We start from the raw sequence: 57,671 nt of genomic DNA on the forward strand, positions 1-57,671 counted from the left end.
TGTAGACAGATCAATGTCTCCATCTCCGTCGAGATCTGAAGCAAACACCGAGATTGGACCAAAGACAACATCATATTCCAATTGTGGCTCAAAGGTGCCGTTTCCGTTGTTTCGAAGGATTGACACGCTGCCCGATACATCGTTTGCCGTCGCCAGATCGACATCACCATCGTTGTCAAAATCACCTGCGCAGATAGAGTACGGCTCATCTCCGACCGCATACATCAGATTCGAGGGGAAAGTACCGCTTCCGCTATTTAGCAGCACGGAGATGTTGTCTGAAGAGTTGTTGACAACTGCCAGGTCCCTATCGCCGTCCGAGTCGAGATCGGCTGATGTAATGGAATGCGGTGAGTTGCCGACCTGCATGGAAGAGCCGGTTGTGAACTGCGCGTTGCCGTTATTCGTGAGAGTGATCACGCTATCAGTGAATGATGCCGCATATGCCAAATCGATTGTCCCGTTACCGTCGAAATCTGCAGCGTTAATCGCCAGCGGCAGACCTCCGGCGGTGATGTCAGCTGCGGATGCCAGCGTGCCATCTCCGTTATTCAAGTGGATCGAAACATTGTTGGTTGACGAGTTGGCCGTGACCAAATCGATATCACCATCGCTGTCCAGATCGGCGGCGAAGATCGAAAAAGGAGTGCTGCTGACCATGTAGCTGGAATCGCGAATAAACGTACCGTTACCACCGTCTGCGGCAACCGTAAATGCCCAACTGAACCCACCTGAGAACGGGGCACCGCCCGCAGATTCGATCTCGTCGGTGAGTACAATTTCCACATACTCACCCGGAACGAAAGGAATGTCAGGTTCAAATAGTGCAGTTCTTGAAAGGCTGTTGTAGCTGATTGTTCCAAGTCGCCTACCGGTGCATCGAGCATTCACAACAAATGTGAGCGCGTTGATTGTAGCCCCGTTCAGATCAGCGTCGAAAGTCGCCGTGATGATGATCGAACTGGCAATACCGAGTTCGTTCTGCGCTGGAGCAACTGAGACGATTGCCGGCGACTGTGCAAGAAGCAGCCTTGGGAACATCAGCATACTCAGGAAGACTGCAATGCACACAAACCGGAAATTCCTGTGCATATTCGATCCTCGGATATCGGAAATTAGGTTCGACCGGATCGGGCTATCGAGTGTCAGTCATAGGCCTTCTCAGTCGACAGTCGTTAGTAACTGTGGTCAATCTAAGTGATTCAGTCTGTTTGTCAATGTGATAAAAGTGCAGTGATGTCAATATGTCGACGAGTCTGCGCCCTTGAGTTCATTCACATTTACCGGAGCCCACAGCGCCCTTATCAGAATCTGTTTCTTCCGACATGCCGTTTGCAGGCGTCCATTCACCGTAATATTCCACTACGATCTTGCATCTGCCCTGGGATGTCCACTCTTCGTTGGCATTGTATCCCCATCCCAGGAACTCGGAGCCGCCACCGCCGATAGTCGTGATGAGGTATCTGTTGTTGAGAAATCCGAAGGCATTTGCGCGACTGGAGGGTAATGCAGAATCGCCTCCCGATGGATCGACAGGCAGCCAGCCGTAATTCGGTAAATATATCTCTACCCATCGATGGAATACATTGTCGTATGATGCATCGTCACCACGTACTACAATTGAGCCGACATATCGAGCGGGAAGCCCGGCGGCCCTGCACATGGCTATATAGACAAAACTGTACTCGGAGCAGGATCCGTTACCACGATCCAGAACGGTCGGTGCGATATTCCACCCGCCTGCAAGTTCGTATTCCATGTGCTCAATGACATAATTGAATATCTTTCTACCCATCCAGTACGGGTTTGTTTCATCTCCGACCGCGGCTCTCACTGCACTCTGAATAATCTCGCTCTCCATAGAGAACTTGGCATCATCGACCAGATAAGTGCTCCTGATCTCTTCAGGGATATCATCAAGCAGGCCAACTTTGTTCGGGAAGACGAAGTATCTGTTCTGATACAGTCTGGCTGAGGCGTGCATGCTGACAGTATTGAATAGCATCGGGCCAATATTCTCTACATGATAGTGGGCGACCTTCTGGTTCCACTGGTCTGCGATGATCTCTGTCGGCTCCGGTGAAAAAGTCACTTCACCGATCAATTCCTGATTGTTCAGATCGTGTGGTATCGCAAGGTAAACATCGAGCGTCTTGACCGTATCGGGACCGTAGTTTCTGACCTGATGGATGAATTCCACCCGGAGAGTCTTCTCTTCGAGACGCGCGAAAGGTGTGCCGTCACTAATTACAAGCTTGCTGATCAGGTCTGTTTGATAGTCCGCATTCCAGAGGTGCTTCCCGTCCCAGGCAAGTCCCCATGGATGAGGCCCGTGTGATTTGAAGCAGAGAATCACATCCCCATTGTCAGGGGCGACCATATAGATCATATCTGCCATTCTGTCCGCCACCCAAAGGTATTCGCCATCGTAGGCCAGTCCGGTTGGTGCTCCCGATGGTGCCGGTATGGTGACGATAGTAGTGCCATCCTCGCTGCTGATCTGATGGAGGTCGTTGGCGCCATCGTCCCCGATCCAGAGATATTTGCCATCCCATGCAAGCCCGGAGGGATTGGTGACCGGGCAGTCGATCGTTTTTTCGACAATTCGGGTGGCAGGATTGATGGCATAAATCAGTTGTTCCTCGGCATCGACACACCACAACCGCCCGCCATCCCATGTCAGGCCACGTGGCACATAAGCTGGAGACGGAATCGAATCAATCACCGCGCCGGTTTTGGGATCGATTTTATAGATCATGTCCGTCATTCTGTCGACATTCCAAAGACTGCTCCCATCAAATGTCAATCCCTGCGGGCAGTTGTATGGCGCAGAGAATGTCTGCAATGTGTCGCCCGGAGTGGCAAATGCCATCTGGGATAACAACAATACGAGCAATGAAGTCAGCCCGATAAGTGTGCATCTGGACATGCTAATCCTCCTGTGGAAGTATACAGTTATTGCTCTCTGGTCTGGAGCTGATTCTGCTATTGTGTCTCTTCACGATTCACGATCCGAATGGCGGAATGCACTCGTGTAATTTACCGCAACATAGCAGAATGTCCGGATGGGGTCAAGAAGAAGTGGCACAGCTTCAGGGATGCGCTGGTTCACCCAACTTCTCTGAAACCTTCTGCATGAAGTGCTCGTACCTCGGATCCGCCGGCTCACCCTCGATTTGCATCAGACAGTCTCGTGCCTTCTGATACTCTCGTATGTTGTAGTATACCGCTGCGAGATTGATCAGAGTCTCTTCGAAGTTCGGGATTATCTCCATTGCTTTATTATAGTACTCTATTGCCGAATCATGATCCCCCAAAGTCTCATAACAGGCTGCAAGATTGTTCAGCACGTGTACATGATATGGATGCTGCCGATACGCTTTCTGAAAATCCTTCCGCGCGGCTTCGATGTTGTTCAGGTTGAAGTTCGCTACGCCACGATGCCAGGCAAGCGGTGTCGAAGTGGCATCGAAAACCGAAAATGCTAACTCTGCTTTGTCGATCTCCACGACAACCCTCTTCCAATCGCTCACAGATTTGGCTTCCATTGCATTCCTTGTGTGCATCTCGGAATTGTATCTGGAAGCGCCTACAACAATGCATAGAGCCAGACAGATCATGGCTGTCATGAGTACTGCAGCAATATTGGTTTTCGAAAATGCCCGCATTGGCGGACGCAGTCTGTGATAGACAGATGTAGATACTGCAATCATCAGCGCAAGCAACACAGTGTGTGCAATGCGCTCTTTGGGAAAGCTGAAACACGATATGACGAGAAATCCAACGAGGCCGAAAATCGTCAGAAGGCACAATTGCACATCATCTCGTGATGTGGCTGCTCTAAGGCTTCTCAGACAATAGGAGAAGGCGATCAGAAAAATCGAAATGTAGAACAGCAGTCCGAGGGGGCCGGTCTCAGCCAACACCCAGAGAAAGTCATTGTGCGGGCGTTGAAAAAACACCTGCCCTGTGCTGGACGGGAGGCCGTCGGTGCCATATTTGGCTATTTCGATCTTCCAGTCGCCCACGCCGGTTCCAAGTATGGGATTATCAGCAAACATGCTTAAAGACTTCTCCCACAAAGCAATTCTCTGCCTGAGCGAGGCGTCACTGAGATTGATGGGCAACGGGGAATCGCCCTCAATGCGCTCAGACTGATGAAGCCCGATCGTCGCGAACGATGCGACGACTGCAATAAGCACTGCAACTGTAAACGCAGTGAGACTGTGACGCCGGCGAAATGCGCAAATTGCTCGCCGTTTGTCCGACGTTTTCAGAACCAGTGCGGGGATCATCGTCATTAGCGTCGCGACTGCAAGCGCAAGCCAGACCGTTCGTGTCTGACTGATTACGAGGACGTACAAACACAATGTGACAGTCGCAATCGAGCCTGCCCTCCAGTATCGGTCAGACTTCAGCCAATTGTAGATGACAAACGGAAGCGACAGGAAGAGAAAAGAGGCGAGCAGATTCTTATTTGCCATCGTGCCATACGGAATCACATTGCCCGGTATCCACCTGAATCCGATACCCAAATATTGAAGGATAGCAATTAGAGAGAGACCTGCGGCGACAATCGTAATCGTCCCCGCGAGCTTACTGAGGTAGGCTTTGGATGCTGCCAGCAACTTCGTCATGATCAGCACCAGCACTATGAACAGTGTGAACTTGAGAATGTCGAACATGCTATCTGCAGCGTTCCGGGCCTGCATTAGGGATATTGCGCTGATGAACAGGTATCCAATCAATATAGGGAAGATAGCTCTGCGAAGAAACGACAGCTCACTTCCCGTCGATTGCCTCAGCGCTGACATCAGCATGGAGGCGACTATTGCAAAGAGTAGGATCGATAATAACAGGAATCTCGGAGTGAGAACCGGATCGAGCGTATATCCGATATAGAGAAACGGTACGATAAGCACCGCGCACTGAATCAGTATCTCCGGCAGACGATTCAATCTGACTCCGTAGTTTTCACGGCGACACGTGTCAGAGTCGGTCATAGTTGCGCGATGTCGCTACACATGTTTCTGTCGCCGCCCGAAATGCACGCCCACGCCAGCATAGTGCACACTATGGACAAATCAAGCAAAAAGAGAATTAATAATGTCGGAAGACTGCGATTGCATTCGACCTACGGACAAGCGGCGCATGGTTCGGCCCCGCCTGTGAAGATGTAGCCGACCAGATATACGACATCATCGATGTCTGTCTCTCCGCTGCAATCAACATCGCTCGATTCGATTGGGTCCGGGGCTGGTCCACCCGTGAATATGTATGCAACGGTAAAGACGACATCATCAATGTCGATCCCTCTACTGCCGTCTGCATTGCCGCAATCAGAGCTTGCTTCACTGACAGTGATCATGACTGCAACCGTGTCATACTTGGGAGGGCTATCTGAATCACGGAGTTGAACCTGGATGTAGGACTGCCCTGCCCACGACGGCGTGCCGCTAATAGTACCGATCTCGCCACCGCTAAATGCGCAACCGTATGGAGGCTGGCCGGAGAGTTTTGTCCAGTAGTATGGCTCGACGCCACCACATGCCCAGAAATGATAGTAGTACGGTACGCTGAGATAACCAGTCGGAAGTTCATAGCTTTGAATATGCATCTCCCCGTCGCATGCGTCTCCCACGCCATCGCCATTTTCATCGTACTGATACGGATTCTGAACTTCAAAGCAGTTGTCACAGGCATCTCCGACGTTGTCGCCGTCAAAGTCCTCCTGCGAAATGTTCACGACAAGCGGGCAGTTGTCAGATACATTCGGAATCTGATCATCGTCGGCATCGGGATCGCACGGATCACCCATGCCATCTTCATCGACGTCGGATTGGTTCGAATTCGCTGTCAATTGGCAGTTGTCGCATGCATCACCGACGCCATCATTGTCTGTATCGATCTGGTCAGGGTTGTATACCACGGGACAGTTATCCTCTGAGTTCGAAAGACCGTCTGCATCGGGATCAGGCTCCGGCATGATATTCTTGATAAGCGCTTCGATCATGTAGTTGCAGCCTTCCCAGTTGCAATGCAGATTGTCGAGCGCGTACCAGGCCGTGTGGCTGTCCGCCCAGCCATAGTTGAAATGATACGACTTGGCATCACCGACGACTCTCCAACCGTCACAGACGATCGCGTGCCTGCTGATAGTGTAGTACATCGGGCGACCTTCATTAATTTCCTGTTGAATTAAAGAAAACCATCCATCAGCCGTGTGGTTTGATCTGTACTTACTTGTGATCGATGCGTCATAACGAAAATGTGTCGGCATGGTCTCTTCGACATACCATGAGTATGTTCCGGAGGCACATTTGCCGTACATCATCTCAAACGATATCCCCGCCTCTAAGTTGAGTTCTGCCAGAGCACCCTTCTGTGCCTGAGTGCAGCCGGAATAGCATGCGTCCGGCATGTTGTCCCAATCGTAAATATCGGAGTAGTTTGCTGTAAGAGTCTGTCCCGGAGTGTTTCCGCCACATGAGTTATCGCCCTGCCAGTAGTAGTTCGAGCTGCCATTGCCTGCCGACGGCCAATTCCAGTACTTCATTATCTGCGCGACAGCGGTCGCGACACATCCGACGATGCACGTGCCTCCGTCCCCCATGGGGCAGTCCTGATTATACGGAGAGCCCTGATGCCAGCCGGTGGTTAGAAGCGGTCCGAACTCATCGAGTGGCGAATCGAAGTCTTTGCCGAGACTCAACATGAATTGATCGTTCGGCACTGAGTATTTCGACCATTCCGATTGATTGACCTCACCGAACAACTGGATATCGTTCTCCGACTGCTTTTCGTCAAGACTGCCATATGTTTCCCGGAAGATTCTGAAACGATCGGCGAGTACTTCGCGAATCAGCGCGGCGAAACCGTCTTCATCACTGGGCCTATAGATCGATTCCTCGGAATATGCCTTCACCGGAGGAAGCTCTTTAAGTGTCGGGACGATGATGTACCCGGCAGGCGAGATTGAGTAGACTCTTGCGAGGAGAGTCCCATCAACCACAATCTCCTCACTGACTTTGATTTCGGGCGAGAGCGATCCTGACCAACCACCATTGGAATATGTGATCTTCGACAACCAGTTCTGACAAACCAGACCCATCTCGGCCTCGGAGGCGAGCTCAGCGGTGGCTGTCTGGAATGGCAATGCCCAGATCAGAAGACTCACTAAAATTGTAATATATAGCGTTGGGATTTCTGAATTTATGCCCGTTCTGATGTCTAACATGGAAGATCCTCCGATAATTATTCTCGGTGCCGACGGCAAATACATTTACCCTATTGTGATAATGTAGGGCAAAAGACCGATTTGTCAACAGTTATACGTCAAAGTCCATATACGTCAAAGTCCTATCTTTAGAGTGCTTTATGTCGACCTGAACATAATAACCCAAGTCCACTATCGCCAACAGTTTGTATACGCGGCAAAGATGTGGCAGAATGATCCTAAATCAGAGCGATTTAATTGTCGGATACTCCGCTTCCATGGCCGTGATGCTTGATCTTCTCAGCATAGGTCATGTGTTTGCGGGAATAGTACTCGTCCGAGATCCTGCGAGTAATACCCGAGAGAGCGATGATTGCTATGAGATTCGGTATGGTCATCAACCCGAGAGCTATTTCTCCGAAATGCCAGACAGTTTCGAGTTGCAGGATGGCTCCCAGGAAAAGAACGATGCAATACACGAATCGATACGGCATGACCCATGAATTGCCGAAAAGGTACTGGACCGACCTGTCTCCATAGTACGACCAGCTGATCATCGTCGAAAGAGCGAACAAGAACACTGACCCCGTAACAATATACCCGCCATAACCTTTCAGGAATGTCAATCCATGTTCGAATGCATAAGCCGTCATCGGGGAACTATTGAGCAATTCGCCGTTGACCATAGCCGTGTGGGCATCAGTCACAACGATGGCAAGTCCGGTGATCGAGCAGACAATGATGGTGTCGATATAGGGACCCATCATAGCGACAGTCCCCTCACGCACCGGTTCGGTTGTCTTGGCTGCAGCATGCGCGATCGGTGCAGACCCCTGCCCCGCTTCATTGGAGAATAGCCCGCGCTTGATCCCTTGAACCATTGTCATGATGAAAGCAGAACCAGCAAAACCGCCAGCGGTACCGGAGAATGTAAACGCGCCCTGGAATATTGATGCGAACGCCCCCGGGATCTTGTCGGCATTCAGGATTAGAATCAGGATTCCCCCAATCAAGTATACTACTGTCATGAACGGCGTCAGCTTGCTGGCAACCTGACCGATTCTCTTGATGCCACCGATTATGACCAAACCCACGATTACAGCAAGAGAAACCCCGGTCACCCAGCTCGGTATAGCGAAATCGGAATTCAACTGGTCAGCGACCGTGAATGCCTGGATCGAGTTTCCTGTGCAGAACGAACAGATGGCAGCGGCAGCTGCGAAGACGATCGCCAGCCATTTCCAGCCAAGTCCCTGCTCGATATAGTACATGGGACCACCCGACGCAGAACCGTCGGGATTGATCATCCTATATTTCATCGACAGCGTACATTCAGCATACTTGAGAGATGTCCCGAAGATAGCGGTAACCCACATCCAGAATAACGCCCCCGGACCGCCATAGTGAATAGCCAACGCGACACCAGCGATATTGCCGATTCCGATCGTGGCCGAGAGAGCGGCGGAAAGAGCCTGAAAGTGCGAAATGTCACCGGCATCCTTGGGGTCATCGTACTTGCCTCTGGTAATATTAATGGCGTGCCCGATCCTCTTCAGTTGAGGCCAGCCGAGTTTGAATGTGATGAATATGCCCGTTCCGACCAGGAGTAAAACCATACCGGGGAATGACTCGGGGGTCTCCCAGACAAACTTGTTTACTGCATCAATAACGCTCGTGATGAATCCCATGTTACCTCCCGGCGTGAACTTGATGGGCGCAGTCCATTACTTCGCTGGCGCGACGGAATTGATGTTCAATGCTCACAATTTTCGATAAATGTACATCCTGAGTCAGCATTGGCAAGAAAAAACTCCCAGGCAACCCCAAAGACGCTGACCCAGTCTGAAGGGCTTGTTGAAAAAGTCAATGTAGCGCTAAACTCCGTCATCGCAAGGAACGGAGCGACGTGGCGATCTCCGACCCTGCGCTGTCAGGAATCCCTTCCTGACAGCTTGATAATACGGGCAGGAAAGGATTCCTGCCCGCGCGGAAGTTCGTTGTGAGAAGCCGAGACGGCCAGGGTTCGCTCGCAGTGATATTATGAGAGCGCGCCTCCGGGGTATAAGCTATCTTAGTTTATGCCTTGGAAAAACAGCTAACGAAGGAGGCGCACAGGATGAATATATCATTTGACGGTCACAAAGGCTACACTCTTTGTTCGATGACGATTGACGGACTTTATCAACAGGCCCTGAAGAATGGAGTGCCTTCGGCTGTTACTGGAATTTATGTTGAAACTGATGTCGGAATCCAGTTCAAATGAACAAGCAGATAACCGATGTGTTATAAGAAGGCGACAAGAGTATGAGCGTCAATCGACTCGATCTGCAACTACGTGAAATAGTGATCCTCGAATGTCACATATGATAGGAGGCGGCGATGATTGAAAGAACAGAGAAACTGATGGCTGATTTCAAGAAACTCGGACTAGTGAACACCGGGGATATTCGCTGGAATCTTAATACACCATCGCTCTACGAACAGGCTATCCGCAGGCGTGAGGGAATTCTCGCCCATCTCGGTCCGCTTGTGGTGAGAACTGGACACCACACAGCCCGAGCGGCGCAGGACAAGTACATTGTGGATGAACCGTCATCGACAAAAAACATCTGGTGGGGAAAAGTCAACAAGCCCATCAGCGAAGAGAGGTTCAGTAGCATACATGACAGAGTGAGAGCATATCTGCAGGGCCGGGAATTGTATGTTGAAGATGTGTATGTCGGTGCCGATCCGGCTTACAGGCGGTCAATTCGAGTAATCACCGAAAATGCCTGGCATTGCCTTTTTGCACGCAACATGTTCATCAGAATTCCCGACAAATCGGAGCGGCTCGCCTTCGATCCTGAGTTCACCGTCCTGCACGTTCCGCATTTCCATGCTCTCCCAGAGATGGACGGTACTAGAAGTGAGACATTCATCATTGTACACTTCGGGAAAAAACTTGTGATAATCGGAGGAACCAGCTATGCGGGGGAAATCAAGAAATCAGCATTTACTATAATGAATTACCTTCTCCCGCAGGAGAATGTGCTCTCGATGCACTGCTCGGCAAACATCGGCAAAAATGATGATGTCGCGCTCTTTTTCGGACTGTCCGGCACCGGCAAGACAACACTCTCCGCTGACCCGGAACGGCGACTGATTGGAGACGATGAGCATGGATGGAGTGAGCAGGGAGTATTCAACTTTGAAGGCGGGTGTTACGCAAAAGTCATCAAGCTCTCGAACGAGGCGGAGCCGGAAATCTACGAGACCACCAGGAAGTTCGGGACGATTCTTGAGAATGTAGCTATCGATCCCGACACCAGGATGATCGACCTTGACGACGGTACCCTGACGGAAAATACCAGAGCTGCATATCCGATAACTCACATTGAATCGGCGGTCAGAGATGGTCTGGGTGGAATTCCGAAAAATGTCATCATGCTAACCTACGATGCGTTCGGAGTCGTCCCTCCAATTTCAAAGTTGACTCCTCAGCAGGCAATGTACCATTTCATATCCGGATATACAGCCAAGGTAGGCGGAACCGAAAAGGGCCTCGGCAAGGAGCCGCAAGCGGTCTTTTCGGCTTGTTTCGGCGCACCATTCATGGCGCTGCATCCGACTGCATACGCAGAACTGCTTCAGAAAAGAATCAAAAACCACGGAGTGAACTGCTGGTTGATCAACACCGGGCTGATCGGCGGTCAGTTCGGAATCGGCCGGAGGATCAAGATTGCTCATACTCGAGCGATAGTGAAAGCGGCATTGACAGGCGCGTTGAACAGTGTTTCATTCACGACAGAACCGGTATTCAACCTTGCGATTCCGACTGAATGTCCAGGCGTTCCGTCGGATATCCTGAATCCGCGCAATACGTGGTCGAATCAGGAAGAATATGACAAGGTTGCTCAGAAACTCGCGGAGAACTTCCGTAAGAACTTCGTAGAGTACAAAGACGCAGTCTCCGCGGAAGTCGTGGAATCCGGTCCCGGGAGGATGAAAGTCTCGATCTAGCTCACTCAGATTCACTGTTTGAATAACGGACAGACGCAAACCAGGGATAGGTCAGGAAGGTACATGTCAGTAGATAGGATCGGTATCATCACAAGTGGAGGCGATGCGCCGGGCATGAATGCCTGCATACGCGCAGTCGTGCGCACTGCACTCAAGAAGGGGATGGAAGTCTACGGATATAGGCGAGGCTATCAGGGACTCATCGCCGATGATTTCATTCCGCTGAGAAGATTCGCAGTGTCGAACATTATTCAGACCGGGGGCAGTATTCTCATTTCATCGAGAAGTGAAGAGTTCATGACACCTGAGGGCAGGAAGAAAGCCTGCGACAACCTCAACAAACGCGGCGTCAAAGGACTGATTGTCATCGGGGGCAATGGAAGTCTCACCGGTGCCCACCTGCTGAACCAGGAGAGCGATATCAAGGTCATCGGTATTCCGGGAACCATCGATAGAGACATCTATGGAACTGAGCAGACAATCGGCTTCGACACAGCGGTCAACACCGCGCTCGATGCTATCGACAGGATTCGTGACACTGCATCGGCAATGGAGAGGGTTTTCCTGATTGAGGTCATGGGCCGGCACTGCGGCGATATTGCACTTCTGTCCGGTGTGGCAGGAGGCGCCGATGCCGTGCTGGTGCCGGAAATCAAGACGGATATCGATCAATTGATACAGGATATCAAGTCGGGCCTTGAGGTTGGAAAGAAGACGAATCTGCTGGTCGTGGCCGAGGGAGACGATTCCGGAGGAGCGCTTGAGCTATCCCGGATACTTCAGGAAAAAGGCGGTATCAAATCATGGGTATCTATCCTGGGGCACATTCAGCGTGGCGGCAGACCTACAGCAAGAGACAGGTATTTCGCTACATTGTTCGGGATAGCGGCCACCGACGCACTCGCGGACGGCATCTCAGGAGTCATGATCGGCTATGATGGACGGCAGGTCAAACATGTTCCGCTGAAGGAGACTTATTCGAACAAGAAAGTATACAATGAGGAAACCAGAAGATTGCTGCAAGCTGTGGTATAGAAATCGGACTAGTCCGGGGACCGGGAAGAACGGATTCTCCAGTACGAAACAAAGCAGCTTGGGAAATGGCAGCTTACGGCCGATAGCAGATAAGATGACCATTACACGCGGGTAAGAATATGAGTGACAGTTTCATCAGAGCAATAAAGACATTCCAGGTACATCCGACGCTTCCCGATACGTTGCAGGATCTAAAGAAAATCGCTTTCAACGTCTGGTGGAGTTGGAATCATGACGCAATAGGCCTTTTTCGTCGTCTCGACCGAAACCTGTGGGAGAGCACAGGCCACAATCCTGTGTTGTTGCTGGGATCAATAGAGCAAGCCAAGCTCCAACAGGCGGCGGCCGACGAGGGTTTCATAGCGCACCTCGAACGAGTCTCTCAGGATCTGGATAAATATGTTTCAGGTGCGGGATGGTTCGGCAAGACACAGTTCATGAGCGATCAGCCGGTCATTGCGTACTTCTCGGCAGAATTCGGGTTGACAGAATGCCTTCAGAGCTATTCGGGCGGACTCGGCATACTTGCAGGCGATCACATCAAATCTGCCAGCGACCTCGGAGTCCCTCTGGTCGGTGTCGGGCTGCTATATCAACAGGGGTACTTCCAACAATATCTGAATAACGACGGATGGCAACAGGAATTCTATCCCGAAAACGACTTTTACAACCTGCCTTTGACGCGCATTGACGATGATAAGGGCAAGCCTGTAACCTTATCGATCGCGTTTCCCGGCCGCAACGTTCTTGCGTATATCTGGAGAGTCCAGGTTGGCAGGATTAGCGTCTATCTTCTGGACACCGACGTGCCACAGAATTCGCCTGAAGACCGCGCGATTGCAAGCCAGTTGTACGGAGGCGATGTTGAAACGCGGATCAAGCAGGAAATCGTGCTGGGAATCGGCGGCATGTTGGCTCTGGATGCGCTCGGGATCAATCCAACAGTCTGCCATATGAACGAAGGTCATTCCGCATTCCTGGCGCTTGAGAGAATGCGCCGCTGGATTCAGGTGGACAATATCTCCACCTTTGAAGCCATCATGCTATCGAGACAGAGCACCGTGTTCACTTCGCACACTCCCGTTCCGGCAGGTATCGACGAATTCCCGGAACTGTTGATGCAGCGTTATTTCAAACAGTACTATCCACAGTTGAAGATGTCCTGGCCCGAATTTCTCGCACTCGGACAGTCAGCGGATTCAGGCACCACTCCTCAGCCTTTTAACATGGCCTATCTTGCGCTGAGACTTTCATCGTATATCAACGGTGTCTCAAAGCTTCACGGTGAAGTAACGAGGAAGATGTGGCAGAAATTCTGGCAGAAGGTCCCCATGGACGAGATACCGATTGGGCACGTTACCAACGGCATCCATACTAATTCGTGGATTTCCGCGGAAATCTCCGTGCTCTTTGACAGATATTTGGGACCGTCATGGAATATTGGCACCGCCGATCACAGTGTCTGGGCCAGAATCTCTGAGATCCCTGACGAGGAGCTCTGGCGAGTACACGAGAGAAGGCGTGAGAGACTGGTCGCATTCACCCGGAGAAGACTGCGCGAGCAGGTGAAACGTCGTGGAGGACTCAGTTGGGAGATGAAGGCTGCTCAGGAAGCGCTCAATTCGGAGACCTTGACTATAGGATTTGCAAGACGATTTGCGACATACAAGAGAGGCACTCTGCTTTTCAAGGATCTCGACCGGCTCATCAAGATATTGACCGACTCGGATCGCCCCGTTCAGCTCATCTTCGCAGGCAAGGCTCACCCACGTGACAACGACGGTAAAGACCTCATCAAAGAAATTATACACATGGCAAGACGGGAAGAGCTGCGGCACCGGATTGTGTTCCTTGAGAACTACGATATCGCCCTGGCGCGCTATCTTGTTCAGGGTACCGATATCTGGCTCAACACGCCACGCCGTCCGATGGAGGCATCAGGGACATCCGGAATGAAAGTCGTCTTTAATGGCGGCATCAATCTGAGCATACCGGATGGATGGTGGGCAGAAGCATACACTCCCGATGTCGGATGGGCGATAGGACGCGGCGAAGAGTATGCGGACCTCAGGTATCAGGACTGGGTTGAAGCGAACGCGCTGTACGATGTGCTCGAAAAGGAAGTCGTCCCACTGTATTATGATCGGGGACCCGACAGTCTGCCGCGCGGATGGATTGCCAAGATGAAGGAATCGATGCGCCAACTCTGCCCCGTTTACAATACGGGCAGGATGGTGCAGAATTATGCCGAATCGTTCTATCTGCCGGCCTACCGCCAGTCCAATATCCTGAATAAGGACGATCGAAAAGAGCTCAAAGCGCTCTCCTTATGGCGATCGAATCTGAAAGAGAAATGGAAAGACGTAAAGATCCTTGAAGTAAACCCCAAAATTCCGGACAAGACTGAAGTTGGATCAGAATTGGAAGTGGAGGTTGGAGTGCATCTCGGCGATCTGCTGCCATCTGACGTTCTGGTCGAAATGTATTTTGGGCGTGCCGGCTATGGTGAAGCAATGAGTGACGCTGAGGCAATACAACTCGACTTCACCGGAGATGAGCGCGAAGGGATTTATGTATTCCGAGGCAAAGTGCGCTTTGCCAAATCGGGCAAACACGGTTTTTCTGTTCGGATAATCCCTTTCCACAGAAGCCTTGTCAATCGTTTTGAGCTCGGCATTGTCTCCTGGGCTGACAACCCGGTATAGAGCTGTTCTGTCACATTTCTCAGCCCGTGACTTTGCTTTCGCGGGCCGTTCCGTTTGATTGCTGACGCATTAATGCTTTCGGTTCCTCCTCGATCACCTTATATTCTTCAAATTGATTAACGTAACCACACTCCAGCGTCGGGAGATTTCGCGATGAAAACACTCGGTATGTCGACCAGGCTAACCCTGCTACTTCTCACCTCTCTGATCTACCTTTCCTGTGGCGGGGAGTCAAATCCAAAGGATCGTGCAGTCGCTGAAGCGAAATATCCACCCACGCAGATGAAGGACGCTGTCGATACACTTCACGGCACCGTCATTACAGATCCCTACCGCTGGCTGGAAGATGGAGAATCAGAACAAGTCATCAAGTGGACGATAGCGCAAAACAACTACACGCGTGATGTTCTGAATGCAATCCCGATCAGAGATCAACTCCAATTCGAGCTGAAAGAGGCAATGATGATCGGCGATGTGTCCGCGCCCCGCATATATGGCAGCAGATACTTCTATACCAAGCGCAGCGAGACACAGGATCAGGCGGTACTATACATGAAGATCGGGAAGAACGGCGACCCTGTCGCGCTCATCGATCCGAATGCCATGAGTGCGCACGCGATTGTGTCTCTCGACTGGTTTTTCCCATCGCACGATGGCAAGTTGGTTGCCTATGGGCTCTCCTCCGGCGGTGACGAGCAAAGCACGCTTGCAGTTCTCAACACTGATGACCTCAAGCATACATCCGACACAATACCGCGAACATCGGCCGCAAGTCTTGCCTGGTTGCCCGACAACTCTGGGTTCTACTATACTCGCTATCCGACGAAGGGTGAAGTCCCCGAGGGCGAGGAAGTATACCACCGCCACGTGTTCCTCCACATGCTCGGAGAGGATCCCGCAGACGACAATAAGATATTCGGCGATGGGTTCGATATGCAGGATTGGACTGATGTACTGCTTTCCGAGTCTGGTCGTTACCTGATCGTGTATGTTTTCAAGGGCTGGAGCAAATCGGAATTATATCTAAGAGACCTCAGCACTGATCGTGGCTTCGTTCCGCTGGCGAAAGGCGTGGAAGCTCACTTCAGGCCTTCGTTTCTCGGCGATGATCTGTATGTTCGAACGAATCTCAACGCCTCCAATTTCCGCGTGTTGAAAGCGGACTTCGGCGGTGACGATGTGACGAGTTGGAAGGAAATCGTGCCGGAGCAGGAGAATTCGATGCTGGAATCATTCGGAGTGGCCGCTGATCGTCTGGTTCTCAGCTACCTGCATGATGTTTCTTCGCAACTGAGACTCTACAACCCTCGGGACAATTCGACTGCCGAGATTGAACTTCCCGGCATTGGATCGGTCAGTCAGACTTATGGAGAGATCCATGGCAGGGAAATATTCTTCGATTATGAGTCGTTCTTTGTTCCGACTACGATCTTCGCATGCGATGTCACATCGGGCGAGATAGCAGTGTACGACAGTGTCGAAGCCGAGGCAAACCCCGAACTCTTCACCACGAAATTCGTCAAATACCGCTCCAAGGACAGTACTGAAATCTCTATGTTTGTGGTTCACAAGAAGGACCTCAAACTCGATGGCACCAATCCAACTCTGCTGACCGGCTACGGCGGGTTCAGTCATTCCGAAACACCCTATTTCTCGGCCACACGGCTAATCTGGCTCAATAGCGGCGGAGTATATGCGCTGCCACATCTGAGGGGCGGTGCGGAGTACGGAGAAGAATGGCACAAAGGCGGGATGCTTGACAAGAAGCAGAACACTTTTGATGACTTCATCGCAGCTGCTGAGTACTTGATAGAGCAGAGTTACACAAGCAACAGCAAGCTCGCAATCTGGGGTGGATCGAACGGTGGCCTGCTTGTCGGCGCCGTTGAAACACAGCGTCCCGACCTGTTCAAAGTTGTCATCTGCAGCAATCCGCTGCTCGATATGGTCAGATATCACCAATTCCTGATAGCGCGGCTATGGATTCCGGAATACGGTTCGGCTGATGATCCGGACCAGTTCGATTTTATATATGCCTATTCGCCGTATCACCATGTGGTGGATGGAACTGCCTATCCGGCGACTCTGGTACTTACGTCAGACTCGGATTCGCGCGTCGATCCACTGCACGCTCGAAAGATGGTCGCAAGGCTGCAGGCGGCCAATGCCTCCGAACATCCGCAGCTTCTCAGATTCGAATTCGAAGCGGGGCATGGGCAGGGAATGCCGATGTGGAAACGAACTGAGCAATACACCGACATCTACTCATTCATCTTCTGGCAGCTCGGAATGAAGCTGGCGGAGTGATATGTCCGGGCGTCAGGAAGTGATTCCAAATGGTGCAAGCAAAGGCTGCGCCTCAGCGCATCCTGACAGGATAGCAGGAGCATAGCTCCTGCGAGCACTTCCATAGCGCTGCAGGAATTCTCTCATCCCGCGGGCAGGAATCCTTTCATCCCGCGGGCAGGAATTCTTTCATCCCGCGGGCAGGAATCCTTTCCTGCACGATTTATTCACATGTCGTATCACAGAGCCGTCGGGATAGGAATGCTAACGGCGTACGGAATGAGCATCAAAAGATGGGCCGCACACCTTCAATGATTACGCACGACTTAACTTTTTGGTTGTCAAAAGGTCAGTTCTTCCCTACAATTTCCGTGTACTCTGATATCGATAACGAAAGGATAGATCATGCATAGGATCATCTATTACTGGTTCATTTTCTCTCTCGTAGCAGGATCCACAGCTCCGGGTGCGAAGATCACTTTCGATGATCTCTACAGTGTACCCTCAATTGGGGATTTGCAGATATCCCCCGATGGCGAGCGCATTGCGTTCACATTGACCGAGAATGATTTGCAGACAGATGAGTCTCAGCAGCATATATGGGTCATGGGCAGTGACGGTTCTAATCTCAGACAGTTGACAAGCTCTATTGACGGCGAATCTCACCCTCGTTGGTCGCCCGATGGAAAGTCCCTGGCATTCCATGCAGACAGTGGAGATGGAAGCCAGGTGTGGTTTCTCACTCTTGAAGACCGTAAAACAAAGAAGATTACTTCCATCTCGACTGGAGCTGAGAATCTGGTATGGTCGCCGGATGGGCAGAAGATTGCGTTCAGCTCGCTCGTGTTTCCTGAGTGCCGTGACGATGACTGCAATCGTTCAAGGCTTGAAGAGAAAGATAACAATCCGGTCAAAGCAAGGCTCTACGATCATTTGATGTTCCGTCACTACAATTACTGGTTCGACGGTATGGTCGACCGGATATTTGTACATGACACAAAGGCCGATCAGACACGACAACTAACATTCACTCACGACAACGCACCGATATCGCCAATCGGAGGTCATTACGGTTTTGCTTTCTCTCCCGACGGTACTGAACTCTGTTATGAAGCCAATACTGATTCGATTCCTGCGCTCTCGACCAACAGCGATCTTTTCACGATACCTGTGATTGGCGGTGAACCGGTCAGGATCACGACCGGCAAGGGATCAGACTTCGCAGCGCAGTATTCCCCCGATGCCAAGTATATCGCTTACCTCTCGATGGCGCGTGCAGGCTATGAGTCGGACCAGTCTGACCTCGTTCTCTATGACCGGCAAACGGGCTCGCATACGAATCTCACCGAGGATTTCGACCAATCCGTACGAGGTCAGCGCTGGCACCCTAATATGAGACACATCTATTTCGTCGCTATCGAGCATGGATTCCAGTGTGTTTGGCGAATAGATGTCAAATCGCGTAAGGTCGAAAAGTTACTTGACGATGCCGTGTACGGCGGATTCGTAATTTCGCCCGATGGCCGCTATCTTGTGGTCACGCGCTCACTGTCGAATCAGCCCTATGAAATTCATCGCTATGAAATTGCGTCAAGAAAACTGACTCGCCTGACGCATTTCAATGACGAGATGGTCAGCAGGCTCGACATGAACCGTGCGGAAGATTTCTGGTTCGAGGGCTTCAACGGCGATTCCGTGCATGGATTCCTCACCCTGCCGCCTGACTTCGATCCAAACACCAGCTACCCGCTCGCGCTATTGATTCACGGTGGTCCGCAATGGTGCTGGCTCGGCGATTTCAACTACTACGGCTGGAACACGCAACTTGTCGCTGCACAGGGTTACATTGTGGCACAGATCGACCCGCACGGCAGCGCTGGCTATGGCCTTAGATTCAAAGAGCATGTTTCCGGCAATTGGGGCAGAGGAGACTATGAGGATTTGATGCTCGGTGTTGACTATCTGATTGCGACTCACTCCTACATCGACTCCACAAGAATGGCAGCTCTCGGCAGATCGTTCGGCGGTTTCATGGTCAACTGGATTTGTGGACACACAGATCGATTCAAATGCCTGATCTGCATTGATGGGACATTCAACCACATCGCCGGTTACGGCTCAACCGATGAGCTGTGGTTCCCTGAATGGGATTTCAAGGGAACTCCCTGGACAAATCGCAAGGAGTATATAAGGTCATCACCGGCGACATATGTCGAGAATTTCAAAACACCGACCATGGTGATTCACGGAGAAAGAGACTATCGTGTCGATCCGAGCGAGGCGTTTCAGATGTTCACATCGCTACAGAGGATGGGTGTGCCATCGCAGCTTCTGTTCTATCCCGACGAAGGCCACTCGATCGGAAAGCTGAAGAACCTTCGGCACGTCTACGAGAAGCAGTTCGAGTGGCTGGCGAGGTGGCTGAATGACTGACAGTTCTCTGACGTGACTTGAGCAGATCGTTATGATCAATCAGTCCTTTCTGTCCCCCTCTCCGCCCGGCGTTTGTCCGTGAGCCTTCAGCAGCGCAAGGCTGGAGTCGATCCATTGGAATATCGAATCGCGCTCGCTGTCAGATGGCGCGTTACGATCGCTAACTGCTTGCTTCGCATCATTAGCTCCCCCTTATCGACTGGGGAATTCAAGCAACTGATAGTCCCTGTGATTTGAATTCGAATTAGAAAACCGGCCCCATATCGGAGCCGGTTCATATATCAAACAAGAATTCACATTCTAATTGCCTGGCTTCTTGAGAGGCTGACCCTTCAAAGAATCCGGAACAGGCATCATCCTCGTCGGCACCGAAGCGGAGTCAGGCATCACAAAGAGAGACTCGTCAACTTTCTGGTTAACCGAAATTGAGTCGAACGTGACCATCATACGGCCCTGGGCGGACACTGTCCTCAGCTTGAAAGGATAAACATAGCCATCGATTGTCTTGAAGTCCTCGAAGAACTGCTCCACCGGACCCTCGGGAGTGTCCACTTCTGTCTTCACCATGTAATATGTATCTTTGTCATAGTAGGAATAATTCGAATCACCGGTGGACTGCATAAAGAGCATTTTGTAGCAGTCGACACCCTTTACAGGCTCTTCAGCGACGAATTCATACTTGCCGCCGCGTTCAGTGAATCCTACCAGCGGCTCAATGCGAGTCTGTTCGAGCCGTTTTTGGAGCTCTTCTCCATCATACGTCTTGAAGCCCATCGGGCTGGTCGACCATACGTGCTTGCCGTCGCAGCCTTCATTAACTTCAAACATCGGGGATGTAATTTGAAGCAGGTGAAAATTCGGGGCTTTCTTGGTGATTACGATATCACCGGTCATTCCGCCCATGTTGATCTTGCCGGACATCCTTAGAGACTGCAGAGCCTCCAGGTTCTTCATGCCACCCATCGCCGCGATATGCTTGTTGTATATCTCATCCGCATCGGCAGCTATGAGGATTACGCTGAACGCCAGTGTCAACAATAACACAATTGCCGTAACAGCCGTCGCTTTCTTCATTGTGACTCCTTTCTACGGTTTTTAGTTGTTACAATCCGCCAAATATATGGTTTCAGCCCCGATTGTCCATGAATTTCTTGTGGACCCATGCAAGTCTCTGTGTCGGGGAGCACATCCGCATTTCCAGCGCTCATTGCCTCTGCACCCGCTGCCAGGATGGCCATTCACTCCAACGGGACCTCACGGCACTCAGAATAACCTTGACAGTTTGACTCTTGTTATTATATTTACTGCATGACAAGAGATATCTCATTCGGACCGCTATTCACCGAGCCTGCCCACAAGTTACAGTACTATTACTGGCGCTGGTGCATGCTCCCGACTATGATCGGATAGTGGCTGTTTGAGAACGTAAGTCAAAAGAAGATAAAGTTTTAAGCTCACTATCCGATGAAGATAGTGAGCTTTTTTCATAGGTGATATCGATGAATCTACTCGAAATTTTGAAAGAACCGGAATCAGGAAAGCCGATAGAGCTGGATCCAACAGTTCTGGAGCTGCCGGGCGATTTGGAAACGCCTGTCTCAGCCTATCTGAAGCTGGAGTCAGTTGGTGCGAAATTCCTCCTCGAGAGCGCGGAGAGTCCCAAATCGGTCGGTCGGTATACATTCATCGGGATTTCCCCCACTCACAGGATCGACATCCTTCGTGATTGCTGTCGAATCGAAGGGCGTGACGGCAAGCTGGATATCCCTCATGCATCGGATGATGCGCCTTTCACGGCGCTACGGCAAATTCTGGCGAGGATATCGATTTCCCGGGATGTGCCGGAGATGCGGCTTCTAGGCGGACTGGTCGGATATGCAGGCTACAACTGCGTCAGCTTCTTCGAACCGAGAATACCATTTCCTGACAACCGTGATGAGGTGCTCGGATCGTTCTATCTGGTCGACACTCTGCTGGTCTTCGATCATTTCAGCCGCAGAATCAAAGTGATTTCTCTCACCGAGAGCGGGAATGAAGATTCTCTGAGGCGCTCGAAAGAGCTGATCGACAAAATCAGTGCAGCCCTTCACGGTCCGGTGCGCATTCCTCAGACAATGGCTATGGCCGCTAATTCCGAATTTGTGCCGAACATGAAGCGGGATGAATTCGAAAATATGGTCGAGGAAGCGCGGAAGAACATCTTTGCAGGCAATGTCTTTCAGATCGTAACGTCTCAGGTTTTCTCGGGTGAAACGGGAGCCGACAGTTTCCAAATATACCGCGCCCTGCGAATGCTGAATCCGTCGCCCTACATGTTCTATCTGAAATTTGATGATCTTGACTTGATAGGGTCCTCTCCAGAAGCGCTGGTGAAGCTCGAGGATGGACGTGCAATCCTGAGACCGATAGCAGGAACTCGCCGTCGTGGCCACACCGAAGAAGAGGACGCAATGATGTCCGAAGAGCTCGCCAAAGATGAGAAAGAACTGGCTGAGCACGTTATGCTGGTCGACCTCGGGAGAAACGACCTCGGTAGAATCTGCAAATACGGCTCGGTCACAGTACCTGAATTCAAGAAGCTGGAATACTACTCGCATGTCATCCACCTGACATCGACTGTAACGGGTAAGCTCAGGGACGACGCCGATCAATTCGATCTCTTTCGCGCGGCGTTTCCCGCAGGCACTGTCACCGGTGCGCCAAAAGTGCGCGCAATGGAGCTAATCAATGAATTCGAGCCAACAAAGAGAGGCCCCTACGCCGGAAGTGTCGGCTACTTCTCACTGTCGGGCAATCTCGATATGTGCATTGCCATTCGTACAATTATCAAACGAGGCCGTCAGGTCAGCCTTCAGGCTGGAGCCGGCATAGTCGCGGACTCGGTGCCAAACCTGGAATACAAGGAGACCCTGAATAAAATAGCAGCGATCAAGGAAGCTATCAGAATCGCAGAGGAGGGTTTCTGATGATCCTCTTCATCGACAATTACGATTCATTCGTATATAATCTTGTGCAGTATGTCGGTGCCGTAACTCCCGACCTGCAAATCGCCCGAAACGACCAGATCACTATTGAAGAAATCGAGAATCTCAAGCCCGACAAGATCGTCATATCGCCCGGACCGGGTCATCCGAGTGAAGCCGGAATTTCCAACGATGTTATCAAGAGGTTCTACAAAGAAATCCCAATTCTCGGCATCTGCCTTGGGCATCAGGCAATCGGGCACAGTTTCGGCGCAAAGGTCGATCTCGCTGAGCGACTCCTGCATGGAAAAACATCGCCCATATACCACCGCGAAACCGGTATCCTGCGTGGCCTCCCAAATCCGTTCCTCGCCACGCGATATCATTCGCTGGCGGTAATCGAGGAGACTCTGCCGAAAGAACTCGAATCTATGGCATACACCTCCGACGGTGAGATTATGGGACTGCGGCACGTAGAATATCCATTGTTTGGATTGCAGTTCCATCCGGAGTCGATTCTCACAACCGATGGAAAACAGATTATCGCAAACTTCCTGAACTGGGTATGATATATGGCCGACGAGTACCTTAAGAAAATTGTGAATGGCGAAGACCTGAGCCAGGGAGAATCTCGCGAGATGATGCTGGCCGTAGGAAGAGGCGAGTACACTCCTGTTCATGTCGCCGCAATATTGACCGCCCTGAAGGTTAAGGGTGAGACCGTAGCCGAGATCGCCGGATGCGCAGCGGCGTTTCGAGAGCTTGCAGTGCGCGTTCCGCACGGAATCGCGAAGGAAGTCTTCGACTGCTGCGGCACTGGCGGCGACTGCGCCGGTACATTCAACATTTCCACGGCGGCGGCATTGGTAACAGCTGCGATGGGTGTTGCTACCGCGAAGCACGGAAATCGCGCGGTATCCTCTAAATCGGGGAGTGCGGATGTAATCGAAGCACTCGGCATTGGAATCGACATGAGCGCTGAAGATGCGGCGCGATGCCTCGAGCAAACAGACTTCTGCTTTCTCTTTGCACCGAATTTCCATCCCGCCATGAAGCATGTCGCCCCGGTTCGACGTGAACTGGGGATCCCAACTCTGTTCAATCTGCTTGGGCCACTCTTGAATCCAGCGGGATGCACGCATCAGATAATCGGCACACCCGACTGCAGCAGAGCGGGAATAATCGCCGAGGCTGCACATCTGATGGGACTGAAAAACGTGATGTCCTTCCATAACGATTTAGGCATCGATGAGATGATAGATGGTTCTGAGTGCTGTATACACAGAACGAGACGAGATGGAGTCGACATGCGAACGCTGCAAATCAGCAACGGAAGCAGATCCAATATCAAAGGGCTGAAAGGCGGCGGACCGGAGGAAAACGCGGCAATAATCATGAGCATATTAGAAGGTGAAAACTCGATTCGCAGCAACACTGTCGCACTGAATGCAGCCATCGGACTAGTCGAAATCGGCAGATTCGCTAATCTCGATGATGCAAGGGAAGCTTGCGCAGAAGCATTGAAATCGGGTAAAGTCCTGCAGAAGCTCAACGAGATCAGAGAATTCACCGGGGGAGCAAGTAATGCTTAGTGAACTTGCACAACACACAAGAGAACGGTGGCAGAGTGTCGACAGGAAGGCGCTGACCGAAAAATACACCCGAATGATAGAATCAGTACGCGCTCCACGATCATTGATACAGGAGATTCAGAAGGATCAGATGCTATCGTTTCTGTTCGAAATAAAACGAAAGTCGCCTTCGAAAGGGGAAATGAACTCCACGATCAATCCGGTCCGGCAGGCGCTTCTATATCAAGAGTATCACGCGGCTGGCGTATCGGTTATCACCGAAGAGAAGCACTTTGGTGGTTCGCTTGATGATCTGAGTGAAGTATCCGCTACGGTGGACATCCCGGTTCTGAGAAAAGATTTTGTAATTGACAAACTTCAGGTTCTTGAGGCACGCGCCCATGGTGCAGACGTGATTTTGCTGATAGTGAAACTGCTGGCTGAGGAGACGGCGGACTACCTGCGTCTCTGCGCTGAATATGGTCTGGAAGCGATAGTGGAGATACATTCTGAAGATGAGCTGCAGATTGCCCGTACCGCCGGAGCAAAGATCATCGGCATCAACAATCGCAATCTGGATACACTTGAAATCGATCTGGACACGACCGCGAAGCTTCTTCCGAAAATTCCCGCAGGCCACATCGTGATATCGGAATCCGGAATCACCGACAGGAAATCAGTCGACAGCATGAGAGTGCTCGGTGTTGATGCTGTCCTCATCGGATCTGTGCTTTCACTCGCCGAATCTGTCGAAGCGAAACTCGAGGAATTGACTGAATGTCGACGCAGATAAAAATATGCGGCATCACGAAGTCGATCGATGCAGAGAAATGTCTCGAATGCGGAGTCGATTTCATCGGCATGGTTTTCGCAGAATCCCCGCGTCAGGTCTCTATCGAGAATGCTCTTACGATATCGAAAAAGATGTATGGCAAGATCCCGATTGTCGGCGTATTCGATCACTATGATCCGAACACCGTAAACAGTGTAACGTCCAGAGTGAAGCTTGACTATCTGCAAGTTTACTATCATCCTGACAACGGACGGCTGCCGACGCCTCCCATCCCGCTCATCTCGTCCATCTGGATGGATCAGAGCGAACTCAAGCTGCCGCCATATCCGTGCAGATATCTCTTACTCGATTTCAAAAAGCTCGGAAGCATCGATGGTCTGTCTGACGAGGACTGGACTCGAGTGAATGAGAAATATGACGTATTCCTCGCGGGAGGCATCGCTCCGGATAATGTTGCAGGCATAACAGAATACTATAAACCTTACGGAATCGACTCGGCACGCGGCACTGAATCAGCGCCCGGGGTGAAGGATCATGCGAAGATCGAACAGCTTGTAGAAAGAGTCAGGGAATGTTCAAAGTAGATAAGCGTGGGTACTACGGTGAATTTGGCGGCCGTTTTGTTCCGGAGACGCTTATGCCCGCCCTCCACGAGCTGGAGACAGCTTTCCAGAAGTACTGGAAAAACAGAGAGTTCAAAGCTGAATTCAGGATGCTGCTGCGCGATTTCTCCGGACGCCCGACGCCGCTCTATCATGCGAGAAACCTCTCCGCGAAGTGGGGAGCGACCATCTTTCTGAAGAGGGAAGATCTCAACCACACAGGCGCGCACAAGATCAACAACACAATAGGTCAGGCTTTGCTGGCAAGGCACCTCGGCAAAAAGCGTATCATAGCAGAGACCGGTGCCGGTCAGCACGGAACAGCTACGGCTGCAACATGTGCCCTGATGGGACTGAAATGCACCGTATATATGGGTCGACATGATGCCGAGAGACAGCATCCCAATCTTCTCAGAATGCGAATGCTCGGCGCAGAGGTGATTGAGGTCAATGAGGGTACGGCTACACTTAAGGATGCAACCACTGCCGCCATACAGGACTGGGTGACTAACGTGCGCACGACTCACTATATCATAGGCTCCACTGTTGGACCGCACCCGTTTCCGGATATTGTCCGGAAATTTCAGTCGGTCATCGGTGACGAGACCAAGAAGCAAATAATCGCGAAATCGGGGCGCCTGCCTGACCATATAGTAGCATGTGTCGGAGGTGGATCGAACGCAATTGGCATCTTCAACGCATTTCTGGATGATGCGAATGTGTCGCTTACCGGTGTGGAATCGGCGGGATGTGGACTGTCGTCGGGCAGGCATGCGGCTACCCTGCTGAGGGGAAGCCCGGGCGTGCTGCACGGATCGTACAGCTATTTGCTTCAGGATCGGGAAGGCCAGGTTCTCTTGACCGAGACACTATCAGCCGGTCTCGACTATCCGGGCGTGGGGCCCGTGCACAGCTATCTCAAAGATCAGAAACGTGTTGACTACAAGACTGTCACGGACAAAGAGGCGGTAGCCGCATTCGGTGAGCTCAGCCGTCTCGAAGGCATAATTCCAGCACTTGAATCGAGCTTCGCGCTCGCATACGCTAAGAAGATGAGCAGGAAGCTGGAAAAGAACGATATCGTGATCGTGAATCTCTCCGGTCGCGGCGACAAAGACCTGGAAAGCATAAGTGCGTATGAGCAGAAGCATCACAAGTAGTCTTACTGAGCTGCAGTCGAACGGCAAGAAGGCGCTGATTCCGTACCTCACGTGCGGTTACCCGTCATCCGACGATTTCATCGAATACGCCGCTCTACTCGAAGCCACCGGTGCAGATATGCTCGAAATCGGTTTCCCACATTCCGATCCGATGGCGGATGGTCCGACGATCAAGTACACATCCCACCAGGCACTCTCAAACGGAATGAATGGGAAAAAGATGTTCTCAGCAATCGAAAAGGTTGCTTCTCGAACGTCAATACCCCTGATTGCAATGAGCTATATCAACACGATCATGAAGCCGGGAATAGAGAGCTTTGTTGGGCGTTGCAAAGACGCAGGAATCACCGGCATCATCATCCCCGATCTGACACTGGAAGAGAAAAACCGAGTAGTAGGCGCATTCAGGAAGAGTGGGATTCAGACGATATTTCTCGTGGCACCGACAACATCGTCTGAAAGGATCAAACAGATAGCCAGTGCATCATCTGGCTTTCTATACCTCGTCTCAGTCACCGGGATCACCGGCGCAAGGAGAGTGCTTCCTAAAGAGACGGAACTGTTCATATCCAGAGCGCGTGCACTCTGCCCTATCCCCGTCTGTGTAGGATTCGGAATATCGAACGGAAGGATTGCGCGGAGAATGAGCCGGGCATCAGATGGTGTAATCGTAGGCAGCGCTCTTCTGGATTGTATCAGATACGCGACTGGAAAGCGCAATGCAAGAAGAGATCTTTCGTCGCTCATGACCGATCTTAGAAAAGGACTGGATTTATGAAAGTCCGAGGAATACGCGGGGCAAACGTCGCAAAAGCTAACACCCGTGAGGCAATATACGAAGCAACCAGCGAACTCATTCAGGCAATAATCGAGGCAAACGAGATTGAACCGGAGGAGATCGCGTCCATCTTTCTGACTGCGACGAGAGATTTGGATGCAGATTTCCCGGCTTACGCTGTGCGCGATCTTGGATACAGCTCCATACCTCTGCTCTGCGCAAGTGAGATAGATGTCAAAGGAGCAATGAAATCTCTAATCAGGATTCTTATACATGCTAACACCAACAAGAATCAGAATGAGATCAGGCATGTTTATCTTGGGGGGTCCGATAAGCTGCGACCCGATCTTTTTGGGAGTGACGGATGATGATTGTTGTCATGAGAAAGGACGCCACCCTCAAACAGATCGGTAGCGTCATAAAGACGATCGAGGAACTTGGTTTCAGGCCGCATATGTCTGAGGGTGAGGAAAAGACTATCATCGGCGTGATCGGTGATGAGAGGAAAGTATCCAAAGATGCACTTGCAGTTCTGCCCGGCGTAGAAAGCGTCGTTCCGATTCTCAAACCGTTCAAGCTGGCATCGCGCGAATTCAAACCGGACAAGACAGTCGTCAAGCTCAACGGCGCTGAAATCGGCGGCGAGCGCATATCCGTCATTGCGGGACCCTGTGCAATCGAGACTTACGATCAGGTACTGGAGGCTGCGAAGTCGGCCAAACGGGCGGGTGCGCAGATATTGCGCGGAGGAGCTTTCAAACCGAGAACATCGCCATACAGCTTCCAGGGGCTCGGAGAAGAAGGGCTCAAAATACTCAAGTCAGTCGGTGAGAAAGTCGGCCTTCCCGTTATAACCGAGGTCATGACGCCGGAATTGGCGGACCTGATAGCAGACTATGTCGACATTCTGCAGGTCGGCGCGAGGAACATGCAGAATTTCGCGTTGCTCGAAAAAGTAGGCAAGATATCGAAGCCGATTCTTTTGAAGCGAGGTATGATGTCGACTATCGAGGAGCTCCTGATGTCGGCGGAATACATCATGGCCAATGGGAATCGTAATGTGATACTCTGTGAGCGTGGAATCAGGACTTTCGAGAAGTACACGAGAAATACTCTCGATATGTCGGCTGTTCCCGTAATTCAGAAGCTCTCGCATTTGCCTGTGATCGTCGATCCATCGCACGCCACCGGTGAAAGGTATATGATAGCGCCCCTTTCGTTCGGAGCGATTGCCTCTGGCGCTGACGGCCTCATGATCGAGATTCATCCCGACCCGGACAAAGCCCTCTGCGACGGATACCAGAGTTTGCCCCTCCCACAGTTTGAAGAAATGATGGCTCAGCTGGCAGCAGTTGCGGCTTCGGTTAACAGGAAGATTTGATGGGAAGTCGATTTTCTCGTGTGGGAATAGCCGGGCTGGGCCAGATAGGCGGTTCAATGGCGCTGGCCTTCAGATTGAACCAAGCTCCATACTCTGTTTCGGGCTTCGACATCGATGATCGACTGATACTGGCAGCCAAACGCAGGCGGATGATCTCAGACGGTTTCGATTCCGCTGTTGATTTAATAGAAAATGTTGATATACTTATTGTGGCTTTGCCGATGTTCGCTATTCATCAGTTGCTCAGAGAGAACCGCAAGGCTCTCGACTCAAAGATTCTGGTGATGGACACCGGCAGCACAATGCAGGACGTGATCAAGACAGCGGAAAACTTGAAGATGACGAATTTTGTCGGAGGACATCCATACGCAGGGACGGAGATGATCGCTCCAGCGGCCTGGAACGGAAAGATGTTCGACAACCAGGCTTTTTTTCTGTCGAAGCCTGCGAAGTGTGGCAAGAAGGCGTACGATAGGGCGCTTTCGTTAGTGCGCAATATTGGCGCCATCCCACAAGATATCGACCGGGAAGATCATGACCGCATGTTTGCATTCGCATCCGGCCTGCCGCATATAATCGCGTATGCGCTTGTGGCCTCACAGGCTGACGCAAGGCGCAGGAAGAAGATCGATTGGGATTTCCTGGCACATAGCTTTGCATCCACAACCAGAGTCGCTAAATCATCTCCTCAGCCTGTAGCACAATTCTTGTGGCAAAACCGCAAGCATCTGAAAAGAGAAATTGCTATATTCAAGCGTAAGCTTGAGGAGTTCTCCGAGCATCTGTCACAGGACACCATTGAAGAGTTCCTGTCGGAGATATCTTATTTGAAACAAATGAAGGACAATCTGGAGCGAACAGATGGCCCAATTACTTCGCGGTAGAGTTAACCTGCCAGGCGATAAGTCGATTTCGCATCGCGCAGTGCTGCTCTCTTCGATTTCGGAAGGTAACTGCACAATTCGCAATCTTGCGACCGGAAAGGACCTGGGATCGACGGTAGACGCTGTCAGACAGCTTGGCGTAGAGATTTCGGAGTCAGAACCGTCGGTGCTCCAGATATCCGGCGTCGGTATGAACAATTTCGTGAAGCCGGAAGGGAAACTTAATTGTGGTAATGCCGGCACTTCACTCAGGCTGCTTCTGGGATTGCTTGCCGGATCAAACATATCCGCGAAGCTCGACGGCGACAGTTCACTAAGGAAACGACCGGTTAATCGCGTCGCTATTCCACTCCGACATATGGGTGCGGATATTGAGACAACGGACCGCGGCACATGTCCGGTCACGGTAATCGGTAAGCGGCTCTCAGGGATAGGATATGCGCTGCCTGTGGCGTCGGCTCAGGTCAAATCGGCTATTTTGCTGGCGGCGCTTTCCGCTTCAGGCGAAACTGAGATCGTAGAACCGACCCCCACTCGGGATCACACGGAAAGAATGCTGATATCTCTCGGTGTACCGCTGACCACTTCGGACTGCACCGTATCTACCGGACCAGCTTCGCGGATTCCTGCTTTCGATATAGACATCCCCGGTGATATATCATCCGCTGCGTTCGTTGTCTTGCCGGCACTTCTGCTTCCCAACTCGGAAATCGTCCTTGAAAACGTATGCCTCAATCCGACAAGATGCGGTTATCTGCAGATACTCCGCCGGATGGGGGCTGACATTGCTACCGACGAGATTGCGATCAAGCGCGGCGAGCCGGTTGGAAAGCTGTTCGTGCGGGCATCGAGGATGCACTCATCTCGATGTGACGATATACCGGTGGCTACGTTTATTGATGAAGTTCCGATTCTGGCACTCGCCGCAACACAAGCCGACGGCGTCACACGAATATCAAGACTCGGTGAACTGAGAGTGAAGGAATCTGACAGGCTTTCCGGAATTGTCACGGTGCTCGGCTCAGCCGGTGCGAAAATACAGGTTGAAGAAGACGACCTTGTGATTTGCGGCCCCACTAAGCTCTTCCCGCCGGATGTAGGTCCGCAGCACGATCACAGGATGGCGATGCTCGTCGAGACTATTAATCTGATCTCAGAGGGTCAACTCACTGATAGCTATGCCGATGCTATCTCGATATCCTTTCCGGAGTATTACGAGGTCATGAAGAGCCTGCTTGACTGATGACTAGGCAAGAAGCAAAGATTTTCGGAATTCTCGGAGGCGGTATCTCTTACTCACTATCTCCGCAGATATTCAGGATTCTATTTGACAAGTTCGGACTGCCTCATGGCTACTACCTATTCGACATTGCAGAAAAGAACCCAGGGAAATTCATCGAGTCTGCGAAACTGCTCGGTGTCTCCGGATTCAATGTCACAGTGCCGTTCAAATGCAGCATCATGTCGCATCTGGACACACTCCACAGAACGGCCTCGGACAGCCACTCAGTCAATCTTGTCAAAGCCCACAATGGCTCTCTGACAGGCTACAACACTGACATATTCGGGATCCGTGAGGTCTTTCGGGAGATGGGGCTTTCGGCATGTGCAAACAAGCGCATTCTGATAATAGGTGCCGGCGGCACAGGCCGAACCGCACTCAGGTTTTTTCAATCCAAGCGGGCCAGGAACATCACAATCGTTAATCGTAGCAGGAGACGACTGGGCAGTTTGCTGCAGGCCTTTGGATTTGATGGTTCTTCCGGGACGGTTCGTGCATACGAATCCTCGCGCCTGAAGACGAAGCTAGGCGACGCTGAGTGGGACATCGTGTTCAACGCAACACCCGTTCCGACCGAACAGATCATCCCGTCATCCTCATTCAGCCCGGACTCGGTGATATTTGAGGCGGCATATCGGAGTAATCGAAGATCGTCGCTCGCAGATAGAACAGTTGGCGGAATTGACATGTTAATATATCAAGCCCTGAGAGGGTTCGAAATATTTACAGCTTCGAAAATCAAAGATTACGACGCTTTGAAGACGGAGATCAAACGCAGCGTCGCTAAATGAACTGAGACTATCGCATGGATAGCGAAGAATGTTGCCAAATGTCAACATAGTCCTTGCTGGACCGATGGGTTCCGGAAAGACATCTGTCGGTGAAGTAGTAGCCTCGAAACTCGGCAGAGAGTTTCGTGACACGGACAGAATGATTGAAGAAATCACCGGGTTGTCAATCGTGCGAATCTTCTCCGAGAGAAGTGAAACATATTTCCGATCTATGGAGCGCGAAGTCGCGAAAGTAATAGCCCATCACAAGAATCTTGTAGTGGCTGTCGGCGGGGGGATGACCGTTCCCGAGGAGAACTTCCTGACTCTGTCGGCAAGTGGGTTGATCATCTGTCTGACAGCTTCGCAGAAGGTGCTGGCAAACCGCCTCAGTGACCATTCAGGGCGACCGATGCTGGAGGGTCACGATCTCAAAACCAGACTCCCGGAAATACTGAGAGAGCGTCGGAAGGCATACAATAGGATTCCATTCCTGATTGAGACTGACGGCATCGAGATAGAATCCGTTGCAGAGAGAGTAATCATCCTCTATCAGGAGCAGACAGCAGGTGTTTGACACAGATGCAAAATTCTCATTCCCGCATTTAACATGCAGGGTAATGGCCGGAAGCGGCGCACCGGAAACCATTGCAGCCTTTGTCAACAAAATCGACTGTTCATCAGCGTTTATTGTAACCGACAAGAATGTGTACAGACATCACGGTCATCTCTTCAGATCATTGTTGCAGAATATAGAATGCCCATCCGCAATGCATGTCATCCCCGCTGGCGAGATGACAAAGAGCTACCGCTATCAAATCGAAATCCACAAGTGGCTTCTTGATAGCGGAGCCGACAGGAATTCCGTACTGCTGGGCGCCGGCGGTGGTGTCGTATGCGACCTCGTGGGATTCGCGGCTGCAACCTTCATGCGCGGCATCTCACACATCCTGATTCCGACAACGCTTGTTGCTCAGATTGATGCTGCAATCGGCGGCAAGAACGGTATAAACCTGCCGAATGCAAAGAATATGATTGGTACGGTGAAGCAACCGCTGTCGATAATTGCCGATCCACTCTTTCTATCGACTTTGAAGCGAGAACATGTTCGAGAAGGCATGTCAGAGCTTGTAAAGATGGCTCTGGTAAGATCACGAAAACTGGCAGGCCTGCTTGATTCTTTCCGCGAAGCGGGCACCGGTGGCGGTGACTCCTTCTTACCGCGGATAATCGAGGTTGGGATAAGACTGAAGCTTGAAATCGTAAAGAGAGACCCATTCGAAAGCGGATTGCGTAAGACTTTGAATTTCGGCCACACTACGGCGCATGCGCTTGAGGTGATCGGCAGCTATCGACGCCAAATGCCTCATGGAAAGGCGGTTGCGTTCGGTATGCTTGTCGCGCTGGAGATGTCGCAGAAGCTCTGTTCGCTCTCCGACGAGACAAGAATATGGGGGCATGACCAGATACGCAGTCTCTATAAGTCGTTTCCGATTGCAGATTCGAGTCTTGAGGCAGTTTGGGAAGTGATCAGTCGCGACAAGAAACGAGTAGGGCGTGATATACAATTCGTTCTTCTCGAGTCATTTGCCAAGCCTGTTCTGCGGACGGTCAATCGAAGAGAGTTCAGCCGGGCATTTATGAAAGTATCGAAATCATGGAGTAAGTAGTATGGATAATATCACTATCATAAACGGGCCGAATCTCAATCTGCTTGGAAAACGCGAGCCGGAGATATACGGCAACCAGACACTCGAGCAGATAAACAAATCGCTGACGATCACCGCTTCCAAGCTCGAACTCAACCTGTCGTTCTTCGAGTGCAACTCCGAGGGTGAGATAATCGACATCATCCAGGCAACCGGAAGCAAGTCCGTCGGACTTATAATCAATCCCGGCGGATACTCGCACACGTCGGTAGCCATATTGGATGCACTGAAAATGCTTTCGATTCCCGTAATAGAAGTTCACCTCTCGAACTTGTACAAGCGTGAAGAATTCCGCCACAAATCTATTACAGCTTCAGCTGCCTGGGGAGTTATCTCCGGATTCGGGAGTCACGGTTATCACCTCGCACTGCATGCTCTCAGGAGACGGCTCGATGAAGAATAGGATGCTCGCATATTTCGAAGGCCGGATAGTCCCAGAAGAACGGGCACAAATTTCCATCAAGACTCACGCCTTCAATTACGGTACCTGCGCTTTCGAAGGCATGAAGGCATTTCATCTCGGCGATCAGAAGTGGAATTTGTTTCGAATCGACGATCATGTGCGGCGGCTTCTTCGCACATGCGGAATCATGCACATCGAACCGCCCGCCACTTACGATGAGATCACAGACAGCATCAAGGAACTTGTCCTGAAGAACGGACTCGATAGCGACATTTATATACGCCCAATGATATACTGCTCACTTCAGGGTGTCGGACTTGGCAAGCTGTCGCCAACAGAGCTCGCGATTTTCTGCCTGCCAGTTGACAGAGTCAGGCACAAGGTTTTCCGTACAAGGTTCTCCAAAACCGTTCGAATACCTCCGGAGGCGATTCCATCCCACGGCAAGATCACCGGCATGTACGTCAACTCGTTCATCGCACAGCGAGAAGTCGCCGAGCAGGGGGACGAGATTGCCCTTATGAAGAGCATCGATGGATATGTCACAGAAGCTTTCGGGATGAACCTGTTCGTTGTCAAGAAAAATCGCTGCATCACATCGCCGGTTTCTATTGGTGTGCTCGATGGAATCACGCGCAGATCGATTATGAAGTTCTGTGTCGAAGACCTCGGAATGACTGTAGAAGAGCGCTTGTACACACCGCGATTTCTCCATAATGCTGATGAGATATTCATATGCGGAACTGGTGCGGGAGTAAACTCTGTGATTTCGGTCGACGGTCGAAACATCGGGAATGGAAATCGTGGGGAAGTAACGCGGAAGCTCTTCAAATTATACTGGTCGGTCATTCATGCTGACAATTCTGACTACAACTCCTGGTACAATGTCATCTCGAGAAGATGATGGTCCCATCATGGCACTCTGCGTTCCACCTCATGAAAGAACGCTTCGAATGTTCCGTCCTGTAACCTGAATTCCTTCTCGAAAATGACCTTGATCCTGTCGGGATTGATTTCGGAAGAATTGTAGACGAAGATCGCTCTGTGATTCGCCGCATAGGTCGTTATGCTCTCGATGCCGGGAGTGTCCTGGAACATCTCTGTGAAGAAACCCGCCGTTCCTCGGCACTTGATTCCGTCGACAATGAATTCGACGGTGGAATCACCCTGTGCAGAGAATGCGACCTCAGTCGTTGGAAAGAAGAAGACCGACTGGAAAACATATCCGCCCACTATGAAGAGGAGCACCAGAATCGGTATAATGATCTTAGGAATTCGCATGTCTCTCTCCTAAAACGCTTTCACTTCGAGGCAGTTGTCCACCGGGCACGCCTCGACACATTCCAGACAATTGACGCAATCTCGATGTGTCACCTTGTTTGCGACCATCGGCTCCAGACCAAAATGACACTTCTGATTGCAGATCGTGCAGTCGATGCAGGTCTCTTTGTTGCGGCTGACACGCATCAGACCGATCTTGGAGAATGGATCAAGCGCTGCCGCTAGCGGGCAGAAATATCGACAGAAAAACATCGGCTGGAAAAACGCTCCGATGACGAAAGCTCCCATCACGGCATAGCTGACATAACCGAGAGTACCGTGGCCGAGACCTGAAAATATGATATAGAACGGATCATATCCCCTGAAAACAAGATCACCGATTCGATACGTGAAGTATAGCACCACCGCGAGAACCGGGTATCGTAGGAGCCTCAGGTAACGATCTGCTGATGCAGGAATGCGCGGACGCTTCGGCCACACTTTGTCGCCGAGTCGGCTGATCCATTCGTTTATGGTACCGATCGGGCAGACCCAACCGCAGAAACTCCGTTTTGTAATTATTGTCAGCCCTATCACACCGAGAAATATCGATAAGTTCAGCGGTGCCAATGCGCATGTGAAATTGCTCGTCGTGAACAAACCGTAGAGCGCTTCAACTCCACCGAATGGACAGAATGCCTCGAAACCATTGGAGCCGAAGCCGAGTGCGACATATGTGATCGCTCCGAGAAAGAATATCTGTATGGCATATCTGAGATATCGAATGCTCATTTATCCTCCACGTTGCTGTCATCCAGAAGTCTGGTGAAAAGCAAGTCAGTCCTCAAGTCGGAAATATAGTCCTATCATCGGGATTTCCAAGTGCTATCTCTGCGCGGAATCGGCTTCAAGATATCCAATCAACTTGTATATCAGCTTAGCTGCGGCAAATTGCGACACCAGACTCCCGGGAATCGGCATCAGCTCGACGACGTCGAATCCGACTACCCTTTTCATGGTGCAGAGCCTATTAAGTAATTCGAGAGTCTCATACCAACCGAGACCACCCGGTTCGGGAGTTCCGACACCCGGAATCACCGACGGATCGAAACCGTCAAGATCGATCGTTACATAGACATCATCGGTCAGCATCTCTATGACTTCGTCCTGCCAGTGATCTCTTCCAGTGATATCTTTGGCGAAGAGTAGCGGAATTTTTTCGGATGAAACCAGCTCAGCCTCTTCCCTGCTCAGATTCCTGATACCAACGCCAACCGTTGTCTTTACATGTTCGCGAATCCGGCGCACGGCGCAGGCATGCGAGTAAATGCTACCTTGATATTCCTGTCGCAGATCCGCGTGGGCGTCAATCTGCAGAACGGAGAGCTGTGGGAACTTCTCAGCATATGATTTCACCGGCGCGACCGAAACAGTGTGTTCTCCGCCAAGCGTGACTACGATCTTGCCGTCTCCGATAGCATCCGAAACCGCTTTCGATACACTATCGATCATAGTCCGCGGATCGGTCAGAGAATCCAGCGCCGGCAGCGTGTGAACGCCCGCTGTGTACGGCTCACTGGCAGACTCTTCATCATACAACTCGACTTCCTGCGAAGCTTCGAGGATCGCATTCGGTCCAGCGGCGGTTCCGTGACCGTATGTCGTGGCCTGCTCATAGCCGACCGGCAGCACAACATACCGCGATATGCCGTAGCTACAATCATCCCCGGTCAGACCGAGGAAATTCAACTTGTTAGCATTCTTAGTCTTCATCCCGCTCCCGTATCCGTATCTTTCGGCAGGCAATATAAACCGGATTCGTCTGAATGGAAAGGCAGAATCCAGACAGCCCAGTCACGTCAAATCAGACCTATCGATTTCAGCTTATCCAGCATTGCCGTCACATGAGTTGCCGGCCAGAAAATCCGGCCGCACTCAGTACAAATAGTGAATTCACTCTGGGTTTCATAGACGTATGGCCAAACCTTCCCTTTAACTTCATCTTTCGAAGCCCTCCGCAAGGGCCGGTTATCCTCCATACAGCGAGTCAAGACAGCCGACTCATCAATTGCCAGGTCGCATTTATCGAGAACAGCTTTGATCTGTTTCCAGGGATCATCATCGGTCAACAGCACAACATCCCGCGCAAGTTTCATTGAGGCCAGCACACTGTTTCTCGTCAGAATGGTCCTCCCCTGTTCCAGGGCAATCGCCAGAACTTGTTTAACAACATGGGTTTGCGACAGATCAGTATCGAAGCCTATCATCCGCATGTAACGGCATAGCTTGCCGACTGTCGGATCGCAAAGGAACTTGCGTCCGGTCTTACTGTTTGACATAGGTGTCATGTTACTATATACTGTTTAACTCAATGTAACGCAACTTCTTGATTGGTTGCACATTCAGAGGGCCTAGTCGCCGACAAGACTCACATTCAAGCATGTCCGACAAGAACGAAAACAAGAGGAATCTAACCAGGGTCTTTGCGTATCTGAAAAGGTATCGCCGATATTTTATAGCCGGTGGTGTAGCAATCATCCTGACGAGCGCATTCGGTCTGGTTGCGCCATGGCTGATTAAGGACGCGATAGAAACCCTCGAGAATGAAACCGCGACCAGACATAGCCTGCTTCTATATGGTCTGGGGGTCTTCGGAGTAGCGCTGGCGAGCGGTTTCTTCCTCTTCTTTCTGAGAAGGACCATCATCTGGGCTTCTCGCATCATAGAATACGACCTCAAGAACGAGTTGACACAGCATTTGCTGAAACTCCCCCAGTCGTTCTTCAACGCCACACGTACCGGCGATATCATAGCACGACTCTCCAACGATGTCGAGGCAGTCAGGATGATGATTGGCCCCGGCATCATGCACTTCGCGAACACGGTCGTTGCCGGTTCGATAGCGCTGGTGCTGATGCTCATACTCAGTCCGAAACTGACGTTGTATGCGCTTGCGCCATTTCCGGTACTGGCGATCACATTCAAGAAGATCGCATCAATCGTGTATTCGTTGTCATACAAGATTCAAACTCACTTCTCGGTTCTCTCGGCATTTGTACAAGAGAATGCGTCCGGCGTAAGAGTAGTGAAAGCCTACAATCAAGAGCAGAGTCAGATCGAGGAGTTCGACGGCCTCAACAAAGAATATGTCAAGTTGAACTTGAAGCTTGCCAGATTCATGGGACTGTTCCAGCCGATTGTCGCTCTCGAAGTTGGTGTGATACTCGTGATAGTGCTCTATTTCGGCGGGAGGCTTGTGATTGACGAGTCTCTCAGTCTCGGTGTGCTGGTAGCTTTCATGCTCTACCTGATGATGCTGGTCTGGCCTGTGATGGCGATTGGATGGACGATAACTCTTTATCAGCGCGGGCTCGCGTCACTCGAGCGTATCGAGAAGATTCTCAATGTCGTACCGGAAATTTGTGATACGGAGAAGACGACACAAGCAGACAAGCTCGAACCGGAGATTCGCTTCCACAATCTGTCGTTTGCATATCCCGGTACAGAACGAACAGTATTGCACAATATCGATGTACACATTCCGGCGGCGAAAGTGACCGCATTTGTCGGACGCACCGGATGCGGTAAATCAACTCTTATCGAGCTCATGGTGCGTGGTTATCAGGTTGATGACGGCAAGATCGAGATCGGCGGTAGAGACATAAACAGCATTCCGCTTGCACAGCTCCGCAGCATGATAGGTTATGTACCGCAGGAGTCGTTCCTGTTCTCCGACTCTTTATATGAGAATATCTCATTCGGCCTGCCGGTGATAGACCGCAAAGCGTCTGAGAATGCAGCAAGATTGTCACATCTCGACGCAGATATCGATAGCTTCCCGAATGGTTTCCGAACTGTAATCGGTGAAAGGGGAGTGACTCTTTCCGGAGGTCAGAAACAGCGAACTGCGCTTGCCAGGGCAATAGCATGTAATCCGGAGATACTGATACTCGATGATGCGTTTTCGGCTGTAGACACTGGCACCGAAGAACAGATTCTCACTGGGCTGGAGTCTGTGATGACATCACGTACGACGATTCTTGTGTCGCACCGAATATCGACGATTCGCAGGGCTGACTTGATATATGTTCTCGAGGGGGGCAGAGTTGTTGACTCTGGTAGTCATGTGCAACTACTGTCGACGTGTCCCCTCTACGCTGACATCGTGTCAAAGCAGGAACTCGAAGAGCAACTGGAGCGTCTGTAGTGCCTGAGTTTTTCCACGATGACGAGTTGAGTGGCAAAGCGTACGATTCTCGCTTGATGAAGCGCCTGCTCATTTACCTGAAGCCATACAGGAAGTACGTAATCCTTGCGGCGATCCTGCTTCTTGTTGGGTCAGCACTGCAGTTGCTCGGACCGGTTCTTATCAAGTATGCAATCGACAACTACATCGCTACGAAAGATGTCCAGGGTCTTGGCAAAATCTGCGCTGGCTATTTTGTGCTGCTTGTCCTGAGCTTCCTGTTAACATGGGCTCAGATTTATGCCATGGAATGGGTCGGTCAGATGACAGTGTACAACATGCGAATGCAGCTTTTCTCTCATTTGCAAACGCTAAACCTGAAATTCTATGACAGAAATCCTGTCGGGAGAATTCTGACACGAGTAACCAGCGACATAAATGCGCTCAATGATTTGCTCTCCTCCGGCGTGGTCACAATAATCGGCGATGTGGTGGTTCTGGTAGGAATCGTCGGATTTATGCTCGCGATTGACTTCAAACTTGCCCTGGTAACATTGACCGTACTGCCTCTGCTGATTTTTGCGGCCTTTATGTTCCGTGCCAAGGTGCGCGAGACATACCGCGAAGTGCGGCGGTATATAGCACAACTGAACGCATTCATTCAGGAGCACATCTCGGGAATGACTGTGGTGCAGTATTTCGTGCAGGAAGCCAAAGTCCTTCGCAAATTCAAGGATATAAACCACAAGCTAATGAAACAGAACCACAGATCGGTGCTCTACTATGCCGTCTTCTTCCCGCTGGTGAGAGTCTTGAGCGCGGTGTCGCTTGCTCTGATTATCTGGTACGGCGGGGGCGAAGTGATCCAGGGTGCGCTGACATTCGGAACATTGGTCGCGTTTACACAATATGTTGAACGATTCTACCGGCCTATCATGGACCTCTCCGAAAAATACAACATTCTTCAGTCTGCGATGGCCTCTGCCGAACGAGTTTTCAGGTTGCTCGACACCAAGCCTGACTTCACCGATTCGATTTCGCCGGTGGACTGGAATGATTGCGAGGGCTCAGTCAGATTCGAAAACGTTTCGTTCGCGTACAACGATTCCGAATGGGTTCTCAAGGATATCTCATTTGACATTAAGCCGGGTGAAAAAGTCGCCATAGTCGGCGCGACCGGGGCGGGCAAAACTACGATATCAGGACTTCTGATGAGGTTCTACGACAACCAGAAAGGGACGATCCTGCTGGACAACACGGATATTAGAAAATACTCGATGGAGCGTGTCCGCAAGCAGATCGGACTGGTTCTGCAGGATGTATTTCTCTTTTCCGGTGAAATAGAGAAAAATATCAGACTTGGCGACAAAAGCATCACCGATGATAAATTGAAGCAGGCAGCCAGCGACGTGAACCTCGATCGATTCGTGAAGAGCCTGCCGGACGGTTACAAGTTCAAGATTGGCGAACGTGGTGTTTCCCTGTCCGTAGGTCAGAAGCAATTGCTATCATTCGCGCGCGCGCTGGCACACGATCCCAGAATTCTAATCCTCGACGAAGCGACATCGTCAGTCGACACCGAGACAGAAATGCTAATTCAGCAGGCGCTCGACAGACTGATGGAGAATCGTACTTCGATCATAATCGCACACAGGCTATCGACAATCAAGAAAGTCGACAGAATTCTTGTCCTGCACAAGGGCTGCCTGAGGGAGTCGGGCACGCACGCTGAGTTGCTGGAGAATCGCGGCATATACTGGAAATTGTACCAATTGCAATACCAATTGCAAAACGGCATAGTCCCGACGGGCAGAGAAGCATGAACAAGCGCACCACTATCGCCAAAACGATCGCCTATGATGCAGGGCAAGTGCTGCTGCGAGGATTTCGCAAGACTCTCACAATCCAACACAAGGGCGCGGTCGACCTGGTCACCAACATGGATCTGAAGTCAGAGAAGATGATCCACACGGCGATCAGGAAGCACTTCCCTGATGATTCGATCCTCGCAGAAGAGAGTGGTTCCGAGGAAACCGGCTCTCGATATAGGTGGATTGTCGATCCTCTTGACGGCACTACGAATTACGCCCACGGTTATCCAGTCTGGTGTGTGTCTATCGCAATTGAGTTGGATCGAGAGATTGTCGGTGGCGTGATTTACAATCCGAATCTCGATGAGATGTTCTACGCGCAACGTGGGAGAGGAGCGTTCAGAAATCAACGGCGCATTCATGTAAGCATGCAGTCGAAGCTCGCAGATTCGCTGCTTGCAACCGGCTTCCCGTATGACATCGGGACGTCCAAAGTCGACAACCTGAAGCATTTCGGCCGGTTGTACAAGCTGTCGCGCGGCGTGCGGCGTGGCGGGTCGGCTGCGATGGATATCGCCTACACAGCGGCGGGGATATTCGATGGATTCTGGGAATTGAAGCTCTCTCCCTGGGATACAGCCGCGGGGAAGATCATCGCTGAGGAAGCTGGCGCAAAGATCACCGATTTCGCAGGCAATGCGTACGATATTTTCGAGAAAGAAATCGTCTGTGCGAACAGGAAGTTGCTGAAGCAGATACTCAGAATCCTGCAATTGTAGATTGGATAGACTCTCGCTTGGTCTTGAATCTTGCGAGAATCTCAGTGACCTGTTCGAATCTAAAGGGCTTAGCCAGAAATGCGTCGGCAGCGGCAGCAATCTCCGACTTCTCTCTTTTATTCGGTGAAAATCCGGTATAGATAACAACATTAGTAGTCGGAGAGAATTCTTTGATGCAGTGAGCAAGTTCAATTCCGCTCATACCAGGCATGATGAAGTCTGTCAGAACAATGCTGACATGGCCGTCGCGAAGTTTGAGAAGAGCTTCGGTTCCGCTAGCCGCAGTGCTGACATCGTAACCCTGCTCCCGGAGGTGAGACTGCAAGAGCTCACGTGATTCCTCGTCGTCGTCAATGACCATGACCGCCGAACTCTCGGGACTCAAATGCCCAAGAAGCTCCTGAATCATTTTTTCGATTACAGCAATCCTGAACGGCTTATCCAGGAACCCATCGGCGCCGGCGCTGAAGGCACGCGAGACGATGCCTTTCATGTTGACGCCGGTAATTAGAATGACGGGTGTAGTGGGAGATATCCTCTTTATTCGTCTCATCGCCTCAATTCCATCGATACCGGGCAGATTGATGTCCGCCACGATTATATCGACGTCGGTTGAGCCAACCATCTCAACAGCAGTCTCTCCGGAGTCGACCGAAAGCGTTTCATACCCGATCGATTCGAGAGTGTCGGAAAGGAGTGATGTCAACAAAGGGTCGTCGTCGACCACGAGAATCCTGGTTCTTCTGCCCATAATAAATTTCCTACCCCCTCAGTATTTTCCTCCCCCTTTATTCCTATCCCCTTAGTATTGTTTCGAACAAAAGCGCAGAATCTTTAGCCCTCACGAATGAGTCGCAGAACTTCCGGCAGCTTTCTGCCCAGAAGATCATGGGAGTTGGCCTCCATGTTCAGGCGCAGCAGTGGCTCCGTATTGGAGGGACGAACGTTGAACCACCAATCGCCGTAATCGATTGTGATCCCATCAAGGGTATCGCATTTGCCGTCCGAATAGCGCTCCTGCAGCAATTTGAGGCGGGATGGTATGTCCTTGACCGTCGAATTGACCTCGCCAGATCGGAAATATGGGTCAATATCTGAGACGATAGCAGAAAGCGGCTTATTTTCGACTGAGATGAGTTCCAGACAAACCAGAAGCGCTATTAGCCCGGAGTCGGCAAACCAGTTATTTCTGAAGTAGAAATGTCCCGAATGCTCACCACCAAAGAGCGCATTGTGCTCTTTCATCAGCGGTTTAATCAGTGCATGGCCGACCCGTGTTCTGATAGCCGTTCCGCCGAATCGTGTGATAGTCTCAGGGACGGTCTTCGAACAAATGAGGTTATACAGAATTGTCGCACCCGGCTCCTTTTCAAGAAGGCTCTTCGACACCATCGCTGTCACAATGTCACCACCGAGCGGTTTTGCGTGCTCGTCGACAAGGAATACTCTGTCAGCATCTCCGTCGAACGCGGCTCCAAGATCTGCGCCGACTTCTTTCACTTTCCGCTGCAAATCGACAATATTCTCCGGTTCAATCGGGGAAGCAAGGTGATTCGGAAATGTACCGTCCAACTCAAAATAAAGCGGAGTGACATCACACGGCAGCTTCGCAAATACAGGCGGTAACGTCTTGCCGGCCATACCGTTACCGGCATCAATCACAATCTTCAGCGGCTTGACATGCTCTTTCTTGACGAACGACAAAACATGCTCTCTGTACGCTTCCGAGTAGTCCCTCTTGACTATCCTGCCACCACCAGCCGCAGCCCCCAGATCGCCCTTTATCATGTCTCTTATATCGCGCAGGCCCTCGTCGCCAGAAAGGGGCACCGCTTGCGATTTGCACACCTTGAAGCCATTGTATTCGGGCGGGTTGTGCGACGCTGTTATCATCACACCACAATCATGGCCAAACTTGCCCACGGCGAAGTATAAGCCATCTGTTGATGTATGGCCGATATCAGTGACATCGCAGCCCTCGTCAACAATGCCCTTGATCATTGCAGCCGCCAATTGCGGCGATGATACCCGCATATCGCGGCCGACAACAGCGTCCTTGCAGCTCAAATACCGAGCCAGCCCGCGCCCAAATCGATATGCTATATCTTCGTTTAGATCCTTGCCGTATATACCTCTCACATCGTATGCTTTGAAGATCGAGTCAGAAATAGTAGTCATGTCACTCTCCGGGTTTGCTCTGCTAATGCACAAATATACTGCCCCTGCCTGCTCGTTCAAGGTTTAAATGCTTGCAGTAGCCGGTTTAGTTTGATATTTTCGGTTTTGAAAATGGCAAGACTCATAATCAACAACTTATGCAAATCCTTTGATGGTCAGCAGATAATCGAAGACTTCAGTCTGAACGTCTCAGACGGCGAATTCCTGGTTCTGCTCGGTCCATCGGGATGCGGAAAATCGACGTTGCTGCGGATGATAGCCGGACTCGAGTCTGCCGACAGCGGTGAAATTATCGTCGGAGGGCACAACATCACACATCTCCCCCCTCGCAACCGGGATATTGCGATGGTGTTTCAGAATTACGCCCTCTACCCTCACATGACAATATACGACAACATTGCTTTCCCACTGAAAATGCGCAAAGTCCCGAAAGATGAGATCGACCGTCAGGTAAAGAGTACCGCCGAGCTGCTCGGTCTGTCCGAAATGCTCTATCGAAAACCAGGAACGCTTTCCGGTGGTCAGCGGCAGCGCGTGGCAGTCGGGCGGGCGATTGTCCGAAATCCGAAGCTCTTTCTCTTTGACGAACCTCTCTCCAATCTCGATGCCAAACTACGTGTATCGATGCGTACCGAGATACTGAGGTTGATGCACCGATTGAGTGCAACGGTTGTGTATGTTACCCATGATCAGGAGGAAGCTTTGACGATGGGTGACAGAATCGCTGTCCTATACGAAAGCGTCGTGCAGCAGGTCGGAACACCACAGCAGATATATGAGCGACCTGCCAATACGTATGTGGCACGATTTGTCGGCTCACCGCGCATGAATATTCTGAATGTGCAAGCCACCGAGCATGGGAAGTTGACACTGACAGATGGGACTTTCGTTGCAGCACTACCTCGAATGCAGAGAGCGCGCGCTCCAAAGCTCTCTCTCGGCTTCAGAGCAGAAATGTGTGACTTGGTGCAGGATTCAGGAATACCGGTAACTGTAGCTTCGACAGAATATGTCGGCAGTGACCGTTACCTGCACGGCAAATTCGACAGCGAAGATGTGATTGTACGCATCGATCCGGCTATGACACTCGCGGCTGACTCGGTTGTCAGAATCCAGCCTCGAACAGATGCGCTTGTTCTCTTTGACTCCGATGGCAATCGCATTGACCTCTTGATATCTGCTCCGTGACTGCGCAGCAGGCTAAAGCGCCACCCATCCTTCATCGACACCGGCGACATACTCTTCTTCAAAGAGATCAAATTGTGCATGACCGATACTATCGATTCGCTTCGGGCAAAGGCGCTGCCGGTAAGCGTCGAAGCTGTCACGGAGGGCATCTCCGGACTGGTCGACGGCAGATTGCGGGCAGTCAGCCAAAGCCCTCAGGATGGAAAACAGTACTATGTCATGCATGAGAGATTAAAGAGAGTGGCAGAAAAGAATATCGCAACAATGGTCGAATCCCCGGTCACTCAGTCCTCATAGTACATTTATTTGGCCTATCCCACTTGACAGATCGGCGAATTTGTACATCTTTACTACTCAGAATGTACATTTGGATTTAATGGAGAGGCTGGGTTACATGATGAGTCGTACAAGAATCGGTCAGATCTCTTTCGCAGCAGTTTCAATATGCATGTTGCTTCTTGCCTGCTCCAGTGATGACAATCCTGTTCAGCCACCGTCAACAATAGTTCGCGTTCCGGGAGACCATGCGACTATCCAGGCAGCTATCGACGCGATAGACTCGGCGACGACAGGATGGACAGTGCTGGTGGCAGATGGCGAATATACAGGCGAAGGCAATCGAGACATCAGCTTCAAAGGCAAGCAAATAACGGTTAGGTCAGTGAATGGAGCTGGATCGACAATCATCAATTGCGAAGCGGACAGCGCCAACCCGCACCGTGCATTCATATTCGACGGCGGAGAAGACTCGACGTTCAGACTTGAGGGTTTCACGATCAAAAATGGGTATGCCGATTTGGGTGGAGCGATCTACTGTGCCGCTGCTCCCTTGATTCAAAGTTGTGTCTTCTCTGACAATATGGCATCCCAGACAGGTGGCGCAATCTACATGATCGGCTCCTGGGCAGATGTTGAATCATGTTCATTCGTAGCGAATCAAGCTGACATCAGATTCTCATCATCAGCTGGTGGTGCAGTTTATTGCGCATCATCGATTGTGGCCTTCAAGAACTGCGAATTCAACGGGAACAGTGCTACACAAGGAGGCGCTCTGGTCTCTGTAATGGCAACCGTGACTCTTGACAATTGTGATTTCGCCGACAACTCGGCCAGTTCGATAGGGGGTGCAATCACGGGCTCCGATTTCGATCTGGATATGTCAGATTGCAATTTTGCTGGAAACACCGCATCCAAAGGCGGCGGCGCATTATTCTACGGATGTCGGGTTACTGCTTCTTCGACCGGATTCGTTAATAACAGTGCATCCATAAACGGAGGTGCGATCAGCAGCGATCGAGATCAAGTTCTCGACATTTCATTCTGCCATTTCGATGGAAACAACTCTCCACGCGGCGGCGCTATTGACCTGACCGGAACTGACCCCAGCATCAGCAAGTCAACATTCACTGGCAATGAAGCGACACATGGATCGGCCCTCTTCTGCCTCTCGTCAAGCAAACCGACTCTCGAGTACTGCATCATCGCGTTCGGGAATGGAATTCCGGTGGTTGCCAATGATCTCACAAGACCAGAAGTTGTCTGCTGTGACGTGTATGGGAATATTGGCGGTGACTATGCCGGCAGCCTGATCGGTCAGGAAACCCTCAACGGCAATTTTTCGCTCGACCCGCTTTTCTGCGACCCTGACGAGCACAATTTCAGGCTTGAATTTGAATCTCCATGCACAGAGGCAAACAGCGGTTGCGGAATACATGTCGGGGCATTCGATGCCGGATGCGTTCAGATAGCAGACGACGAGTGAGTCGGATTCTGCCGACCGACCTACAGCTCGCTTACTTGCCAGTTTTCGTCCAGCCAGACACCGGCGATCCTCACCGGCAGATTCCAAGACTTCACGACCCGGATCGATTCGACGAGTTGCTCTTCGTGGGCAACTTTCGATACAGGATTACCCGCGCAATCGTGGTGCGCAACAATTATGACGATCTCAGAGCCATGCTTCTCGACTGAAATCTCGACCCGTTTCTTGATAGACGCGATTGTCGCAGCATCACCCGCCGATATCTTACCTTCGGGTCCCGGTTCCGTGACCATATCGACGTAATCAAGTCCGAAGTTCTCTTTCATCCATTCAATGACTGGTATTTGCACCCGTCCGTCCATGCAGTTTATTGCTGTCCCAAACTTGCCATCAGCCATCTCAATCACTCCCGGTATGTTCTGGTTCTCTGATATCCGCCTGCCTTATCCAGATATGATGGAATTTAGAAATCCCGTCTCTTAGATGCAAGAGATATATGCTTGCGAGGACTCGATCAGAGAATGATAACCAGCTTGCCGATCTGATTCCCCAGATCAGACTCTACTACAAAGATGTATATTCCGCTTGTTACAAGTTCGTTATTGGTCGACCTCAGATTCCACATCAGCTTGGCGTCAGCCTGCGTGTATATCCCCGGATGGGTAAGAATGCGCACGAGATCGCCGTCGAGCGTGTAAATCCTGATCGTGCAACTCGGAGGGAGATTCAAGAAGTGCATTCTTCGTTCGTGATCGACAAAACCCGACTTCCGAGGGTCCTCATATTCGGCTGCCAGATATCTGCCGTCTCCGTAGTATGGATTCGGATAGACTGTCACCTGCAATTTCCGGTCGAGAACGACTGCCGCTTCGTTGATCGGCCAGGCCTCCACAGTATTAGCGAGCGGCGATGTTTCAAGCGGATCAATCTCAAAGAACGCATCGCCAAAATCAAATGCTGTGACCGAAAAATACCACGGTACCGACGGCAAGAGGTTATCCAATACGCACTCGTATTCATAGTACTTGTGAAAATAAGCTGAATCGCCGGTCTGCGGATCGATGTCCCTGAGCCAGTTGTAACTTGTCAGAGTATCCTCAATGTCATTTTCAGATGTCACCAATCCCGAATTCATATCATCTATGAACCGCTTTGAGAAACCGACATTCTCGATCGTACTTCTACCATCGTCCCAACCAGGTATCGACCGGTTCCAATCGACGGGATCGAAGCAGTATGTGTTTGAATCATCAGCGAGTCCCGAGCCTCCGGGATTTTGCGGATAATCCAGAGGATCGAAATCGTCGCCATAGATTTGCTTCAGTATGCCAAGCGAAAGAGGATTCTCCCTGCGCTGCCATCTCTCCGATTCATCGTCCCATTCAAGACGGTGATAATCCTCCAGATCATGTGACACTGTCAGCGCGAGCTTGTCGATTGTGTTCAGCCTGCCCATGTAAACGCGATAGCCTTCAAAATCGCGCACTCGTGTGAACGGATCAATTGACGTCTCAGTGATCAAGCCGTTCCATCGCAGACGAACTGTCTCCTGACTTGTTGAAACTCACAATGCGGGTGGCGGAGGAGCTGTCGCAGCCTTGAAATCGGGCGCGCCATCACCGGCATAGTAGAAGGTATCGATCACCACTTCCCCTGTCGGAAGCGTATCTTCGATTTCCCAGAACGGTCCCGCATCGCCGTCTCCATCCGTGTCAACTCCGGGGTTATCATAAACCCAGCTTGCCCAGACGGCATTCTCAGCGACATCGCTGAAATCAAGAGTAGAATAGAACATCTCCGGATTATACTGCTGCAGCATGTAGGTATCGAAGTTTCTGTGGTCACGATGAAATTCTTCACCTGCAACGTACGCAATCGTGAACGGGAGGGACTTCCCGGATTGAAGATCGAACGGCCCCATTGACAGCACAAAACGGGTGTCGCCCCCGCGTGCGATGATCTCCGAGATGGCAGAGTTGGGTGGGAGCCAACCTTCATCGGCAAATGACCGACCCGAAAACATCTGGTCATAATCGTGCTCGCCGTTGTTCATCAGATAGTACTTGGTCGGATCTCCTTCGGGCGTCCCCTGTCCGCCTGTTCCGAAATTGCGTCTGTTGCTCTCCATCATCGGTCCCCAGTCGAATTGTGAGGCCGAGTTGGAAATCCACCAGTTGAACGATACCCGCAAATCCTCGACTGGTGCGCGCATCACCCGGACGCCGGTCGCGCTCCGGACGCTCGCGAAATCATATTCGCCGCCGCTACCCGGATCGCCGTTGTCATCCGCAATGTAGGCGAGAGCAATCGTATCGAGATACCCGTGCCCCGCACGAGAGGGATACGTTTCTCTGAAACCACAAAGATCGTCAAGATGACAAAATGCGTAACGCGACAGATGCCCCGCTTCGGCGTCGACATAGATGCCGAGATAAACATCCTCCAGATCAGAGCTGCCCACATTCTCGATGCTATAGTCTATCAGCACGAAATCTCCGGCATAGTTCGCACTCCAACTGTAGCTCTTCTGAGTGATCCTTAGATTTAATGGATTGTGCCCGGCTTTGTTCCAGTCATTGCCGGTCCACTGTGGATCATCGAGCGTGTCGGTGTAGACAGCAGTGAAATCGAGATCGGATTTGGCATCTTCATCGTAATTTGGATCGGACGGTCTGTTTGATGTTTTGACCAAACCGCAAACATCTTCGGCGCACGGCCACATCTCGAAATTGCTGTGCCAGCCGTCGTGCGCGACAGATACAAGAGTATCGATTCCCGATCTCGCTCCTATCCAAAGGCCGCCGATCCAGAGGTAATTCTGATCCGTGCCGCCCGGTAATTCGCAAGATGGTGCAGCCTTGTTGGTTTCGCAATCATGATAATATCCGATCATGCTGCCGAAGCATCCGAAGTTCGTGACAGAAAAATACATGTTATTCGCGTTGTGGACGCAAACCTGTTGATTTGGCGGCCTGGTCGCTGTCGACTTGAAGAGTGGGATGCGTTCTGATGCGGAATTGTCATTGGGGTCGTGCAGACTGCGACCGTTCGAGGTTGATACTGAGACTAATATTGCGGTCACTGCGACGAGAATTGTCAGTTTGCTCATGTCGGTGTACCCGGGAAGGTGGCAGACTTCAAGAATGTCGTCCAAGCGCTGTCAGCACATGACAACTAAGTTCCGATCCACCCACATGTCAAACGCAATCTGCACAAGAACAGTCCTGTAGGTCAGAAGCCCTGTGCTTTTGACAATTCATGCGCAGCACGAATTCCGAGATGTCAAAACCACGCTCGTCGCCGGGCGCCTCGCTCAGGGGTTTTGATCTACATCTCTGCCTATCTCCCCACCTCTCTGTACCTGAAACAACTCATCGCGTGGTCGTTTACCATGCCTGCAGCCTGCACGAATGCATAGCAGATGGTCGAACCGACAAACTTGAACCCGCGCTTCTTGAGGTCCATACTCATTGCATCCGACTCTGCGGATGTTGGCGGCACTTCGCTGTTGGTTGTCCATTTATTCTTGATAGTCTTGCCGCCGGTGAAACTCCAGATATATTTGTCGAACGATCCGAATTCCTTTTGGATATCGAGAAAAGCCTTTGCGTTAGTTATCGACGCATTGATCTTAGCCTTATTGCGGATTATCCCGGCATCATTTCGGAGTTTCTCTACTTTCTTTGCAGTGTATTTCGCGATCTTGTTGCAATCGAAATTGTCGAACGCTTTGCGGAAATTCTCGCGCTTTCGCAGGACAATCTGCCACGAGAGTCCAGCCTGGAACGCATCGAGCACGAGAAATTCGAACAGCTTGCGGTCGTCATGCACCGGAACTCCCCATTCAGTGTCATGATACTCGAGCATCAACTCATCCGCCCCCGGCCACTCACAACGTTTCTTCATTGTCTGATCCCGTTTGTGTTTATGAGACAAAGTAGTTATCTGAATCATCACTTCCGCGTTCCATACCAAATCTGACGCGGGACCGATGGTGTGAATGGGCTGCCATCATAGTCGCCGAGAACGCCGAGCGCGGTCAGGCCGGCTCGTTTGACAAGGCTGCCAAAATGCTCCGGAGGATAGAGCCGCACTCGCTCCTCGAAACAGCGTTTCCCGCTTGAGTCATTAATCTCGATCTTCTTGACTACCTGGCTGCCGGTTATTCGCCGTTTCTCGATAACTTCCGCCGGCCCATTCGGACCGTCTAATTCTCTGCGGGATTTTGGCACAAGAGTCTTCGCAAGATGCGCCGGGTTCGGAATATCAATCCACCACCAGCCGGTCTTGCGGAGTACGTCCCGGATCGTCTTCAGAACAAGTGCATCTTCTCTCACGGTCTCGAAATATCCAAACGATGTGAACCACATGGTGACACCGTCAAACCGCTCAGAGAAGGGCAGATATCGCATATCAGCGCGCACCAGTTCAGCCGCGCGGCCGACCTCATCGAAACGACGGTGTGCCTCTTTGAGCAAGGTATCCGAAAGATCGACACCGGTCACTTTCGCACCATTATCGGAGAATGCCAGCATGTGACGCCCTGCTCCACAGGCAAGATCGAGAACATGTTGGCCCGATTCAAATGGCAGATGCCGGATGGCAGAGGCTACTTCCTTCTCGGCATCCTCTTCGGAACGGTGAGAGTAGATCCAGAGATAATCGTCTGCAAACGCTCGCCTGTACCACTCTATCGATTCGGATCGGGGCATGCTCTTCTCATAAGGGCTTGTTGAAGAACCCGTGCAATCGTCATCATTGCGAGCGTAGCGTGGCAATCTCTACGTCTCATTATAGCATTGAGTGACATAGAGATCGCCACGTCGCTTCGCTCCTCGCGATGACATCTTTCGCCAATCCTGGCACTTTTTCAACACACCCATAAGCTGGTGTTACGGTTTCTGTTCAGTCAATGCTTCGGGAAGTTGCTCCACGAATGCTCTTATTTCATCACGTACGCGCCGGTAATGACCGAGAGCCTCTTCCTCGGATGATGTACTCTTCGCAAGTCGCGGCGGATCATCAAACCCTTTGTGAACGACCTTCGATTCGCCGGGAAACACGGGACAATTCTCGCCTGCATCATCACAGACTGTGATTACATAGTCGAATGGGATGTGCAGGACCTCGTCCAGCCGCTTTGATCGGTGACCGGAGATATCAACACCAGCCTCTTTCATGACACGGACCGCATTCGGATTGAGGCCGTGGGTTTCGATGCCGGCCGAGTACGCATCTATCAATTCGCCTTTGAGGCTTTTCGCCCACCCCTCGGCCATCTGACTTCTGCAAGAATTTCCTGCACAGAGAAACAGTATCTTCAACGCCGACATATGACCTTTCCCGCCAAAGACTTTCACGCTTTATACCAATATACAGCCCAAACGGCAAGGAATTCCACAAACGCGGAAAAAGTTTCCATTGGGAGGCAGTACTCGCACACCTAACATATTGTCTATCAGGATATTAGAAATGACTACTACTGGCATGCGGTTTGCGAAGTGATTCCCCGGAGGTATTATACATGGTAACACGAGCCAGATATGTTAGATCGGGAGAATCGAGAGATTCGTCACTTGTCAACGAGGTGATCGCCACCCTTCGAGCTCGAAGGAAGTTGATATACATCTTCATGGCGGCAGTCTTCGCACTCTCAACCGTCGTGCTGATATTGACACCGAACAAGTATGAAGCATCAGCGAGAATCATGCCTGCCATGGCGAGTCAGACGGGAGCCGCAGGTGCGTTTGCGCAGTCAATGGGTCAGGGATCGCAATCCCTATCGAGTCTCATGCTCTCCAAGGTTGGAAGCATGGCTACAATCATTGTTGAACTCTTGAAAGGCAGAACTGTGCTGGACAGCGTCCTGCTGCACAGATACACGGACGTTGGGGGAGGCCGGGAAGGCGATCTGTTCGAGCTATGGGACGTTGAGAACACCGACCTCGCACGGATGAAGCTGTTGTCGAAAGCATCATTCTCCGGCGATTCGAAGACAGGCATCGTAACGATTTCCGTCGAGACAGACTATCCGAACCTGAGCGCACAGGTATGCAATGAATTTGTCAGTCAACTTGACAAGTACAAGCGTTCTCTCGATGCGACTATGGCTGATGAAATGAGCCGCTACCTTGCTGAGCAAGTTATGCTGCAAAATAAGGCTGTGGAGGAGGCCGAAAGCAAGCAGGAGAATTTCTTCACTGCCAACAGGAACTATCTGCGGGCCGATGATCCTAAGCTTAGGCTGGAGGTTGAAAGACATGAAAGAAATGTCATGTTCCAGCGGCAGGTGCTTGCAAACCTCATGGAACTAAAAGTCCGAAGCGACATGGAGAGGGAGAAGGAAGTCCCGCGAATCTCAGTGCTTGAATTGGCCGCACCGCCAGTCCTGAAATCGGGTCCGCAAAGAGTGAAATCGATTCTGATGATGACGATGTTCGGATTCGTGTTCGCTGTCGGGCTTGTCGCGCTCAAACTGTCGTACGACACACATTTCTCGCAGGCGACGAAATCGGTGTTGGCAGATTCCTATCATTCGGTCGGGCAGGATTTGCGAGTCATCACCAGGAGAATCAAGTCTCCCCTGCATACCGTGCGAGAACCGGAGGCATAGCTGATGATTCCGGCAATGCTGGTGGCTCTACTGCCTCTCGGGCTCGTACTTACAATAGTCGTCGCCACCAGGACCACGTTTGATAATCTGAAGATATTCGCCGTTTTAATGCCTCTACAGGCCTTTGCCACCTTAGAGGCCGGTTTTTCGATTCCCCCAATTTATGTTTTCCTGGTATTGATATTGATAGGTGTTGCGATGAAAGGGGAACCCATTCTAACCGATTCTCCGGGGAGCAAGCCTTTGATGTGGTTCCTTGCGATCGCAGTGTTGTCGACTATTGCTGCCGCCATCTGGATAAAGCTACCCGCAGTACAGTTTGACAACTGGATGAGATTCAGGGCGAGCTCGGCACGGAGCCCACTGCAGCTTGCGTTGACACTCTTCCACTTCCTGCCGTTTTTCCTAATCGTTGCAAGTGCTAAAACAGAGGACTCGGCCAATTCGCTCCTCAAGATACATCTCGGTGTCGGTGCCGTCATGATTTGCCTCGGGCTGTACCAGATTGCCGCGTTTGCACTGGACCTCCCATTCAAGGACTATACCTGGTCAATCAACGCTGTCACTCAATCTTCGATAATAGACTATGGCAAGGTGCATGCATACGGCGCAGGAGTCACCGATTTCGCGGCCAGAACAACTTTTGTCGAAACGCGCGATTTCGCCGACTACCTTCTGTCTGTCGTTCCTCTGGCAGCCGCCTTGTGGATATCCGGTTCCAAACAGATCAAGGAGCGGTTCGGTTTCCTGGCGTCGCCGCTCGTAGCTGCGCTTGGTGCAATTACCATATTCCTGACCATGTCGCGGTCGGCATGGGTTATACTCGTGATATCGCTGCTTGTACTGGCATTCTGGCTCGCACCTCGCTCGCTGCTCAAGCAAATACCGATCACATTTGTTCTCATAGCCGTTGCAGTCGTACTACTGGTCAAAGCAGGCTTTTTCAACGAATCGGGGATTTCATTCTTCTCGATCATTGCTGAACGACTAAGCATAGAAGGTATCATAACAGACCCGAGAGTTCTCTATCTGGTCGTGGCCTGGGATGTTTTTCTAACAAGCCCGGTTCTCGGTGTCGGCGCGGGGAATTTCTCGATTATCGGTGCGGATATGCTCGGATTCGACGTGCTTGCGAGCGCTCACGGTATCCCCTGGCAGGCGCTCTGCGAATTCGGATTCCTTGGATTCTGCGCGCTGATGGTGGTCTTCTTCAGCATCATGCGATCGCTCTCACGATCAATCAAAAGAAGCAAGATTCCCAATCAGCGGGCTATTTTGGTTGGGCTGTTCGCGTCGTTGCTGGCGCTCTTCCTCAATAGCTTTACCGGCCATGATCGGCCACCGTTCTACCTAATCTTCATAATGGGACTGTCAGCAACTTACGCCTCTCTTGCCCGTAAGTCTGCATCCGCAGTTGAAGCGGAATCCTGATTACATTTGAAGCTGGAGCCGGCATCATCGGTCTGGGGTCAGATTTACGAATCAATGAGTGTAGACGAATTCTACGAATGGCCCTTGATAGTACGGGGGATAGAAGGCCTCTCGTGAGTGAAATTCAAGTCTGCGGACAGCCGTCTCAGGATATTCATCATCCCGAAATGCAAACCGAAGTCCATACGGTGTCTCTTCCGGATGCGCGTATATCTCCATCACGTCCATGGCAAGAATTCCTTTTTCGGTTGATTTGACAACCGAGAAGGAATCAGCATCCACACGAGGTGCTGTATTCCCGGTAACTAAATCTTCGCTCCACTCCTGAAGAATCCGTCGCACCATTATAGTCTGAGGCACCCAATTCGCATCAGCGGAGATGTCGGAATGATGGGTTTCCTTGAAAACCAGTGTCGCTGATTCCAGATCAGCCAGATCCACCACACTTGGCAGTCGCGGGAGAACAACCAGTAATCGGCGATTGACGGTAGAATCGATATCCTGCCAGTGAAACATCGCAATCTCTGCCTGCGATCCGAAATTCATCGAGTTGTTCTCAGGGTATTTTGAATTCACCTCAACATAAGCATCTCTGGCTATGGGAATCGAATCGTGTACAGTTCGCACGAGCACTATGTTGAATTCATTGTCCGAACCTGCGATATAGATCGTCGCACTGAAATCATGATACCCGGCCTGCGTTTTGGAGCATGTCACTAACTGCTCGCCAACCGGAACATTTGGTATCATAAAGAAACCATCTGGATTCGTGAAAGTAGAATCGTTACTCACAACGATCTTGGCACTGCCGACGGAACCATAAGCGGGATGCGTGACATATCCGCGGAGATCACCCACATCAATGTCGATCCGCAGGCTGATATCGAGCCAGCCGGTATCGGAGACGCTAATCTCCTCTGAGTAATCTCTGTACTCGTCACGGGTAACCATTAGAGTGTAAGTTCCGTGCGGTATACTATCGATAAAGTATTTGCCACTACTCAGCGTAGTGTCTGTTCGACCGGCAACCTCAACTACTGCATCGGACAGCGGAACCGGTGTACCGTGAAGAAACACAAAGCCGGTGATTGCACCGTAACGCACAGGTTCCGGCGCAGGACCGGATTCATTGCTGCTGCATCCAGCGACTAGAAAAACCAACAGGCTGATTGCACATCTGATTCTCAATTCAATGCCACTCAACACCGACACTCCATTTATAGCATATTCCCCTGTCATTCTAATTAACGAATCCTGACAGCATTCGTTCAACGAAAATTGAACGATCTCAAACTAATTAAGACTTGTTCCGGCCACAAATCAAGAGCAAATGTGGCGGCTGGCGTATGATCCGCCGAGTTCGTCACCTTGCCTATTGCTATCCTGCCTGCAAACGAGTACATTTATCCAATTCTATGAAGAGTTTATTTGTTGAAGCTCATATTTCAGTCGCTCACTGCAAGCGCAGATGCATACTAAAGACAACGGAGGATTTATGCGTAGGTTTCTCATTCCGATATCCGTAATCATCCTGCTCATGGCCGGTCAGGCCTTTTCCGAGGAAGCAAGATTGCTTCGCTTTCCTGATGTTCACGGTGATAGAGTCGCTTTCATGCACGCAGGAGATATCTATCTGGCTCCCCGAGCAGGCGGACATGCGACCCGTCTGACCAGCCACGAAGGTCTGGAGCTATTTCCGAAATTCTCTCCCGATGGAAGCAAAATTGCTTTCACGGGGCAATACGATGGCGATATGTCCGTGTATGTCATGCCAATCGACGGCGGCGAACCGACAAGGCTGACATTCCACCCCGGCATTCAACGAACCAGCGAGCGTTTCGGCCCGGAGAATATCGTGCTGGGATGGCATCCAGATGGCGACCGCGTACTGTTCCGATCACGCAAGGAGCCCTCTGACTGGTGGGATGGTCGCGCATATCTCGTTTATCTCAACGGCGGCATGCCTGAAGCACTTCCGATGAGAGCAGCCGGATTCACAAGCTTCTCGCCGGATGCGCACAAAGTCGCCTACTGCCCGACATTCAGAGATTTCCGTACTTGGAAGCGCTACATGGGCGGCATGGCACAGGATGTTTGGATATTTGATCTCGACGCGATGACTTCTCAGAAGATCACTGACTGGGACGGTACCGACAACATGCCAATGTGGTATCAGGGCAAGATATATTTCAACAGCGACCGCACGGGCAAGCTGAATCTGTATTGCTATGATACGGAGACTGCGGAGACAAGACAGGTGACGCAGTTTGCCGAATTCGATGTCCGCTGGCCGAGTCTTGGTCCGGATGGGATAGCCTTCGAAAACGCAGGTTACCTGTATGTGCTCGATCTGCCCTCCGAGAAGCTGAACAAGCTTGAGATCACGATAACAACGGATCAGCCGTCTATGCGGACCGAGTTTGTAGGTGTATCTGACAAAGTCGGAGATTTTCACATTTCGCCCGACGGCAACCGCGCTGTGTTTTCGGCCAG

50 protein-coding genes (1 of these 50 running past the window's edge) are annotated in these 57,671 nt (G+C 51.2%); 31 read left to right on the forward strand and 19 right to left on the reverse strand.

From position 1 onward, the window contains the following. From KKH67_01740 to KKH67_01760, 5 genes are all read right to left on the reverse strand, one after another. The coding region (locus KKH67_01740; GenBank protein ID MBU1317895.1) for a VCBS repeat-containing protein at positions 1 to 1,092 on the reverse strand (1,092 nt) is incomplete at its 3' end. A gap of 178 nt (positions 1,093 to 1,270) precedes the next feature. Continuing rightward, on the reverse strand, positions 1,271 to 2,929 hold the full coding sequence (locus KKH67_01745) for a transglutaminase (protein ID MBU1317896.1): 1,659 nt from the start codon (positions 2,927 to 2,929) through the stop codon (positions 1,271 to 1,273). Between the two features lie 163 nt (positions 2,930 to 3,092). Continuing rightward, positions 3,093 to 4,958 carry an O-antigen ligase family protein gene (locus KKH67_01750; GenBank protein ID MBU1317897.1) on the reverse strand — a complete coding sequence of 622 codons (1,866 nt, stop codon included), beginning with the start codon at positions 4,956 to 4,958 and terminating at the stop codon, positions 3,093 to 3,095. 176 nt (positions 4,959 to 5,134) lie between these two features. Continuing rightward, positions 5,135 to 6,169 carry a thrombospondin type 3 repeat-containing protein gene (locus KKH67_01755; protein MBU1317898.1) on the reverse strand — a complete coding sequence of 345 codons (1,035 nt, stop codon included), beginning with the start codon at positions 6,167 to 6,169 and terminating at the stop codon, positions 5,135 to 5,137. Between the two features lie 1,301 nt (positions 6,170 to 7,470). Then, complete coding sequence (locus KKH67_01760) at positions 7,471 to 8,904, reverse strand: sodium:alanine symporter family protein (protein ID MBU1317899.1); 1,434 nt, start codon at positions 8,902 to 8,904, stop codon at positions 7,471 to 7,473. Between the two features lie 428 nt (positions 8,905 to 9,332). Between KKH67_01760 and KKH67_01765 the strand changes: the two genes are divergently transcribed. The 6 genes from KKH67_01765 to KKH67_01790 all read left to right on the forward strand — a co-directional run bounded on the left by KKH67_01765 (position 9,333) and on the right by KKH67_01790 (position 19,674). Next, positions 9,333 to 9,479 (forward strand): DUF128 domain-containing protein, encoded by a 147-nt coding sequence (locus KKH67_01765; GenBank protein ID MBU1317900.1) that lies wholly within the window; start codon positions 9,333 to 9,335, stop codon positions 9,477 to 9,479. Positions 9,480 to 9,595: 116 nt separating this feature from the next. After that, a complete protein-coding gene (pckA, locus tag KKH67_01770; GenBank protein ID MBU1317901.1) occupies positions 9,596 to 11,215 on the forward strand; it encodes a phosphoenolpyruvate carboxykinase (ATP) in 1,620 nt (539 codons plus the stop codon). Between the two features lie 63 nt (positions 11,216 to 11,278). Further along, positions 11,279 to 12,250 carry a 6-phosphofructokinase gene (pfkA, locus tag KKH67_01775; GenBank protein ID MBU1317902.1) on the forward strand — a complete coding sequence of 324 codons (972 nt, stop codon included), beginning with the start codon at positions 11,279 to 11,281 and terminating at the stop codon, positions 12,248 to 12,250. Between the two features lie 119 nt (positions 12,251 to 12,369). Next, complete coding sequence (gene glgP, locus KKH67_01780) at positions 12,370 to 14,955, forward strand: alpha-glucan family phosphorylase (GenBank protein ID MBU1317903.1); 2,586 nt, start codon at positions 12,370 to 12,372, stop codon at positions 14,953 to 14,955. Positions 14,956 to 15,123: 168 nt separating this feature from the next. Further along, entirely contained in the window at positions 15,124 to 17,262 is a 2,139-nt protein-coding gene (locus KKH67_01785) for a prolyl oligopeptidase family serine peptidase (protein ID MBU1317904.1), read from the forward strand. 384 nt (positions 17,263 to 17,646) lie between these two features. After that, positions 17,647 to 19,674 (forward strand): S9 family peptidase, encoded by a 2,028-nt coding sequence (locus tag KKH67_01790; protein MBU1317905.1) that lies wholly within the window; start codon positions 17,647 to 17,649, stop codon positions 19,672 to 19,674. Between the two features lie 300 nt (positions 19,675 to 19,974). On the opposite strand, the gene KKH67_01795 is transcribed toward KKH67_01790, so the two are convergent. Beyond that, positions 19,975 to 20,748 carry a hypothetical protein gene (locus tag KKH67_01795; GenBank protein MBU1317906.1) on the reverse strand — a complete coding sequence of 258 codons (774 nt, stop codon included), beginning with the start codon at positions 20,746 to 20,748 and terminating at the stop codon, positions 19,975 to 19,977. Between the two features lie 425 nt (positions 20,749 to 21,173). Between KKH67_01795 and trpE the strand changes: the two genes are divergently transcribed. From trpE to KKH67_01875, 16 genes are read left to right on the forward strand one after another with little or no spacing between them, the layout of a single operon-like run. Further along, the gene (trpE, locus tag KKH67_01800) at positions 21,174 to 22,640 is read left to right on the forward strand and encodes an anthranilate synthase component I (protein MBU1317907.1); all 1,467 of its coding nucleotides are present in this window, start codon (positions 21,174 to 21,176) and stop codon (positions 22,638 to 22,640) included. Further along, positions 22,640 to 23,206: an aminodeoxychorismate/anthranilate synthase component II gene (locus KKH67_01805; protein MBU1317908.1), complete on the forward strand. Its 567-nt coding sequence runs from the start codon at positions 22,640 to 22,642 to the stop codon at positions 23,204 to 23,206. Before trpE ends, KKH67_01805 begins: the two co-directional genes overlap by 1 nt. A 3-nt stretch (positions 23,207 to 23,209) precedes the next feature. Further along, a complete protein-coding gene (gene trpD, locus KKH67_01810) occupies positions 23,210 to 24,229 on the forward strand; it encodes an anthranilate phosphoribosyltransferase (GenBank protein ID MBU1317909.1) in 1,020 nt (339 codons plus the stop codon). Continuing rightward, the gene (gene trpC / locus KKH67_01815; protein ID MBU1317910.1) at positions 24,222 to 25,001 is read left to right on the forward strand and encodes an indole-3-glycerol phosphate synthase TrpC; all 780 of its coding nucleotides are present in this window, start codon (positions 24,222 to 24,224) and stop codon (positions 24,999 to 25,001) included. The genes trpD and trpC overlap by 8 nt, the downstream gene beginning before the upstream one ends. Beyond that, positions 24,986 to 25,585: a phosphoribosylanthranilate isomerase gene (locus KKH67_01820; protein MBU1317911.1), complete on the forward strand. Its 600-nt coding sequence runs from the start codon at positions 24,986 to 24,988 to the stop codon at positions 25,583 to 25,585. Before trpC ends, KKH67_01820 begins: the two co-directional genes overlap by 16 nt. Further along, positions 25,573 to 26,763 (forward strand): tryptophan synthase subunit beta, encoded by a 1,191-nt coding sequence (gene trpB / locus KKH67_01825; protein MBU1317912.1) that lies wholly within the window; start codon positions 25,573 to 25,575, stop codon positions 26,761 to 26,763. The genes KKH67_01820 and trpB overlap by 13 nt, the downstream gene beginning before the upstream one ends. After that, positions 26,741 to 27,541, forward strand: coding sequence for a tryptophan synthase subunit alpha (gene trpA / locus KKH67_01830; GenBank protein ID MBU1317913.1), 801 nt, complete (start codon positions 26,741 to 26,743; stop codon positions 27,539 to 27,541). The genes trpB and trpA overlap by 23 nt, the downstream gene beginning before the upstream one ends. Further along, complete coding sequence (aroH, locus tag KKH67_01835; protein ID MBU1317914.1) at positions 27,538 to 27,909, forward strand: chorismate mutase; 372 nt, start codon at positions 27,538 to 27,540, stop codon at positions 27,907 to 27,909. The genes trpA and aroH overlap by 4 nt, the downstream gene beginning before the upstream one ends. Next, positions 27,909 to 28,922 carry a 3-deoxy-7-phosphoheptulonate synthase gene (gene aroF / locus KKH67_01840; GenBank protein ID MBU1317915.1) on the forward strand — a complete coding sequence of 338 codons (1,014 nt, stop codon included), beginning with the start codon at positions 27,909 to 27,911 and terminating at the stop codon, positions 28,920 to 28,922. The genes aroH and aroF overlap by 1 nt, the downstream gene beginning before the upstream one ends. Beyond that, positions 28,922 to 29,806 carry a prephenate dehydrogenase gene (locus tag KKH67_01845; protein MBU1317916.1) on the forward strand — a complete coding sequence of 295 codons (885 nt, stop codon included), beginning with the start codon at positions 28,922 to 28,924 and terminating at the stop codon, positions 29,804 to 29,806. The genes aroF and KKH67_01845 overlap by 1 nt, the downstream gene beginning before the upstream one ends. After that, entirely contained in the window at positions 29,784 to 31,049 is a 1,266-nt protein-coding gene (gene aroA, locus KKH67_01850) for a 3-phosphoshikimate 1-carboxyvinyltransferase (GenBank protein ID MBU1317917.1), read from the forward strand. Before KKH67_01845 ends, aroA begins: the two co-directional genes overlap by 23 nt. Continuing rightward, positions 31,049 to 31,879, forward strand: coding sequence for a shikimate dehydrogenase (locus KKH67_01855; protein MBU1317918.1), 831 nt, complete (start codon positions 31,049 to 31,051; stop codon positions 31,877 to 31,879). Before aroA ends, KKH67_01855 begins: the two co-directional genes overlap by 1 nt. Before the next feature lie 28 nt (positions 31,880 to 31,907). Then, on the forward strand, positions 31,908 to 32,435 hold the full coding sequence (locus tag KKH67_01860) for an AAA family ATPase (protein ID MBU1317919.1): 528 nt from the start codon (positions 31,908 to 31,910) through the stop codon (positions 32,433 to 32,435). Further along, positions 32,428 to 33,528 carry a 3-dehydroquinate synthase gene (gene aroB, locus KKH67_01865; GenBank protein MBU1317920.1) on the forward strand — a complete coding sequence of 367 codons (1,101 nt, stop codon included), beginning with the start codon at positions 32,428 to 32,430 and terminating at the stop codon, positions 33,526 to 33,528. Before KKH67_01860 ends, aroB begins: the two co-directional genes overlap by 8 nt. Before the next feature lies 1 nt (position 33,529). Continuing rightward, complete coding sequence (gene aroQ / locus KKH67_01870) at positions 33,530 to 33,970, forward strand: type II 3-dehydroquinate dehydratase (GenBank protein ID MBU1317921.1); 441 nt, start codon at positions 33,530 to 33,532, stop codon at positions 33,968 to 33,970. Then, entirely contained in the window at positions 33,960 to 34,874 is a 915-nt protein-coding gene (locus KKH67_01875) for an aminotransferase class IV (protein ID MBU1317922.1), read from the forward strand. The genes aroQ and KKH67_01875 overlap by 11 nt, the downstream gene beginning before the upstream one ends. 8 nt (positions 34,875 to 34,882) lie before the next feature. On the opposite strand, the gene KKH67_01880 is transcribed toward KKH67_01875, so the two are convergent. The 4 genes from KKH67_01880 to KKH67_01895 all read right to left on the reverse strand — a co-directional run bounded on the left by KKH67_01880 (position 34,883) and on the right by KKH67_01895 (position 37,569). Beyond that, on the reverse strand, positions 34,883 to 35,251 hold the full coding sequence (locus KKH67_01880) for a heavy-metal-associated domain-containing protein (GenBank protein ID MBU1317923.1): 369 nt from the start codon (positions 35,249 to 35,251) through the stop codon (positions 34,883 to 34,885). A 9-nt stretch (positions 35,252 to 35,260) separates the two neighbouring features. After that, positions 35,261 to 36,022: a 4Fe-4S binding protein gene (locus tag KKH67_01885; protein MBU1317924.1), complete on the reverse strand. Its 762-nt coding sequence runs from the start codon at positions 36,020 to 36,022 to the stop codon at positions 35,261 to 35,263. A 93-nt stretch (positions 36,023 to 36,115) separates the two neighbouring features. Beyond that, positions 36,116 to 37,003: an agmatinase gene (gene speB / locus KKH67_01890; GenBank protein MBU1317925.1), complete on the reverse strand. Its 888-nt coding sequence runs from the start codon at positions 37,001 to 37,003 to the stop codon at positions 36,116 to 36,118. 86 nt (positions 37,004 to 37,089) lie between these two features. Then, positions 37,090 to 37,569: a Mut7-C RNAse domain-containing protein gene (locus KKH67_01895; protein MBU1317926.1), complete on the reverse strand. Its 480-nt coding sequence runs from the start codon at positions 37,567 to 37,569 to the stop codon at positions 37,090 to 37,092. Between the two features lie 101 nt (positions 37,570 to 37,670). On the opposite strand from KKH67_01895, the gene KKH67_01900 reads away from it, so the two are divergent. Genes KKH67_01900 through KKH67_01910 form a run of 3 tightly spaced genes read left to right on the forward strand, consistent with a single transcriptional unit; the run spans position 37,671 to position 42,006 of the window. Continuing rightward, complete coding sequence (locus tag KKH67_01900; protein MBU1317927.1) at positions 37,671 to 39,437, forward strand: ABC transporter ATP-binding protein/permease; 1,767 nt, start codon at positions 37,671 to 37,673, stop codon at positions 39,435 to 39,437. 56 nt (positions 39,438 to 39,493) lie between these two features. Next, positions 39,494 to 41,239 carry an ABC transporter ATP-binding protein/permease gene (locus tag KKH67_01905; protein ID MBU1317928.1) on the forward strand — a complete coding sequence of 582 codons (1,746 nt, stop codon included), beginning with the start codon at positions 39,494 to 39,496 and terminating at the stop codon, positions 41,237 to 41,239. Then, complete coding sequence (locus KKH67_01910) at positions 41,236 to 42,006, forward strand: inositol monophosphatase (GenBank protein MBU1317929.1); 771 nt, start codon at positions 41,236 to 41,238, stop codon at positions 42,004 to 42,006. The genes KKH67_01905 and KKH67_01910 overlap by 4 nt, the downstream gene beginning before the upstream one ends. On the opposite strand, the gene KKH67_01915 is transcribed toward KKH67_01910, so the two are convergent. Continuing rightward, positions 41,987 to 42,757, reverse strand: a complete 771-nt coding sequence (locus KKH67_01915; protein MBU1317930.1) for a response regulator — start codon at positions 42,755 to 42,757, stop codon at positions 41,987 to 41,989. The two genes, KKH67_01910 and KKH67_01915, sit on opposite strands and share 20 nt — an antisense overlap. An 83-nt stretch (positions 42,758 to 42,840) precedes the next feature. Further along, entirely contained in the window at positions 42,841 to 44,184 is a 1,344-nt protein-coding gene (locus KKH67_01920) for a phosphomannomutase/phosphoglucomutase (GenBank protein MBU1317931.1), read from the reverse strand. Between the two features lie 111 nt (positions 44,185 to 44,295). Here KKH67_01920 and KKH67_01925 point away from each other — a divergent pair, with 111 nt between their 5' ends. The 3 genes from KKH67_01925 to KKH67_01935 all read left to right on the forward strand — a co-directional run bounded on the left by KKH67_01925 (position 44,296) and on the right by KKH67_01935 (position 47,134). After that, on the forward strand, positions 44,296 to 45,372 hold the full coding sequence (locus KKH67_01925; GenBank protein ID MBU1317932.1) for an ABC transporter ATP-binding protein: 1,077 nt from the start codon (positions 44,296 to 44,298) through the stop codon (positions 45,370 to 45,372). Between the two features lie 78 nt (positions 45,373 to 45,450). Next, on the forward strand, positions 45,451 to 45,669 hold the full coding sequence (locus KKH67_01930; protein MBU1317933.1) for a hypothetical protein: 219 nt from the start codon (positions 45,451 to 45,453) through the stop codon (positions 45,667 to 45,669). 97 nt (positions 45,670 to 45,766) lie between these two features. Beyond that, positions 45,767 to 47,134 carry a hypothetical protein gene (locus KKH67_01935; GenBank protein MBU1317934.1) on the forward strand — a complete coding sequence of 456 codons (1,368 nt, stop codon included), beginning with the start codon at positions 45,767 to 45,769 and terminating at the stop codon, positions 47,132 to 47,134. 20 nt (positions 47,135 to 47,154) lie between these two features. Here the strand turns inward: KKH67_01935 and KKH67_01940 are convergent, their stop codons facing one another. The 6 genes from KKH67_01940 to KKH67_01965 all read right to left on the reverse strand — a co-directional run bounded on the left by KKH67_01940 (position 47,155) and on the right by KKH67_01965 (position 52,467). After that, entirely contained in the window at positions 47,155 to 47,532 is a 378-nt protein-coding gene (locus tag KKH67_01940; protein MBU1317935.1) for a hypothetical protein, read from the reverse strand. A gap of 116 nt (positions 47,533 to 47,648) precedes the next feature. Beyond that, positions 47,649 to 48,656: a hypothetical protein gene (locus KKH67_01945; GenBank protein ID MBU1317936.1), complete on the reverse strand. Its 1,008-nt coding sequence runs from the start codon at positions 48,654 to 48,656 to the stop codon at positions 47,649 to 47,651. Between the two features lie 42 nt (positions 48,657 to 48,698). Beyond that, positions 48,699 to 50,243 (reverse strand): hypothetical protein, encoded by a 1,545-nt coding sequence (locus KKH67_01950; GenBank protein ID MBU1317937.1) that lies wholly within the window; start codon positions 50,241 to 50,243, stop codon positions 48,699 to 48,701. 230 nt (positions 50,244 to 50,473) lie between these two features. Next, positions 50,474 to 51,040, reverse strand: coding sequence for a DNA-3-methyladenine glycosylase I (locus KKH67_01955; protein MBU1317938.1), 567 nt, complete (start codon positions 51,038 to 51,040; stop codon positions 50,474 to 50,476). Between the two features lie 47 nt (positions 51,041 to 51,087). Further along, positions 51,088 to 51,846 (reverse strand): class I SAM-dependent methyltransferase, encoded by a 759-nt coding sequence (locus tag KKH67_01960; GenBank protein MBU1317939.1) that lies wholly within the window; start codon positions 51,844 to 51,846, stop codon positions 51,088 to 51,090. A 180-nt stretch (positions 51,847 to 52,026) separates the two neighbouring features. Then, positions 52,027 to 52,467: an arsenate reductase ArsC gene (locus tag KKH67_01965; protein ID MBU1317940.1), complete on the reverse strand. Its 441-nt coding sequence runs from the start codon at positions 52,465 to 52,467 to the stop codon at positions 52,027 to 52,029. 191 nt (positions 52,468 to 52,658) lie between these two features. On the opposite strand from KKH67_01965, the gene KKH67_01970 reads away from it, so the two are divergent. Then, the gene (locus tag KKH67_01970) at positions 52,659 to 53,747 is read left to right on the forward strand and encodes a hypothetical protein (GenBank protein ID MBU1317941.1); all 1,089 of its coding nucleotides are present in this window, start codon (positions 52,659 to 52,661) and stop codon (positions 53,745 to 53,747) included. Between the two features lie 3 nt (positions 53,748 to 53,750). Continuing rightward, entirely contained in the window at positions 53,751 to 55,178 is a 1,428-nt protein-coding gene (locus KKH67_01975; protein ID MBU1317942.1) for an O-antigen ligase family protein, read from the forward strand. Positions 55,179 to 55,229: 51 nt separating this feature from the next. Here the strand turns inward: KKH67_01975 and KKH67_01980 are convergent, their stop codons facing one another. Next, on the reverse strand, positions 55,230 to 56,384 hold the full coding sequence (locus KKH67_01980; GenBank protein MBU1317943.1) for a hypothetical protein: 1,155 nt from the start codon (positions 56,382 to 56,384) through the stop codon (positions 55,230 to 55,232). Between the two features lie 289 nt (positions 56,385 to 56,673). Here KKH67_01980 and KKH67_01985 point away from each other — a divergent pair, with 289 nt between their 5' ends. Continuing rightward, a protein-coding gene (locus KKH67_01985; protein MBU1317944.1) for a PDZ domain-containing protein crosses the window boundary here: on the forward strand, positions 56,674 to 57,671 show its 5' portion. The gene runs 2,266 nt beyond the window's last position; 998 of the gene's 3,264 nt are visible here — the first part of the coding sequence; the start codon lies at positions 56,674 to 56,676; its stop codon lies beyond the right edge, outside the window.

Source organism: Candidatus Zixiibacteriota bacterium (assembly GCA_018820315.1).
In the GTDB taxonomy this organism is placed as follows: Bacteria; Zixibacteria; MSB-5A5; order JAABVY01; family JAHJOQ01; genus JAHJOQ01.

What these genes read in the sequence shown, in the direction of transcription:
- aroF (MBU1317915.1), top strand. Translation starts at nt 27,909, where the DNA reads ATGATTGTTGTCATGAGAAAGGACGCCACCCTCAAACAGATCGGTAGC.
- KKH67_01790 (MBU1317905.1), top strand. Translation starts at nt 17,647, where the DNA reads ATGCATAGGATCATCTATTACTGGTTCATTTTCTCTCTCGTAGCAGGA.
- KKH67_01905 (MBU1317928.1), top strand. Translation starts at nt 39,494, where the DNA reads ATGAAGCGCCTGCTCATTTACCTGAAGCCATACAGGAAGTACGTAATC.
- KKH67_01940 (MBU1317935.1), bottom strand. Translation starts at nt 47,532, where the DNA reads ATGGCTGATGGCAAGTTTGGGACAGCAATAAACTGCATGGACGGACGG.
- KKH67_01860 (MBU1317919.1), top strand. Translation starts at nt 31,908, where the DNA reads ATGTTGCCAAATGTCAACATAGTCCTTGCTGGACCGATGGGTTCCGGA.
- KKH67_01805 (MBU1317908.1), top strand. Translation starts at nt 22,640, where the DNA reads ATGATCCTCTTCATCGACAATTACGATTCATTCGTATATAATCTTGTG.
- KKH67_01960 (MBU1317939.1), bottom strand. Translation starts at nt 51,846, where the DNA reads ATGCCCCGATCCGAATCGATAGAGTGGTACAGGCGAGCGTTTGCAGAC.
- KKH67_01900 (MBU1317927.1), top strand. Translation starts at nt 37,671, where the DNA reads ATGTCCGACAAGAACGAAAACAAGAGGAATCTAACCAGGGTCTTTGCG.
- KKH67_01820 (MBU1317911.1), top strand. Translation starts at nt 24,986, where the DNA reads ATGTCGACGCAGATAAAAATATGCGGCATCACGAAGTCGATCGATGCA.
- trpD (MBU1317909.1), top strand. Translation starts at nt 23,210, where the DNA reads ATGGCCGACGAGTACCTTAAGAAAATTGTGAATGGCGAAGACCTGAGC.
- KKH67_01755 (MBU1317898.1), bottom strand. Translation starts at nt 6,169, where the DNA reads ATGTACTACACTATCAGCAGGCACGCGATCGTCTGTGACGGTTGGAGA.
- KKH67_01950 (MBU1317937.1), bottom strand. Translation starts at nt 50,243, where the DNA reads ATGAGCAAACTGACAATTCTCGTCGCAGTGACCGCAATATTAGTCTCA.
- trpA (MBU1317913.1), top strand. Translation starts at nt 26,741, where the DNA reads ATGAGCAGAAGCATCACAAGTAGTCTTACTGAGCTGCAGTCGAACGGC.
- KKH67_01915 (MBU1317930.1), bottom strand. Translation starts at nt 42,757, where the DNA reads ATGGGCAGAAGAACCAGGATTCTCGTGGTCGACGACGACCCTTTGTTG.
- KKH67_01875 (MBU1317922.1), top strand. Translation starts at nt 33,960, where the DNA reads ATGAAGAATAGGATGCTCGCATATTTCGAAGGCCGGATAGTCCCAGAA.
- KKH67_01925 (MBU1317932.1), top strand. Translation starts at nt 44,296, where the DNA reads ATGGCAAGACTCATAATCAACAACTTATGCAAATCCTTTGATGGTCAG.
- KKH67_01910 (MBU1317929.1), top strand. Translation starts at nt 41,236, where the DNA reads ATGAACAAGCGCACCACTATCGCCAAAACGATCGCCTATGATGCAGGG.
- KKH67_01920 (MBU1317931.1), bottom strand. Translation starts at nt 44,184, where the DNA reads ATGACTACTATTTCTGACTCGATCTTCAAAGCATACGATGTGAGAGGT.
- pckA (MBU1317901.1), top strand. Translation starts at nt 9,596, where the DNA reads ATGATTGAAAGAACAGAGAAACTGATGGCTGATTTCAAGAAACTCGGA.
- speB (MBU1317925.1), bottom strand. Translation starts at nt 37,003, where the DNA reads ATGAAGACTAAGAATGCTAACAAGTTGAATTTCCTCGGTCTGACCGGG.
- KKH67_01895 (MBU1317926.1), bottom strand. Translation starts at nt 37,569, where the DNA reads ATGTCAAACAGTAAGACCGGACGCAAGTTCCTTTGCGATCCGACAGTC.
- trpC (MBU1317910.1), top strand. Translation starts at nt 24,222, where the DNA reads ATGCTTAGTGAACTTGCACAACACACAAGAGAACGGTGGCAGAGTGTC.
- aroA (MBU1317917.1), top strand. Translation starts at nt 29,784, where the DNA reads ATGGCCCAATTACTTCGCGGTAGAGTTAACCTGCCAGGCGATAAGTCG.
- pfkA (MBU1317902.1), top strand. Translation starts at nt 11,279, where the DNA reads ATGTCAGTAGATAGGATCGGTATCATCACAAGTGGAGGCGATGCGCCG.
- KKH67_01765 (MBU1317900.1), top strand. Translation starts at nt 9,333, where the DNA reads ATGAATATATCATTTGACGGTCACAAAGGCTACACTCTTTGTTCGATG.
- KKH67_01935 (MBU1317934.1), top strand. Translation starts at nt 45,767, where the DNA reads ATGATGAGTCGTACAAGAATCGGTCAGATCTCTTTCGCAGCAGTTTCA.
- KKH67_01955 (MBU1317938.1), bottom strand. Translation starts at nt 51,040, where the DNA reads ATGAAGAAACGTTGTGAGTGGCCGGGGGCGGATGAGTTGATGCTCGAG.
- aroH (MBU1317914.1), top strand. Translation starts at nt 27,538, where the DNA reads ATGAAAGTCCGAGGAATACGCGGGGCAAACGTCGCAAAAGCTAACACC.
- KKH67_01845 (MBU1317916.1), top strand. Translation starts at nt 28,922, where the DNA reads ATGGGAAGTCGATTTTCTCGTGTGGGAATAGCCGGGCTGGGCCAGATA.
- KKH67_01785 (MBU1317904.1), top strand. Translation starts at nt 15,124, where the DNA reads ATGTCGACCAGGCTAACCCTGCTACTTCTCACCTCTCTGATCTACCTT.
- KKH67_01795 (MBU1317906.1), bottom strand. Translation starts at nt 20,748, where the DNA reads ATGAAGAAAGCGACGGCTGTTACGGCAATTGTGTTATTGTTGACACTG.
- KKH67_01855 (MBU1317918.1), top strand. Translation starts at nt 31,049, where the DNA reads ATGACTAGGCAAGAAGCAAAGATTTTCGGAATTCTCGGAGGCGGTATC.
- KKH67_01745 (MBU1317896.1), bottom strand. Translation starts at nt 2,929, where the DNA reads ATGTCCAGATGCACACTTATCGGGCTGACTTCATTGCTCGTATTGTTG.
- KKH67_01965 (MBU1317940.1), bottom strand. Translation starts at nt 52,467, where the DNA reads ATGTCGGCGTTGAAGATACTGTTTCTCTGTGCAGGAAATTCTTGCAGA.
- trpB (MBU1317912.1), top strand. Translation starts at nt 25,573, where the DNA reads ATGTTCAAAGTAGATAAGCGTGGGTACTACGGTGAATTTGGCGGCCGT.
- KKH67_01970 (MBU1317941.1), top strand. Translation starts at nt 52,659, where the DNA reads ATGGTAACACGAGCCAGATATGTTAGATCGGGAGAATCGAGAGATTCG.
- KKH67_01930 (MBU1317933.1), top strand. Translation starts at nt 45,451, where the DNA reads ATGACCGATACTATCGATTCGCTTCGGGCAAAGGCGCTGCCGGTAAGC.
- glgP (MBU1317903.1), top strand. Translation starts at nt 12,370, where the DNA reads ATGAGTGACAGTTTCATCAGAGCAATAAAGACATTCCAGGTACATCCG.
- aroQ (MBU1317921.1), top strand. Translation starts at nt 33,530, where the DNA reads ATGGATAATATCACTATCATAAACGGGCCGAATCTCAATCTGCTTGGA.
- KKH67_01885 (MBU1317924.1), bottom strand. Translation starts at nt 36,022, where the DNA reads ATGAGCATTCGATATCTCAGATATGCCATACAGATATTCTTTCTCGGA.
- KKH67_01760 (MBU1317899.1), bottom strand. Translation starts at nt 8,904, where the DNA reads ATGGGATTCATCACGAGCGTTATTGATGCAGTAAACAAGTTTGTCTGG.
- KKH67_01975 (MBU1317942.1), top strand. Translation starts at nt 53,751, where the DNA reads ATGATTCCGGCAATGCTGGTGGCTCTACTGCCTCTCGGGCTCGTACTT.
- KKH67_01880 (MBU1317923.1), bottom strand. Translation starts at nt 35,251, where the DNA reads ATGCGAATTCCTAAGATCATTATACCGATTCTGGTGCTCCTCTTCATA.
- trpE (MBU1317907.1), top strand. Translation starts at nt 21,174, where the DNA reads ATGAATCTACTCGAAATTTTGAAAGAACCGGAATCAGGAAAGCCGATA.